The following is a 57,671-nucleotide window of genomic DNA, read 5'->3' as shown; positions in this document are numbered from 1 at the left end:
AGAAACAACTAGTAATTTATCTGCCAAAGGATCTAATAGTTTTCCAAGCACTGTTTCTACATTAAATTTCCTAGCTATCCAGCCATCAAAAAAATCAGTTAGAGCTGCTAGAGCAAAAACGAAAGCAGCTGCAATGTCAGTACTACTTAATTTAATTGGTTGAATTAAGCCAAAATGTCCAGATTCTGGAGCAACTTCCCCTAGGGACATTAAATAGACTACCACCGGGATACAGAGAATTCTTAAAAACGTTAAGCGATTTGGTAATTTTTTTAACCAATTAGGTAAAACTTTTTCTTTGGTAATATCTGGAACTTCATGATTACTTGTTTGGTGTTGAGTTTTTTTAAAGAATGAAAAAATCAAAATTTACCTCATATTAGCTTAAGCTTACTCTAAATCCATCTACTGTTAAATGGATATTCTTTTGTCTCATACCTCACTAAATTTATATATAACAGTTTCGCATAGCAGAACACATCATGTTAAAAATATTTGATCTAAATCAATAAAACGCTAATTATTATTGTTTTTTTTTTAAGCATAAACACCTTACCTATTAAAATGTTATTGAAAAATGGAACAGTTGCTTCCTTGACATCCAACTTTAAGGATATAGTGTTTATCACTGAGACTAACTTCCCGTATGTTCTCTGTACTTAATTTATTAGAAAAGGGGTTTCCATATGAGCGTATTAGTTGGACGTCAGGCACCAAACTTTAAGGCTGAAGCAGTTGTTAACAATGATTTTAAAGAAGTTTCTCTTTCTGACTTTAAAGGAAAGAAATACGTAGTATTATTTTTCTATCCTTTAGATTTTACTTTTGTTTGTCCAACTGAATTACATGCTTTTCAAGAAAAATTAGAAGAATTTTCAAAAAGAGATGTAGAAGTTATTGGGTGTAGTATAGATAGTAAGTTTTCTCACTATGCTTGGTTAAATACTCCAAAAAATAAAGGTGGAATTGAAGGAGTTAAGTATACATTAATTTCTGATATTCATCGCACTATTGCAAGAGATTATGATGTTTTAAGCGACGGGGGAGTTGCATTTAGAGGATTATTTTTAATAGACAAAAATGGTCTTGTACGTCACCAAATTGTAAATGATCTACCTCTTGGAAGAAATGTTGATGAAGCATTAAGAATGGTTGATGCTCTTCAGCACTTTGAAAAACATGGAGAAGTTTGCCCTGCGAATTGGAATAAAGGCAAAGATGCTATGAAAGCGACTCAAGATGGTGTAAGCAATTATCTAGCAAAACACTAAATTAAATCTCATTTGTATACTTGTGATTGCAGTTTATGAAAAGCTCTTTAAGATATTCTTAAAGAGCTTTTCATTTATATAGGAAACAAAAAATGCAGCTATTTTTTATAAATTTAAACAAAATGCCTTCTTTTATTTTAATAATTTCTTTCTATTTACCAACCATTACTTTTGCTCAAAGTTCAAAATTTCCAAAATTAAGTCAATTACAACAAAATGGAAATGCAACTGTTAGTGCATTAGTAGTAAAATTAAGCAATGGAGAAAAAATTGCAGAATTAAATTCTGATATGAGACTTTGTCCAGCTTCAGTGACAAAGTTAGTTTTGGGTGCACAAGCTCTTGATAAATGGGGCACGACTAAAACTTTTACAACAAAATTATATGGCAGAGGAAAAATAAATAAGGGAACACTTGAAGGAGATATTATATTCTACGGCGCAGGAGATGCATCTTTAACAAATGAGAAACTCTGGTTTTTAACTACTGATGTTTCCCGTTATGGCATTAAAAAAATTACAGGAAAAATTGTTGTAAATAATTCTATGTTTGGAAATGTTTTAGAAGATGAAAATAGATTGGGAGGTAAAAATAAAAGTCATAATGCCTATGACGCGCCTCTATCTTCAGCAGCAGTAAATTTTAGCGTCTTAGCAATAGTAGTCACTCCAAATGAAAAAATAGGAGGACAAGCAAAAATATCATTGGAACCTTATCCATTAAATAGCATTTCTGTAATTGGAAATGTAACAACAACAAATGAAAACTCAGCGCCACAAATTTCAGTTTCCCGTCAAAGTAAAAATGGAAAAGATATATTTTCTGTCTCAGGAACTATTCCAAAAAATTCCACAGCACAAAGAATTTACCGTTCAATTTCCGATGCTGATAGATATACTGGAGAAGTATTAAATGGCTTTTTAACCGCAGCAGGAATTGAAACATCTGGTGAAATTCAAATAGATTCAAAAGAATTAAAAGGGAATTTAATTCCTTTAGCCTCAGTTGAAGGTTATCCTATTGAGTGGCAAATGAAAGGTCTTTTCGAAGTAAGTAATAACTTTATTGGTGATACATTAGCATTAAATTTATTATCAGAGTCAAATCCAAAAAATAAAGGGGATTTAAAAGAAGCTGGTAGTTTATTAGAAAAATATATGAAAAATGTATTAAAAAACTCAACTTGGGATTCAAATCAAAATCAAAATTCAACACTAATAATCGAAAGCGGAAGTGGTTTAACTCCCAATAATCGTCTTTCTGCAAGAGATATTATTTCTTTATTGGATCATATGTATTTTAGTGGTAGAGCTTTTCCAGCGTATATAAATGCTTTACCAATTGTTGGTGATGAAGGTTCGCTAAAAAGAAGATTTACCTCTCCAACAGAAAAGCATTTACAAGGAAGATTAAGAGGAAAAACAGGGACTCTAACAGAACCTGTGCATGTATCAGCTCTTGGAGGCTATAGTCGACTTAAAAACGGGGATTGGGTTGCTTTTGCCGTCATTGTGAATGGGGTCAAATCAAAACCACAACCTGACTTAAAAAACATACGAGATGCAATAGACTCGGACCTTGCTAAGGTTTTGCCATCGGAGCTTTAAGAATGGAAAGAAAATCTAGGGGAACTTACACTTTACGTAGGCTTTTTCCATCCCTTTCAGATGAGGATCTACATCGATTTCAAGAAAACTCTTCAATTATTAGATTAAAAAAGGGTCAAAACCTTTTTATCTCTGGTGATACGCCAAGATCTATTTATGGTGTTGCAAATGGATGCTTAAAAATTGTACGCGAAAGCCAAGAAGGTGAAAGCGTCATAACACGCATTGTGCGCGCTGGACAAATTGTCGGTATTAGGGAAGTCTTTGGTGAATTTAAATACAGTAGAACCTCCGTAGCATTAAAAGACAGTGAAGTTTTTTCGATAGAAAAAACCATAGTTTTGGATCTAATTCAAAGAAGCCCAATTGTATCATTACAATTTATGAAAATCTTTTGTTACGAACTCGCAAGACTAGAAAAACGGATTGAATCAGACTTATATCGTCCCGCTAAGAATAGGGTTGCTTCCGTTATTTATGAGCTTTATAATTTATTTGCTGATGAAGGTGCACAAAGTTTCGAACCGCCATTAAATCGGCGTGATATTGCAGAACTAGCAGATGTCACACCTGAAACTGTTAGTCGCGCAATAGCGGATTTTAAACAAGCAGGTATTATGGAAACACATGGTTCATCATTTACCATTTTGGATACTATTTCCTTGCAAAATGAAGCTGAAGAAAGATAAAATTTGACCAATGTCTTTATATTTAAAATGTGATAATTTAGAAATTAGAATGGGAAACAAGCCTTTAATTTCTAAATTTAATTTATCCATTTTATCGCAAGAAAAAATTACTATAACAGGCCCAAATGGAATAGGAAAAACATCACTCTTAAAAATACTAGCAGGTTTATCAAAACCTCACCTAGGAGAGATTAGTTACTTTCATGATAAAGAATTAAAAGATAAAAATAAAACTTTAATGTTTCTTCCAAATATACCTAGTCTAATGTTAGATCAATCTATTCTTTGGAATTTAGATTTTTATACTCAAAGTTACTCTAATAAATTTACAATAGATGACTACAAAAAAGTTTTAAAAAGAGTCAATTTACATGATAGAATTTTGCAAGTAGTTAGATCTTTATCAACAGGACAAAAAAGAAGATTATCTCTTGCAGCTCTGTTACTCATTAAACCTAAAATTATTTTAGCCGATGAACCCACAAATGGGTTAGATGATTCTGGTGTCGATATTTGTTTAGATATATTTTCTGAATTAATTACAAAAAATAATTCAGCTATAATTATTGCAACTCACGATGAAAATTTAATAAAATGGGCAAATAAAAATATTTGTTTATCAAATTTTTTACCTGAAATAAAAAGAAATTTAAAATCAGAAATTAAGGTATTACTCTAATGTTTAATACTATAGAACATATTAATAAAGAAAATAGAAATTGGTTAAAGTCTTTTTATTTTATTCATAAATTAAGTTTCAGAACCCTTTGGGCTAGGAAAGCTTCATGGGTAGGTACTTTTATATTTTCATGTTGTTTGCTCATTCTTTTTCCTTTTGGCCTAGGAACTGAGGCCCTGCAAAGAGCTGATATTCAAATTGGAACATTTTGGATTATGAATGAATTTGTTGCTGTTCTAACCATTAGTAGAATATTTTCTGCCGAACAAGAATGCAACGGAATGGATTTAATTCTAACTTCAAAATTACAAAAAACATCTATTATTGCCGGTAAAATTAGTTTTACTGCTTTTCAAATCTTTACGTTACAAATTCCTATTTTGTTGTTGTGGATAATTTTTTATAATATTAATTCAAATATTCTTGTAAACTTATTAAATAATCTTTTTTTTGTTTCTATTTTTTTTAATTTAGGTTCTGCTAGTTTGGGTACATTAATTACTTGTTTAACAGCTAGAAGTTTAGCAAAAGAAATATTACTTCCTATGTTATTTTTTCCTCTTCAAAGCGGGATTTTACTGGCCTCAGTTTCATTAACGATACATATTGGCAACAATTCACTTCTCGGTGCCTTTAGTGAAAGTGCATGGTGGACGATACTAATTGCATATCCCATTATATTTTCAACTTTAGGAATACTTTTAAGTGATTTACTTTTGCAGGAATAATTATGAATACCAAAGAAACACTTGAGAATAAAATTCCACTATCAATTACAAAACCAATATTGCGTTGGAATATTATTCTTTCTTTATTTACTATTTTTCAAATATTTTGTTGGTTTCTAGCTTTATTTTGGGTTGCGTCGGATACCGATCAAGGCAATGTATATCGTATTATTTTTGTCCATGTACCTGTAGCTTGGTGCGCATTTTTTTGGGTTTTTACCAGTGCAATATTTGCTTTTTTAGTCATTTTAAAACCCAAAAATGCAATAATCTATGATAGAAGCAGCTACACATCATTAGAATTGGGGACACTGTTCTCATTTCTAACATTAATTTCAGGAAGTATTTGGGGAAGACCTACGTGGGGTGTTTGGTGGGACTGGGATCCGCGTTTGACTTCTAGTTTAGTGATGTTCCTTGTTTGTTGTGGTTACTTAATTCTTCGACATTTTACTCCAGATTTAAAGACTAAAAGAAATATGTCAGCTATTATTGCGATAATAAGTGCTGTTAACGTCCCAATAGTTTATTATAGTGTAAATTTATGGAGATCTCTTCATCAACCACAAACTTTTGTAGAAAAAACTCAAAATGCTTCAACAGATATTTCGCTTGTTCTTTTTTTAAATTTTCTTGCAATGTTTTTATTAAGTATTGCTATTTATAAAATTAGAAGACAAGCAGTTTCAGCTAAAGAAACATTAGATTTAGCTAGAGGTGAATAATTATGGAATCAGAATATGGGAATTTAAGTTGGGGAATTTTTGTGTATTCAACCTTTGCAATTGTTGCTATTTGCCTTGTTCTTTATATATTTTTTTCCATAAAAATCAGGCGTAATTCAATTCATAGTATGAATGAAGAGGGCTTTTTTGATAAAGAAAATAAAGAAAATAAAGAAAATCATTTAAGTCATTTGAGTGAAGGAAATCGTTGTGAAAATAAATAATGGACAAATTGCAGGGCTTATTATTGTATTAGGATCATTAGGGCTTATTATTTATCAAGCTACCAAAAGTGAATCAACAGTTACCTTTTACACTCCTGCTGAAGTTTACGCTAACCCTATTAAATTTGATGGCAAATTGTTTCGTGTATCAGGACTTGTAATGGCTGGTACCAAACAATGGAATGCAGAAAAAAATGAACTTAATTTTAAAATGACAGATTTAGAAGGACACAATTTTTTTGTACAATATAAAGGGATACCTCCAGATCTTTTTAAAGAAGGTCAAGGTGTTGTTGTTGAAGGACGCTTGATAAATAACCCAGACATCAATCAAAAAGATAAATTAATTACGGCAAACTTATTGATGGTTAAACATAGCGAGGTATATGATACAAAAAAAGATCATAAACAAATGAAAGAAGCTAAATTGCTTGATAGTATTTTAAAAGATCAAAATATTCCTTCTCAACAAACATCTGCTAGCAAATAATAAGTATTGGGAGTATTATGCAAAAAAAGAAATTGAATCGAAAAGCTATTTTTGCTTCGGTATTTGGTATTTTATTATTCTTAGCTTTAATGATTTATGCTTTGAAACAAGACCCAAATTATAATCCCAGTCAATTAGTAGGAGAGGAGGCTCCAATAATATCAGCTCCCCTTTCAACTGGTGGATCATTTAATTCTGATCAATATTTTCAAAAAAATAAATGGGTAATTTTAAATTTTTGGTCTTCTTTTTGTTACGTTTGTCGAGGAGAAGCTCCAGAAATGGAGTATTTTTATCAATTAACTCAACAAAAAAACGAAAAATTCCCTTATTTTGTAAGTATAAATATTCAAGATAATACAGAAACAATAAAAGACTGGCAAAAAAATTATGGTCAATCGTTTCCTGTTGTACAAGACTTAAAAGGATTAATATCCATTCAATATGGAGTTACTGGAACACCAGAGACTTTTTTTATAGATCCTCAAGCAAAAGTTAGATATAGAGTAGCTGGACAAATTAATCGAAATATAATTTTACGGTTTATAGAATGGCTAGAAAAAAATCCTACTGCAAATCAAACTGAAGTCACTAAAGCTTTCATAGCATTAAGAAGTAATAGTTAAATATGTCAATTCAATCTCCAGTATTTACAAAAATAAATGAATCTTTTACTTGTAAAAATTGTAATTTTTTAGTTCCACTATCTTCTAGTACTTGTCGAGATCACTGTCCCAAATGCTTATATAGTATTCATGTTGATATCAATCCTGGCGATAGAGCTGCTGAATGTCTTGGCCTTCTAAAACCTGTGGCTTGGTCACAACACAAGAAAAAAGGTTACATGATCCATTATAAGTGTCTTGAGTGTGGATTAGAAAAAAGAAACAAATATCTTGAAATAGATTCAAATATGCCAGATGATTTCTCAGCTCTTTTAAAATTAAGCGCTATAACAAAGGTATAAACGTGAGAACAGTAAGAATAGAAAATATTAATAGTTTTGTCGTTATTTCAGATGTGCATTTAAGAGAACCGGGTGATCTAAACTCTCAAATACTTCTTGAAAATCTTGATAAAATTAAACTTAAACATTATACAAAAAAAATTGATGCTATTATTTTTCTTGGGGATATATTTGATTTTATTACAGTATCCAAAACATTCTTTATTAAAATTTGGGTTGATGTTTTCGATAAAATAAAAGAACTAAAAAATTTGGGTATAAAAACTATTTTTTTAGAAGGCAACCATGATTTTGGATTTGAACATTTTCATTCAAAAAAACTAGATGATATTTTTTCATATTATGGTGATTTTATTCTTGAATTTGATCATCCTGAACTTGGTAGAACTGTTATGCGCCATGGTGACAATTTAATTTGCCTTCCCTCATATCAAAAACCTAGAGCTTTTTTTAAATCTTATTTGTTTCAAAAAATTGCTAATCTTTTAGTTCCAGGCTTTTTAATGCATTTTATTTGTACAAATTATGCTAAAAGAAGCCGGAATAAAGGAGAAACGTATAATGCATTAACAGCTCCATTTTTAAGAAATTGTTTAGAAGATTATTTTAAAATTTATAATGAAAACAATAGTAAACAAATTAATACCTTATTTTTAGGCCATATCCACGTTTATTTAAAAATAGTCTTTCAACAAGTTCGTTTATTTGTTGGACCTGACTGGTTTTCAAATCCAAATTATTTTGTTTTTTATGACTCCAGGGAAAATGAAAGAATTTTTACCAAAAATGATAATATCAAACAATTTGACATCTCCAAGTCTTAATAATTTGAAGTTTTAAATATTTAACATTTTGAAATTAGTGTTATCATTCTCTTAACACATGGAGAATTGTTTAATGCTAAAAATAAAATTACCCCAAGCCTTCTTCCTTTTTTTATTTTTCTGGTTTGAGCAATTTAGCTATGCTCAAGATAATTTTTTTAATTTATATACTGAAGATTATGCGCCGTATAATATGCCGAAAGATGATACCAATGGTGACAACGAAAATGAAATCGTTGGAAGTGCTACAGACATAATGAAAGAAATATTTAAGCGGGCAAATATTAAATATAAAATGGAGCTTCTTCCATGGGCAAGAGCTTATAATAACGCCTTAACTAAAAAAAATGCTGTTGTTTTTGCTGCATCAAGAACTGAAGAACGCGAAAAATTGTTTAAATGGGTTGGGCCGATTGGCGAAAACGATTGGGTGCTATTTTCATTAGCTAATCCTCATAGTAAAATGCCTTATATTAAAATAAAATCTTTAGAAGAAGCAAAAAACTATGTTATAGGGGCTTATAAAGGAGATGCAACATCAAATTACTTACATAGCATAAGTTATTTAAAAGTAGAGGATACTAATTTAGACCTTAATAACGAAAAAAAACTTCAAGCTGGTCGAATTGATTTATGGGCTTCAGGAAAACAATTAGGAAATTGGTTTTTTAAAAAAAATAAAATTATAAATATTGTACCTGTATATACATTAAAGACTTCAATACTATATGCGGCATTTAATAAAGAAACAGATGAAAAAGTAATTGAAAAATTAAACGCTACCTTAAAAGATATACAAAAAGATGGTACTTATGCAAAAATAATAAATAAATATGCAAATTAATATTATCTATCTAACTGTTACTTAATATGTAAAAATCATCTTCTTGTTCAATTTTTTATAATGCAAGAGTTTCTATAATATGAAAAGACCCTATTTTTGTTGAAATAATAGTTTTGACGTTGCCATTTTCTTTTATTGAGTTTTTCCTTAAATTTTTTTTCAAGAGGCATTTTTGTTCGATATTTTATTAACTATTTCAATAATTCTTAAGCCTTTGTTTAGTACAGCTATTTCAGAGTCTTTTAAATTTTGAAATTGGCAGGAAATAGTCTTTCCTAAATTTGTGGCTCTTTTTATTTCTGCCCTTAATTTTAATTTATCATCTTTATCAATTCCAAACATCCGCACAGGCATTTCAAACGTAACAGAGCAACCAACTTTAAAGCCCCTTTTAATATTATCGACTTCTAAATTTAAGCTCACTCCACCTGCAGAAATATTGTTTATTGTTCCCATGACTGGATTAGAGTCATCTTCCGAATAAATTTGCACGATGGCTTTGCTGATAAATCTAGGACTGCTTCTATTTTCAGCAGAAGACTCCGTCATATATTAAGGCTCCAAAGTAATTCTGGTTACCCACTTTTTTCGGAATGAAAATAGCTTTTTTTAGCACCCATCAATAAAATTTTTGACTGCAAAAACTTCTCTTTCTGTCAAAAGTAAACATTTCATAAAAAAAACGATGACTTTAAAATAAAGGAGAATTCTCAGCATCAATTTAAAAGTCTTTTGCAAGATAAAACAAAATTGAGGTCCTAAATGGAATTATCGAGCATTATTGGCCCAATTCTAGGATTAGTCGCTGTAATTGGAACAGCAATTATAAAAGGCTTACAAGTCCCAATGTTATGGGGTGGTTCAGCTGCCATGATTGTGGGTATGGGATCATTTGCAGCTGTAATGACAGCTTATCCTTTGAAAGACGTAATTTTCTCGTTTAAATCCCTTGGTCTATTTTTAAGTGGACCTAAAATGGATACGGAAGGTACCATTTCTACAATAGAAAGACTCGCTCAATTAGCTAGAAAAGATGGTGTATTAGCCTTAGAAAAAGAAATTGATAAGTTAGATGATCATTTCATGAAAAAAGGAATTGAAATGGTTTCTATGAATACAGATGCCATCGTAATTGAAAACACCTTATTAGCCGAAATTGATATGATCTACGAGGAAGAAGAAATAGCTGCAAAATTTTGGGAAGATATGGGTGCTTTTGCCCCAACAATTGGAATTATGGGTGCCGTTTTAGGTTTGATGGTGGTGATGTTAAACCTTGATAACCCTCCTGAGATTGGTCCGGGTATTAAAACTGCATTTATTGCAACATTGTATGGCGTGGGATTAGCTAACCTCTTTGCTTTACCAGCAGGAAAAAAAATAAAAAGAATGTGCCATCATAAGAAGGTTTACCGTGAAATGATAGCTGTTGGTATTGTTGGAATTGCTCAAGGCACAGCTCCAAAAGTTTTAGTTGAACGTCTACATGGGATGGCTCATTAATGCCTAAAAAAAAGAAATGCCCCGAATTTGAAAACCATGAACGTTGGCTGGTTGCCTTTGCTGACATGATGACTCTGTTATTTGCTCTATTTGTGGTTTTATATGCAATTGCAGTTGTAAATACTTCAAAAGTAAAACAGGTCACCGAATCAATGCAAGTCGCTTTTGGGATAAAAGAAGAAGTACCAAAAGAAGAAGGCAATATTCCAAAAGGCCCTCAATCTGTTGAAAGTATTTTTCGTTATATTAAAGGTAACACCAGTAGAGAACAAATCTTACAAAGATTACTTAGAGAAAGAGCTGCTATTATCGCAGCTCAAGCAAGGCAAGTTGAACAAAAATTAGCTGAAAGATTGTATGGTTCAAAGCAATTCCCTGATAGTGAAAAAAAACCACAAGATCGAGTAATTTATGTCGCAAGAGATCCTGATGGAATTAGGATTACTTTACTTTCTAGAGTGTTATTTAATCCTGGAGAATACATTTTAAAAGCAGACACAAAAGAAATGTTAAAAGGAGTCGCTGATATCTTAAAAGGATTAAATCGATTAATAAGAGTTGAAGGACACACTGATAACATTCCATTTGAACGAAATGGAATGACAAATTGGGAGCTTAGCTGCTTACGAGCAACGGCTGTAACCAAATTTTTTATTGATACAGGATATTTTGCCAAAGGTAGTGTTTACCCCGCAGGATTTGGAGACACAAGACCTATTGCTATAAATGATACTCCAGAAAACAGAGCTTTAAATAGGCGAGTTGATTTAAAAATTTTATATGACAAACCCGATGACTATATCCCTCCTGATGAGCAGCTTGGTAATGATGAAAAAGCTGAAAAAGAATAATATTTGAATAACTTAAAAAGTAAGTTATATAATTATCAATCAAGGAAAGTGTATTTTTGTTAATACAATCCACTTAAATGCTAATGCGGCTCCTTGTATTAATGATTCAAGTTATTTCAATTTTTTATGGAGATATCAATGAAAGAATACCAGTCTACTCTGAGCTGTGGAATTTTTTTTAATAAAAACAAAAATATACAAGCAAAAACAATTTTTACTATCGTAAGTTCCTTGTTCCTTTTTCAGGGATGTATGACCTCTTCACGCCAAGATCAATTGCAAGCTTCAGTCACACAATTACAAGGTCAAGTCTTTCAATTGCAAGAACAAGTTAACAAACGTGACCAACAAATCAATAATACAACTCAAACGGCTTTATCCTCAAAAAGCGATGTGGAAAGCCTTCAAACTCAATTACAACTTACTCAAGGGGTAGTTGATGAATTAAAAATTAAAATAAAAAGAATTGAAGAAAATGCTGGTTCTTTACCTTCAGAAAGTGGGGTTGTTTCGTTAAATAACTCTCCTGATAATTTAACAACAATTCAAAGGCAAATTGCGCGTTTAGAAATTGCTGCTGGTTCTAAAGTAGCAATAAATAGAAAAGGAAAACTTCCCGCCAAAATAAAATCTCAAGCAGACTTAACAAAAAGTTTAAAGACCACTTTTGAACAAGGCAATTTCAAGCAGACCATTGAAACCAGTAATTCAGTTTTAACTGCAGCTGATGCAAATGATAGTATGATTCAAGTGGCATTAGAATATAGAGCTGAAGCAAAATTTAAATCGCAAGACTTTAAAGGTTCAGCTATTGATTTTGCTAATTACGTAGAAATGTTTCCTATGTCTGCTAAATATCAAAGAGCTTTGTTACTTGCAGGAGACAGCTTTGTTTATTTAAAAAATAATAATATTGCTAAATCTTACTATCAAGAATGTGCTAAAAGTTTTTCCAATACACCAGAAGGCAAAGCAGCTGCAGGAAGACTTGCCAGTCTCCCATCAGCATCTACAACAAATAATGCGGGCCAATAATATTTTATGAATGAAATAATCCTTGCTGTTGAAAGTTCATGTGATGAAACAGCTATATCGATAGTAGAAGTTTACAAGGACAAGCTTAAATCAAATTTTGTTCGCATACTCGCCCATGAGGTAGAATCACAACATGCTAGCCATGCTCCTTTTGGTGGAGTAGTTCCAGAAATTGCTGCAAGAGATCATCTTGCTAAAATTTATGACATAGCAAGTACAGCATTGAAAAAAGCTGGGTTAAAACCAGAACAGTTAACAAAAATTGCTGTAACAATGGGTCCAGGTCTCATTGGTGCATTGATGGTTGGTGTCCTATTTGCTAGAGGATTAGCAACAGCTTTAAATATCCCTCTTGTTGCAGTGAATCATGTAGACGCACATTTGGCACCAGCGTTATTACTTCACGATTTTTCTCTCAAGTCAGATTTGTCTAAATCACTTCATCTTCGTAGTCCAACTTTCCCTGCTATAGCGCTTACTGTCAGCGGAGGACACTGTCATTTAAGCTACCTTTCAGATATAAATACAAAAAAAATATTAGGAACAACATTAGATGATGCTTGCGGTGAAGCATTTGATAAAGTCGCAAAACTTTTAGGATTAGAATATCCTGGTGGCCCCGAAATAGAAAAATTAGCTTTCGTTGCCGAACAAAATGGTTTTCAGGACAAATATCAATTTCCATACAAACTTTCTGATAAAGAAAATATTTATCAATTTTCATATAGCGGAATAAAAACTGCTGTTATGGAAATTATAAGAAAAGAAACAGGAATAAAAAAAGGAAAAATAACTGGAAAAGATTTGCCTTTAGAAACTAAACAACAAATTGCTTATTCATTTCAAATAGCAGCTTTGAAACAACTACATGACAGAGTTTTAAATGCTGTTAAAAATTTTCCAGAAATTAAAAGCATATTAATTGCTGGTGGCGTTGCCCAAAATAAAAAATTTCGTGAATTATTTATGAGTTTTCAACAAGAAGTTATTTTTGCTTCTCCTGCTCTTTGTTCTGATAATGCAACAATGATAGCATTACAGACTATCATAGAAACAAACTTAGATGGATTTAATATGCAACCATTTCCAAAATATATAGCAAAATAATTTAAGTTTATTTATTAATAATTAAAAAACGCTGAATTTTTTTTTGATTATTTTCTAAATAGCTGATCGATATTACTTATTGTTGGATTAAAAACTTTATAAGAATCTACTGAATCATATAATCCTGCAATGTCTGTATAAATTGTATATAATCCTGGAAAAATTTCTTCATCCGATAAACCTAAAAGATATCCTTCAGATGTTAGTTTTTTCGAAGCTTGTGGATAACGATAATCACTACCGTGTAGACTTATGCATTTCTGTTGTAGTTCTTTAATATATTCAATATCCTGATCAATTTTTAAATAGCTTGCATAAAAATGCACAATTTCTTTTGTTTTTCTTTTTTCACGAATTTCACCTGAAATTTTTTCTATTTTTAGAATATTTCCCGGTTCATGTAACCACTCCCATTTCCCTTGATTGTTAGAACAATAAACATAAAAATCCTTAGCTAATACATGTTGTGCAAAAAATATTGCACATATAAATAAAAATGCCTTGTTCATAATATTTCCTCTATAATTTATTATTTTCTTTTCATCATTGAGATAAAATTTTATCTAGTAGATTAAAAATTTATTTTAAGAAAGTTAGTATTTTAATTAATTTTATTTCAAAATTTCAGAGCACTTATTTTTTACTTTTAAAAATATATCCAGATAATGATTCAATTTATTATCTGGGTATATTTATATTTTTAATTAATATCCACAAGTATAAACAGGTAATGATCTATCTTTTGGATATACTTCAGCTGTATACTTTGCTTTATCTAAAACAACTCTTAATCCCAATTCTTGAGAAATGAGTTCTGCTTGATAAGCTGTTTGCTTTAAAACATGCAATTCATATGGTACTACCTCAGCTCCAGGATAAACACCTTGTTTGGTAAAGTATCCACCACGTACATTATACTTAGGCTCTAGTGCTTGTGTATAAATAATCAAACCATAATCAACGCCAACCATGTGATTTGTAGGAGCACATCTTACGGGATGAGCTGAAACACCGCCAGGAACTCCACCGCCAGGTGGAACTAAAGTTTGTGCCAAAGCAACTGAAGACATTCCAAGCAAAGATACAATTGCTAATAATTTTTTCATATTTTAACCTTTCATATTCATATTTTTTTGTTACTGTTTACTAGTTAATTAAGATAAATTTTTATAAATGTCAAATTTTTTATTTTAAATTTTAAGTTAAATAATTCATATTAAATCACAATTTTTTCAAATAATTAAATATTTTTTTTGATTAAAATAGAAATCAAATAGAATCCATTTTGAAGTAAATATTTTTTTAAAAATATACAATTTTGTTTTGACAAGAAATTTTTAAAGTAAAAATAAAAAAAGCTTTAAGAAATTTCTTCTTAAAGCCAAATAAAATAAAATTTATTACAATATTTCTATTTTTTATTTAATAAAAACCAAGTGGTTTAGGATTGTAACTCACAAGAATATTTTTTGTATGCTGATAGTGCTCTAGCATCATTTTATGATTTTCACGCCCAATTCCTGATTGCTTATATCCACCAAATGCTGCATGGGCAGGATATAAATGATAACAATTTGTCCATACTCTCCCTGCTTTTATATCTCGACCTAATTGAAAGGCATGATTTAAATTTCGTGTCCAAACTCCAGCACCAAGGCCATAATTTGTTTCATTAGCCAAATGTAGCGCTTCATCAATATCTTTAAATGTTGCTACTGAAACAACAGGTCCAAATATTTCTTCCTGAAATATTCTCATGTTATTTTGTCCTTTAAAGATAGTTGGCTCAACATAATAACCATTTTCCAATTCATTTTGAAATCTTTGGCGTTGTCCACCAAATAGTAGTTTTGCCCCTTCATTTTTTCCAATATCAATATAATTAAGAATTCTTTCCATTTGTTCTTTAGAAACTTGAGCACCCAACATTGTAGATGGGTCTAATGGATTTCCTTGCTTTATTTTTTTAATTCTCTCTATGATTTTTTCCATGAATGGCTCATAAATTGACTCTTGAATGAAAGCCCTTGAAGGACAAGTACAGACTTCCCCTTGATTAAAAGCAAACATTAGAAAACCTTCAACTGCTTTATTTAAAAAATCGTCTTGCTTTTCTATGACATCTGCAAAGAAAATATTTGGAGATTTTCCACCTAATTCTAATGTTGCAGGAATTAAATTATTTGCAGCATATTGAAGAATTAATTTTCCAGTCGTTGTTTCACCAGTAAATGCTATTTTATTTATCCTCGGACTTTCAGCTAAAGGCTTTCCTGCTTCTAATCCAAATCCATTCACAACATTTAAAACTCCTGGTGGAAGCAAATCCTGAATAAGCTCTAGCCAGACAAAAACAGAGGCAGGGGTTTGTTCTGCAGGTTTTAAAATAATACAATTTCCAGCAGCTAAAGCTGGTGCAACTTTCCATGTTGCCATTAACAAAGGAAAATTCCATGGAATAATTTGTCCAACAACACCAAGGGGTTCATATATATGGTAAGCAAAAGTTTCATGATCAAGCTGTCCTACACTACCTTCTTGTGATCTGATACAACTAGCAAAATAACGGAAATGATCGATTGCTAATGGGATATCAGCAAATTTTGTTTCTCTAATAGGCTTTCCATTATCTAATGTTTCTGCTGTAGCTAATAAATTTAAATTAGCTTCCATTCTGTCAGCTATTTTAAGTAATATATTTGCTCTTTCAGTTGCAGATGTCTTTCCCCATTTTTCTTTTGCAGAATGTGCAGCATCAATAGCTAATTCAATATCTTCAGCAGTAGATCTTGCTATTTCTGTTATTACTTCTCCATATATAGGACATATATTACCAAAATAATCACCTTTGGCAGGTGCAAGCCATCTCCCACCGATATAATTATCATATTTGCTTTTAAAAGGATTGTTGATGTCATACTTTGCTAATTCTTTATTTAACATAGAAACCTCCTTTATTTATTTCACAACAAAATACAACTTCTTATAATACATATTTTTTAAAATAGTAAACTAAATAAACAAAAATAAATATTCAAATACAATTATAATTTCTTATTAAAAAAGATAAATAAAGACAAAATTGTTGCTACTATGAATGCAAGCTTCACTAATAAATTAAATTCAGTAAAAATACTTAAATTATTATTTAATGGGATACTTAAAACAGATAAATCTTGTTTATTTATCACTTTATTACTAAAAACAAGATTACCATTTTTATCAAAAAGCTGAGTAGGACCATTATTTGTTAAAAATAACAAACTTCTTTGAGATTCTATTGCTTTAAATTGATTTATAATTGAATAAACAAAAATAGCATTAGTATCTGACATCCATATAAAATTTGCCTGATTTACTAAAAATTGAGCTCCATTTTGAACTAAATTATGGACTAAATCTTTGTCAATAGAATCATAGCAGATAAAAATTCCAATTTTAATATTCTGAAATAAAAGAGTATTAGCTTGATTACCAGGAGCTAAAATTACATCTTGTTTGGTCCATTTTAAATAGAATTCTTCTAAAAAAGGAATATATTTACTTAATGGAAACTCCTCTCCAAATGGCATTAAATTCCATTTGACATAGTAAGTTGAAGTCTTTCCATCAGGATAAACTATAAATGATCTCGATTCTGCAATTTTTAAAATAGATTTAGTCTTTGCAGCATCATTTATTTCAATAACTGATTGCAAAAGTATGGGTTTACTTGCTGATTTAGCTAGTAAATATATATCTTCTATTTTTTCTGGAAAATTTCCAAATTGATAATATATTGCACTTTCAGGTACTATTATTAATTCTATTGGAACTTTATCAAATTCTTTAACTAATTCAAATAAGCTTTTTTCTTTCAACTTCACTCCACCAATGTCTTTATCATGAATTACCGAAAAATTTGGTTGAATATATCCAATATTAATTTTTTGATCTATTGATGGGTTCTTTTCACTACTTTTTAATTTAAAAAATAAAATTGCAAAAATAAAAAATAAGTAATGATAAAAAAATTTGTTTCTAACGTAATCAATTAAACTAAGTTTTAAATAAATTTTTCTAAATAAAATAATTGCCAATAAAATATTACTATAAAAAAACAAGAAGGACAAGCCAATTGAACCTAATATAGATCCTAATTTTCTTAAATTACTATCATAGAAATAGGAATAACCAAAAAACCAAGGAGCTAGTTTGGGGTAATAATACTCAATATTAACTATTAAAAAAGTTAAACAAATAAGAGAATACCAATTAATTTTATAAACTTTAAATTTCCTATTTAATAATAAAACTGGAGAAAAGAGGAGAAAATAATAGGGAAAAGAGAGAAAGGCAAGAATCAAATAAATGATTGAAGTTATTAAATGATTAGTATGAAAAAAATACTTAATACTTGTATAAACCCAAGAAAAAGCTATAATTTCTAATGTTAGAGAAAAGGTGGTAATTAAAATAAAGTAATGAAACATTCTTCTTCTAAAATTTTCTATTTTTACTAGTAAAAATAATTCTAAAAAAAATGGAGAAATGCAAAAGTAATTTAGATAACGAATAATAGCTGGAAAATTTTCAAGTGGATAAAAACTAGATGAAAACAAAAAAGCACTTATTATTACCAAAAAAAGAGATTTAGCTCTAGGATATCTTAAGTTATCTTGAGCTAAATCTTGTTTCTTAACAATATTTTGCTTTAATTTATGGGATACCAGCAAACGTATTCATTCCCCAAACTTCAACAGCAACAGGGTTTGTAAACTTAGTTAAGACCTGACTATCAACTCTACAAATCTTGCTAGTTGAATAGTCTTTTGCACTTTTACCTGATTTCCAAACGAAGTCTGTAGCTTTTATATTAATAAAGTTTTTAGTATAAATAGTCATATTACCTGTACTTTGACTTTTACCTTCTGCACTGCAAGTTAATATAGCTAGAGCTTGATTAGGATCTATATTAACATTTGGAATTGGATTTAAATTAACAACTAATCCATCACTTGTAACAATTTTTACAATTATTGTATCATATCCTTGCAATTGCGTTGGAGTTAAAAAACCCTCAGAACTAGCTGATAAATCAGATTTTATAGTTCTTCCTATAATTTTTGAATCGACAACTATTTTTCTAACATCTTCATCCATTGGTTTATACATAGAACCTGGAGAAAAAATATTAGAAACATCACTTAAACATTTATCTATATTATCATAGCATACGTCAATAATTGAAATTAATTTAGTAAATGTATTATTCATATTTACTAAGTTATTCAATATCATGTCTTTTTCGCCTTTAGCCAATAAATTTGCTCTGTAGTTATCACTATTAGCCAAATTAAGCACATAAAAATAGTTACTTATTTGTAAACTTGTTTTATTTTTAATTTGATTTTTAAGATCAACATTGGCACTTAATTTACTTGCAATATCTTGAGAAACAAATTTTTCTTTATCAAAAATTGGCAATTCTGCATAAGAAGAAATTTGACTTGTTGATAAAACATACTTTGAGTCTTCAGGATTTTTTTCTAACGCTTTTAAATCATTCTCACTAAATTGAGCAGGATATTTAACTGCAATATAATCATTAATAGTTGAAAAAAGATCTGAACACCCTTTTTCATTCGCTAAATTACAAGAAAGACCATTTTTTAATGCATTTGGTAATTTCGTACTATCACCACCTACTTGCATTGCATAAATTGTTAAATTTGTGTTTGCTCTTGTTGTTTGATTTACATTGCCAAACATTGCTTTAAAATCAAAAGAAGCTGTCATTCCTGGAACATCTGGAATTGGAATTTTTCCACCAAGTCCAAAACTTAGATCAAAAGAATTTTTTGTAGCAGTATTTGCAAATGCAAACTTTAAAGCAAAGTACAGATTAGATTCAGCTGATTGTTCAGTAATCACACCATCGCCACATAAAACTGCAAACTGATTTGTAGTTAAATTTGCGTATTGAGGATTTATAACATAATTGGTAGTGCTCTTATCAGCTACATCCATTTGTCTTGAACCCGCAATATTTTTAACAACCATTAACATATTAGTAGTATAGCTACTAAAATTAAATGCACTTGATAATCCAAAGCCTAAACTAGTATTTACTCCAGGTAAACTGTTTAAAAGTCCACCCAAAAAACCTGAAATTCCTTCTCCACCAAAACTTAATCCAACTGATCTTGAAAAACTAAAATTATTGTTATTAAATAATGTTTCAAGAGAATCTATTTTATCAAATTTTGTAATATTTTGCCTTTTAGCAGTGAATTTTGCAGCTACATTTCCAAGACAAAAACCTTTTGTATTCATACCTAGCAAAGAATTGTAACCTTTTCCTAGATAAGGATCCATTGCTACAGCAAGCTTCTTAATATTGTCACTAGCATCAGCTGATTGTTTTACTGTGATATCTCCAGAAGTGTTACCACTTGAGCCACCTCCACCAGAACCGCCACCCTGCGCACATCCATACAACAGACTAAGGAAAGATAATGTAACGAAATAGGTACCTAACTTTGACTTAAGCACTTTTACCTCCTAAACAAATTAAGAATGTTTCTTCATTCCTAAGCAATGTTTATTCGGCTCTTTTAATTATTTATTTGAAGTTTTTTTTGTTTATTAAAGATTATTCCAATAATATAAAACAATTAGAATTTTTAGTTCTTAACAAGATCAGAATTTTTCCTTTTATAACTTCGTTTTTGTCTTTGCTTAAGTTTTTCAAACATTTGCTTTTTTTCTTCTAAATCAATGAAATCGGGACTTGTTTTATTTTCAAGTAATGAAAGAGTAAAAATATCAAGAAATTCATTGCTAATATTTGGTATCAAACTAAGAATCTTAACTACTTTTGAAAATTTTAAGCCATTATTATCACGACAATAACCTTCAATAAAAAGTCTTCTATCTTCTCTATCGACATGTGCAAATGCCGAAACTAGAACCTGTTCGTTATTAGAAAGATTACTTGTTCTAACCTGAGGCGGCTCATTTACCAAATATCCTACAAAGTCAGAAATTTTTTTGCTTCCATTCAAATCAGCAAATTTTTTAATATAAGAGATAGCATTTGCTATTCTATCCTCTTCACCATCTTCTACCCGTTTATATTGCTGCTGGGAACAGCCTAATTTTATACCCATTTGAGCTTGAGTAAGCCTATTGGTTGCTCTAAAATTAATAAGAAAATGTGAAAGCTGTTTTTTTATTTCTTCACGTTGGTGTTCAAAAAACTCTTTATCAGCATCAAAATCAGATACTTCTTGGTTTAACAAATCTGAATTGCTATATTTTTTTTTTGCCAAGTTATCCTCCTCTAGGTATAAGTTAACAAAGTATGTTGGAAAATAAACTAAAAATTCACAAAAGCAAGTTATTTTATAAAAATTTGTTCAAAAAATCTTTTTATAGCTAACACAAAAGGCGAACAATTCCAGAAAGATTACCAAAAGAAAATAAAATTAATTGATATATTTGAAATAATATTTTTTAATAGATTTACTATAATTAATCATCAATCAACTATTTTATTAAAAATTGACTTCAGAAAGTAAAAAATATATGTATTATCTATCAATTCTTTGCGTTTACGCTAAAGATATTGCAAAAAGATACTTGATTGTTTTTTATCTGTAATTTTAGAAATAGTTAAAGTCATATTTATGCGAAAAAAATTTTTGTTATATTTATCTATTATTCTTACCTGTAATATTCTAATATCTGCTTACTTTCTTTTAACAATTAAAAGTAAAGATGAAAAAATAAATCTAATTCTTTCTAATCAAAAAGTACAAAATTTTGAAGGAAGTGAAAAAACTTTAATTTTTTCTCATTCAATTCAAAACTCATTTTTAAATAATAATTTAATAAATAACATATTACTCATTTTTATTTTTTTAATCAATATTTTATTCTTATTATATTTTGCTAAATATTTTTTTTACATAAATAAAATTAATGATATCAATAAGCATTTGAATGAAAAAATGAGTCTCATTAATTTATTTAAAAAATTTCTCTCACATGACATAAGAAAACCTCTTAATTTATCCAAAATGTTAATCTCAGCAACTCAAGAACAAAAAGCAAAACCACTACTCGATAACATAAGTAATGAAGTAGAAAAAAGCATAAAAAAAGTTGAAGATTTCTGTGATTCATTTCTAATTCATTGCAACACAATTGATTTTCGTACTCAAGATATTAATTTAGAAGAGTTAAATATTTTTTTGCAGGACAAATTAAGTGAAGAAAAAAACTTAATTTTTAAAAAAAATTACAGTAATAATACAATTATCAAAGTTAACAAAGTTTATTTAGAAAGAGCAATAAAGTCATTACTGTCATTCTTAAAAGCTAAAGCTACCGAATATAATTTTTACTTATCAACAAATAATAATAAAAGCACATTTATTAATATTATTTTTCAATTACTTGATAAAGAATCTCTATCAATTATTGAAAATTTTAAGAAAAGTTATGACAGTGATTTTGAATTTCTAATAATCAAATCTCTTTTTACAAAAAATAATTGTAATTTAATTATCAATTTGAATGAGGGAATAATTGAATTCAACATTTTTATAAAAAATTCATAACAATAAAGGAAAAAAAATGGTTAATGTTGCTGTAATTGATGATGAGGAATTTTATATTAATATATGGAAATCAAGTTTAGAAAATAATTGTAATTCTTATTATTTTAACGATCCTGATGAATTTTTAGATAAGCATTTAGATAATTTAAACTTTTTTGATTACATTATTGCTGATGTTATGTATGGAAGTAGAAATATTTTAAAAATTAATTTTTCTAAAATATTAAGAAAACATAAATATACAAAAGATATTATACTTTATTCTAATTACAAGCAAAACTTTATTGATCTAGAAAATTCTCATTACTATGACTTATCATTAGCTAAAGATAATAGCTATTCTTTAGATGAGTTAAAGAGCTTATTAATAAGTAACAGAATAAGATGGAAAGAAAGACTTGTTAAACAAGGCATTAAACCTGTAATTAATTAATATTGCTTGCAGTATAGAAAGTGTTACATTTTAATTTTGGAGCAAGCAGATAAATTTCTCCGTTTTGCTTAGTTTTTCCGGCAATTTCTCCTGCTAATTCTCCCTCGCCCCAAAAGACATCTATTCGACTGGGTCCTTTAATAGCGCCTCCTGTATCATGTACAAATGCCAACTGTGAAAACTTATTAGTATTATCTTTACCAGAAGTTGATTCAGGATAAGGGAAATCTAGTAACATTAATGAACCTGCTGGAAAATATCTTTGATCCGCGGCTATACTTCTTTCAGAAATTAATTTAACATTGATGTTCCCAAAAGGCCCATCATTTTCTAAATTAAAAAAGACATAAGATTTATTGAAATTTAAGATTCTTTGCTCTTCTTTAGGATTTTCTTTAAGCCACTTTTTAATAGCTTGCATAGAAACGTTTTCTTTAGTTATAGCACCTTCTTTGACAAGTAAAGAACCAATTGGCTTATATTCTCTACCATTTTGTTGAGCATAATGAATGTATTTTTTTGACCCATCAGAAAATGTTAACAAACCTGAGCCTTGAATTTCAATAAAAAATAAATCTGTTTTATTACTAACCCAAGCAATCTCAAGATCTTTATTTTGGAGTTTCTTTTTCTCCATAATTTCTTCTCTTGTCCAATAAGGCAATAATCTATTTTTATTTATTCTTCCACGAATTACTTTCCCTTTTAGATCAGGATAAAAGTCTTCTAAGTGAACGCTAACTAAGTCAGAAGGAGTTTTATAAACTGGAATATTAAATTTATTTGTTTTTTCATTGCTCGCTATAGCATAAGGTATATAGTATCCAGTATATAATACATTATAATTTTCTTTATTTTTTACCTTATATATCTCAAAGTATTTTTTAACCAAATCCACATCAAGTCTATTTTTTTCTTTTAATTCATCAAGAAAATAGTTGGTTGTACAAATGTAATCACTTGTGTTAAAAGAAATATTACCATAATTAAAAACACTATCATTCTTTTTTCTATTCAACCATTTTAAATTAGAATCAATAGCTAGCAATAAATTTTTATATTTACTTTGATCTTCTAAAAAAGAAACAGCAGCCCAATCTGTTTTTTCAAAAGTATAATTTTTTTCTTCTTTTTTAATTTCTGTTGTTTTACATGCTAACAATAGAAAAATAGAAATAAAAATTTGTACAATAAAATACTTAATTTTCATAAAGAACTCATATATAAAATATTTGTTTAAAGAATGTTCCTGGGAAACTGCTAAGTTTTGAATTTCTACTTAGAAATAGGAACTATCAAAAAAATAGAAGAATCATTATACAATTGTTTTCGGTAATTGCAATGTTTTTTAAATATATGATATTATTGTTTATTTATTGATTGATTCTGATTCAATTAAAAAAGAGGCTGGTATGTTAAGTGTTTACTTAGGGATTTTTGGGCTTTTAGGAGTCTTTAGTCGTTATTATATTGGAAAAGTATTTCAAAAATATACTGACTACACGTTTCCTATTGATATCCTTACAATAAATATATTAGGAGCATTCTTAATTGGTGTTATCTACAGTCTTTCCTTTGAAAAATATCAATTCAGTTCTGAGCTTAAAACAGGAATTATAATTGGTTTTTTAGGAGGATTCACTACCTTTTCTTCTTATTGTCTTGATACTTATAAGTTAATTGCAGCTGGAAAATTTTTACAAGCTTTTCTTTATTTTACAGTGAGTCCAGTTTTGGGGCTTGTTATAACTTTTCTAGGTATTTACGTAACAAAAAAATTTTTTTGACTTAAAAAAACTTCCTTTAGTAATAGAAGAAAGGTTACACTCTTTCAAAGTATCAACAGTTAAAGGAAAATGGGTTATGTTAAAAAAAATTATTCTAGTTATTTTGATATCTATTAGTCTCTTTTTAATTTATGTCGCAGTTATTCCAGGTGATTACCTAATAAAAAGAGAAATTGATATTGATCTTTCAGCAGATAAAGTTTTTCCATATATTTCTAGCGTAAAATTAGCTGACGAATGGATGCCTTGGAAAGATCAAGATCCAAATTTAAAAATGACTTACCAAGGCCCTGAAAGCGGAGTAGGTGCTACTTCAATTTGGGAAAGTAATGGCAATATGGGGCAAGGAAAAGCTGAAGTAGTTGAACAAATTCTTAATGAAAAAGTAAAAACCAAAATAACCTATACAAAACCAATGAGCTTTGAACAAATTTCTATTTTTAAGTTAACAAAAAAGAATGAAAATCAGACCACAATGGAATGGTCTGTTGAAGGAAAAAATACATTTTTAGGAAGATTAATTTGCACTCTTGGTATAATTAATATGGATAAATATGTTGGAGGAGAATTTGAAAAAGGATTAAAAAAATTAAAAGGAATGGCTGAAAAAAAATAGCCTTTTTTCAGGTAGAAATGATTGCAAATGAATCATCAAGCGATTTTTTTGCTCTGAAAATAGCTTCTTCAATTGGAAGTTCAGATATTTCTATATCCCATGGTTCAACTGCAACTGGACCCAAATATCCTTTTTGCATTAATACACTTAAGAAACCTTTCACATCATTTACTCCAGTTTGCAGAGGTAATTTTCTTTTAAACTCGGGCATATAAAAACTATTATATCCGACTAATCCATCATTTAATTCAATGTATAAAATACTTTGCAAATCTAAGTGCTGCAAATCTAGTAAAGATGCACCACTATGTTGCCAATGATGAATATCTAATTTAAATCCTGCATAATTATATATATCTGAAGCGCTTATTAAACATCTAACGCCATCAATTGTATGAATAAAATCAAATTTTGAATTTATTCTTGTTTCTGCAGGTCCGATAAATTCAAAAGCAATTTTGATATTATGATCAGCTAAAATATTCTTTAAGATATTTAACCTTTGGATATATAACCGAAAATGGTTATCAAAATTTAATTTTTCAGAAAATGGCGGAAGGTATTTTAAAGCTAAAGAACAACCAATTTCTTCAGCTATTTTGGCTTGTTTCTGAAATTTTTTTAAAGATTCTGTAAATTGTAATTCTGTTCCATCAAATTTTACTGTTAAATGGAAAGATGCGGGTATTAGTTCAAATTCTTTCAAAAAAAACTTCATGTCCGCAGCAGAATATTTTGGATATTCGAGATCGATATTTATTCCTTTAAATCCATATTTTTTAGCTAATTTACAAGATTGATAAAAGTCCACTTCTTCATGTCCTAAATTAGAACTCATTTTGCTATTATTAGCATCATGATCTTTTGTGATATTTAAAACAGTATACATAATTAGCCTTTTCTAAACAGAAAATATTTAAAAATTATATATTTTTTTGAATTAAAATATATTAATATTTATTATTCATCAAAAATTTATCCAAAACTTTTTTAACGATACCTATATCAATAGTAACTAAAAAATCACCTTCTGGATTAAAACATTTTCCTATCTTTTCTAATAAAACAAAACGTAGTTCTCTACCAGTTTTTTTATTATCCTTGATCATTGCATCTATTAGTTTTTCTGTAGTTATCTCACTTGGGAGTTTTTCTTTATGCCCTAATTTATTTTCAATAATATCATAATGTAAATCTACTTCTTCTCTTTTTAACAAACCAATTTCAAATGAAAGTTCTGCTGCAATTCTCATTCCAAATGATACAGCATCTCCATGTATCATTTTTCCTTGAAGTAACCACTCTATACCGTGGCCAAAAGTATGGCCATATTCTAGTACTATTCCATAATTTTTTTCAGAAGGATCTTCTCTTAATATTTTTAATTTAGATTTTATTATTTTTAGAGCAAGATCGTATGTATTAATAATATTTTTTGGCTCATCATAAGATAAATTATTATGCAAATAAGTAAAAAAATCTTTATCAGAAATTAAACCATTTTTTATACCTTCAACAATTCCTGCTCTTCTAGCAGGCTTTGGTTCAGTAATTAAATACTGTGTGTCAGCAAAAATATATAAAGGTGAATGATATAAACCAAAATGATTTTTGCCAGTTTTTCCATTTACGGCTTGTTTGTTACTTAGAGTACTATCAGTTTGCCCCGTGAAGGTCGTTGGGATTTCAATAAAACGAATTCCACGAAATAGTAATCCTGCAGTAAGTCCTACCAAATTTCCTACTCCACCTCCACCAAAAGCTAAAAGAATGGATTTTTTTGAAACATTTTGTTCTATTAAATTTTCACATAATTCTTCCAAATTTTTAAAGTATTTATTTTGCTCACCTGCTAGGAGTAGCTTCAAAGTTATATTTGGAAATAGTTGTTTTAGCTTTTCAAATAATTTTTCACCATAGAGTTTAAAAACCGATTCCTCTGTTAGAAAAAATAATTTGTCAAAGTGACAATTACCTAGTTTGCTTATGAGTACATCTTCTATTTGATAGCCAAAGAAAAATGGCGTAGGTTTTTCTAGTTCAGTACTTAATTCAATAACGGGCAAAATACTCATAGATTCTCACTTTTCTACAAAAAAGAATATAAAATTTTAAAAAACAGAACTAATTGATAATAAGAATCATTATACTAAGAAGTCAATCTTCAGTGGGTACTATAAATTTTTTTTAAATATTTAGTTCTAAGTATAAAAATTGTTTATTTACAGCCTTTTAGAACTTACGAGTTAGGTACATTAGCTTTTTTCAAAAGTTCTCATCTGTTTCTTTGACATGATTTTTTTCCCCAAACTTTGACGCTCAACTAAAATTTAAATAATGAAATATAAATTTTTATTATATTCTTGTTTTAAGAGAAAAAGAAAAAGGAATCTTTAATGAAAAGAATTTTATTTCAATTTTTTGCAATTTTATTTTTTTATTCTCCTAGCGCTTATCCGAATGAAAGTGAAAAAATAGAAATTGAATACTTAATCAGACCACCATATTTTATTTCAAATAATAATAGAGGGGATGTTTCAGACGGTGAAATTTATCATATAATTGTTAAAATATTCAATAATGCAAAAATACCTTTTGAGCTAAAGAAAGCACCTCTCATTAGAACTATTCAATCTATAAAAGAAAATAAAATCAAAGTTTGTTCTCCATCATCTTTCAAAACAAAAGAAAGAGAAGAATTTGCTATTTTTTCAAAGCCATTATTTCAAGATAAAAAAACAGTAATAATTATTAGAAATAATGATGATTCTATAAATAAATTTAATAAAACAGATGATTTTTTAAAGCAAAATGAGCTAAAGTTGCTAGTAAAAATAGGTTTTAGTTACGGAACTTATATAGATGAAAAAGTTTTTAATTTTAAAAAAATATCTTTATCTGAAACTAAACAGCAAGAAGCAATTAATGTAATTTTTACTTCAAATGATAATAATTTAATGTTTCAAGATATCTTAACAAAAAAAGCAGATTTTATGTTTATTGGAAGAAATGAAGCTGAATATTTATTAAATATTAATCCGGAATTTAATAAAAAATTAAAAATTAAGGATTTAGCCGATGTCCCCAACGGGGAAAAACGCTATCTGATGTGTTCTAAAATTGTTGGGAATAAAATTATAGAAAAAATAAATAAGGAAATAGATAAGTTAATAAAATAAAAAATCCCGCTAAAAGCAGGATTTAATGGTGGAGGTGCCGGGGATCGAACCCGGGTCCGGACAGGCATCGCAATTGGCGACCACATGCTTCTTCTTTCTTTAAATCTTACTTAACAGCCGAGGAAAGACACCCTACTGCATAAGCCAGCTCGATTAATAGGTTAAACTAACTACGAACAGAAGTTAGAAATAACCCGCACGTAAATTAACAGCGAACAAAGATGCACGTGCTGCCACACCCAAGTCACTGGCTCTGTGCTTAATTAGGCAGCGAGAGCTAAGTTAGTATTTTTGCCACTTCTGGCTGCCACAACGTTTTGAAGAGGCGCTGTAACCAACCCCTGCATGCTCCTTTCACTCAACTCTTTCCGTCGAAACCAGTTCACCCCCAAAATGAACTTAACATGCTCTTGAAGAACATAGCTTTATGCTATTTTCCATCTTTAAGCAAGATTATCTTCATCCTTTGAAAGCCGCCAGTATAAGTTTTGAAAAATTCAAAAAACTTTCATTATATTCGTAATCAAGTAAAGCGTATCCAATTTTTTCAGTATTTTTATTGTCATGAAACCATGGGGGAGTTGGATTTATTTTAAAAGGAGCTCTTACTATTGATTTTTCAACATTTTCTAAAAAGTAGCCATTATGGACAACACCAATTCCCGATTTTATATTTTCAATGGTACTATTTGGAAATGCCCCCCATGTGGTAGAGCAAAGTGCATAAACTAGAGCAGACCAACAGTTAACAGCTATTGCTCCATATTGTAAATTTTGCAAAGCACAGTTTAATTCTGATTCAAATATTTTTTCAGTTAATGAATCAATAATAATTGTACAACTTAAAGTACCCCAAACTTTTTCGTTACAAAATTCAACAGATTTTTGCATAAATTCAGGAATATTCCTTGCTGGAAGAGAAGTTTCACATAAAATTCCACAAAATGCCTCATGATTTAAAGCAAAATCATGATTCGAAATATTTGGAATAAATGTCCACGGTATACAGTTAGGATTATTTTCTCCAATAATTTCTGCTTGAGGATAATGTTGTAGGAATGAAGTATATCTCTGCCAAGCTCCGGGATAATAAGCTTTCCTCGCTTTAGCCTTGCTAAATTCGTCTTTCAAGTATTTAAGAAAAAGATCTCTTTGTTGCCAACCTTGACATGTGACCAGAAGCTTAGCTGCATTACAATTAAAACTTGCATTATTTGTTACAGCACTTGCTATTTGTTTTGCATGATAAATTAATTCATCATCTGTCCAAACTCCGGGGACTATAATAAACGGGGTAACACATCCTAATTCTGATGTTATTTTTTTATTACATTTAACTTGATGAGACAATTTCTTTTTTTGAATTTCCTCTGCTGTTCCACTTCCCCAAACAATTTTATCGTGCGTCACATGCGAACCAGTGATGTGTATATTATCAACAAGGGAGTGATTACACAAAAATTCTCCTAACTCTTCACCTCCTTTTGTAAAGGCTAAAAATCCATCTTTTATAAGATTAGCAAATACTTTATTAAAAACTTCAAATAAGTATTCATTTACTGGATTTAATTTAACGATACAAATATTTCCTTCAAAAAATAATTTATATAGAATATCTAATGGAGCAATACTTGAGACATTTCCAGCACCTAAAATTAAACTCAATTCACCTAACTTGTTTCCTTTTTTTATAGATTCTCCCTGTAGAAGAGGCTTATTCTTTTCTAACCAAACTTCTGCAGAAAATCCTTTCCAAAGAATTTTTTCTTTTAAGTTTTCAGGCATAACTTTTACAGATATTTGCTCTTTATCTTTTGATTTAACACTTAATAAGGGTGGTTTGCCATTATATTTTAGGGCTTTTAAATAATACTTTATTTGCCGCATGACAATAGCAGGCCCTGCTAATAATTCTTGACCAATTATGTTGGAATCTAAATTGCCTTCTTTAGCTTTACAGCAGTTTTCTGCCCACTGTTTTGCATTTATTAATAAATTATCTTGAATTTGTTCTAAATAAATAATTTTATGCTGAAGAGAAAGATGAAGCCATTTTTGCTTATTTTGCGAAAGAATTTGAAGTATCTTTTCTGTTTTTATATTGATCGACATAGTTTCATACCCTTATGAATTTAAAAAATGGACTTGACTATTTACATATCACAATATAATTCGTTATAGTTACCAGGTTGGCCAAAACTCTTATTAGGTTCTTTAATTAAACTGGAGTTGGTGGCAGCTTTTTTTTAGTTTTAACTTTTTTCCTTTATATAAATTGGAGAATTATCATGGCACTTAAGTCCCTTCCTCTTTTTGCAATTTCAGCTGTTTTACTTTCAGGCTGTACAAGCACTTGTGGTTCCAAAGAAGCAGCTCCTGCAGCAGATGCAACTGCTCCTGCGGCGGCTCCTGCTGATGCAAATGCTCCTGCGGCAGCTCCTGCTGATGCAAACGCTCCTGCAGCGCCTGCTGCTGACGCTACTGCTCAAGCACCTGCAGCTCCTGCTGAAGCGCCTGCAGCTCCTGCTGAAGCACCTGCAGCTCCTGCTGAAGCGCCTGCTAAATAATTTTATTCATTTCATAAAAAAAGCTGGTTTTGGACCAGCTTTTTTTATTTATTGAAAGCTTACTTTTATATAGTTACCTTATTTTCGACCCAGTTTCTTATTTCAAATAATTCCGATTCAAGTTTTTTAGAAATTCTAATTTCCATAAATTGCTTAAATAATTCATCGATAATATTTGCTAATAATTGAATAGATAAAACTCTTTGAGTGATATGAGCTTGTGAGTCAGCTTCAGAAATAACGGGTAAACGAATATTGCGTAGTGACAGATCCTCTCCCACTAAAGAAAAACTCCATTGGCGTTGAGAATCCTGTAAAATAAATTTTGCTTCATGCACCAACTTTCCCGTACCAAGAGCACTTCCTGCTTCAAATGCATAGGCAGGTGTTCCTCCTTTTAAACTGTTTTCACGGACTGATCCATTTGAACTACTCAAAACAATTTTATCATCAATATACAAATGAAATGAACCAAAATTACCAATATTCAATTTATGATTTTGAGTTTCTGTTTTAAACCAAAGCCAAGTTAAAAACTCTCTTCCTAAAAAGGAACGGTTTGTTTGTAAGAATCTTAACTCATCATAAATGGTTTCAGAAGACATAAAAAGCTCCAAAGAAAAAAACACCCTTTTGCGTTTTTAATACAGATACACTAATACTGTAAAAGTTGTTCGGCAATAACAATCTTGAGGATTTAAATGATGGACTCTGACAACAAGATTTTTGCAACCGCTAAGAAATGTTCTCAAATTGCTTCAAAAATGTGTCTTGAGTTCAAACATGGAGTTGATCCACAAACGTTGAAAAACGATAAGACTTGGGTCACTGAAGCAGATAAAAGTATTGAAATGGAATTGCGAAAAATAATTTTAGAGCATTATCCAGATCATACAATTCTAGGAGAAGAACAAGGTGGTTCAATAAATAGTGATAAAGACGCTTACACTTGGATACTTGACCCAATTGATGGCACTTTTAGTTTTGTACATAATGTTCCCTTTTATTCTTCATTGATTGCAGTGTTAAAAGGAGGAAAACCATTCATAGGCTTTGCTGCCTTACCAGCTCTCAATATTACTATGAGTGCAATGAAAGGATCTGGTGTTTTTATTAATGATTCCCCCTATTCTCGATGTAAATTAGTTGGAAACCCACTAATAGAATTAATAGCAACAGCTGATCCATACAGATTTTACACAGAAAATAAAAAAGAATTTATTCAAGAACTGTATAGTGAGAAGTATAAAAGTCGTACATATCCTGATGCATTAGGTTATTATCTTTTACTGAATGGTTCTGTAAAAGTTTTTATCGATCCAAAGGTTGAAATTTGGGATGTTGCTCCTTTTCATGTCATACTTCCAGAAGCCGGTTTCGCTATTCAAAACTGGAAAGGTGATTCTATTTTAGAAAAAGGGAATAGCATTGCTTATCCAGTAGATACGCAAAAATTGCCTATTAATTGTGCAGATATAGTTGAACTCGCAAAAAGATTTGCTTAGAATATTATTAATAATCTACTTTTATTTTAATTATCTGAATAAGTCGTTATGCTAGGAGATCTTGTTTATGAAAAAAATAAAAATACTTTATTTCAAAGCAACGATCCTTAGTATTCTCTTTTTATTCAACAGCTGTGTTAGTTTTCCAAATCAGGATGTTATTTTAGAAAAAAGTAATAAAGAAACACCAGCATGGATTTCTGGAACTGAAAAAAACTTTACTTCAAAAGATAACATTTTTTTAGTTTATAAAAAAACCGATATTTACAATCTTTTTTTAGGATTAAAGCAAGCGCAAGCTGCAGCTACACTGCAAACCTCTTATTTAATTATGCAAAAAATACAAGTAGATTTGTTAACTAAATTAAATACTCTATCTAAACAAAACTCGAAAAAGCACGAATCAAATTTGTCTGAATTGGCTCAAAAAATTAATGAGAATAGACTTACAATCCGTTCTCAACCAGCTAATCCCAAAGAAATCTATTGGGAATATCGTCAACGAGATACTGACAACGGCCCAGAAAGATTTTATATAGTATGGGTTTTGCTAACGATTCCGAAACTTGATTACGAATCTGCTTTACTTAACACAGCTCGTAATTTAATAAAATCGGAACAAAAAGATATAGTTGATCTTGGACAGAACATCTTGCAACAAATCAGTCCAAGGTAAGCGCAACTTTGTAATCTATGAATTTAAGGTGAATTATGGAAAAAGCTTCCAAATGGCTCGTAATTACTGAAAAACCATCAGTAGCTGGAGATCTTGCTAAAGCATTAGGTGGATTTGAAAAAAAAAGCGACCATTATGAATCGCAACAATACTATATCACCTGGGCTGTTGGGCATTTATTAGAATTGCTCGAACCAGAAGAACTAGATCCAAAGTATAAACGTTGGTTGTTACAAGATTTACCAATCTTACCAAGTGAATTTCAATATAAACCTAAGAAAGGGCAAACTGAACGCCTTCAACACATTAAAAGTCTAGCAAAAAAAAGCGAAGTTGTTGGACTTATAAATGCTTGTGATGCTGGGAGAGAAGGGGAACTTATTTTTCGCGAAATATATGATTTTTGCGAACAAAATAAACCTTCAAAAAGATTATGGCTACAAAGTATGACTCCTGAAGCTATTAGGAATGGTTTTAAAGTCATGAAGCGTGGGAATGAATATGATAATCTTGGTGACGCAGCCCGTTGTAGAGCCGAAAGTGATTGGCTTATTGGAATGAATGCCACAAGAGCTGTGACTAAACGCTTGAAATCTAGAAATACAAAAGGTGTTTGGTCAGTTGGAAGAGTGCAAACCCCAACATTAGCTCTGATTGCTAAAAGAGAATTAGATCATCTTAAACATCGCCCTCAACCGTATTTTACTTTGGAAGGTCGATTTTCTACATCTACACACGAATATTCCGGAGCGTGGTTTGACCCACATTTTAAAAAACCAAATTTAGATGAAGACGATCTTATTCATTACGTAGAAAAAGAAGACAGAATCTTTTCACAGGATAAATTAAACGAAATCTTAAAAGATTTTGAGAAACATAAAAAACAAGCAACAGCTTCAGAAGTTAGAAAAGAATCCAAAGAAATAGCGCCGCAATTATTTGACCTTACATTACTACAACGTGAAGCCAATAGAAAATTAGGAATGTCTGCTTCACGAACATTACAGGCGGCTCAGCGATTGTATGAAAAACATAAATTGTTAACTTATCCAAGAACTGATTCTCGTTATCTCCCTGAAGATTATTTAGAAAACGTAACAAACGTCATCAAAGAATTTTCAGCTGTTCCGACTGAGTTTACAAAAGCTTGCAAAACAATTATAAAAACAGGTTTATTAAATAAAGATAGAATTTTTAATAATAAGTTTGTTTCCGATCACTTTGCTATAATTCCAACTGGACAATTACCAACTGAAAAATTAGACGGTGATGACGCACGTATCTACAATTTAGTTTTAAAACGCTTCCTTGCAGCCTTTATGACCCATGCTATTTGGGCAAAAGTTGAAAGAATTACTAAAGTTGGAGAACAACATTTTCGAACCCGCGTTCAAGATTTACAAGAACCAGGTTGGAGAGAAGTTTATGGTTTGGATACTGAAGAAGAAAGTAAATTACCTAAATTAAATGAAAAAAATCCAGAAGCAATTACGCCTGTTCAAACAGAAGAAATTTCTCCATTGCAGAATGCAACAAAACCACCAGCACGTTTAACTGAAGCAAAATTGCTTTCATTAATGGAACATTGCGGAAAATCCATTGCTGATGAAGAAATTGCTGAAGTTTTAAAAGACAAAGGCATTGGTACACCTGCTACTCGAGCAGAAGTTATCGAGAATTTAATTATTAAAGAATATGTTAATAGAACAGGAAAGTCTTTAAGAGCTACTTCCAAGGGAATTCGTCTTGTTGATGTTCTAAGTCGCATTCCAATTGATATGCTCTCAAAAGTAGAGTTAACAGGTGAAATTGAATACGATCTGCGCAAAATGGAAAAAGGTTTGAAAAAAAGATCTGAGTTTATGCAAGAAATGTTTGATTTTACTTCATCTGTAGTAGAAAAAACAAGAACTTTTGAATACGATGCCATTTATAAAAATGATCCCACCTTAGGAAAGTGTCCAGTTTGTAAAAATGGTAAAGTTTTTGAAGGCTTCTGGGGTTACAAATGTAACTTAGCTGTCAATACAAAAGAAAAAGAAGAGAATGAATGTAACTTTATTATTTGGAAAGAAAAAAATCATCGTTATATTGATAGAAGTTTGGTTGAAGAAGTTTTATCAAACAAAATTGCTGGACCTTTTGAATTTAGTAATTCTACCGGGACTTCATTTCATGAAGAATATCTAACTATTTCTCCAGTTAAAGGGATTATTTTCTGTGAACAAGATGGCACTCCAAAAGAGTCCTTAACTGGTTATGATGTGGTTGTATTACATGAGGAATTTCTACCTGAAACGTTCCTAAAAAAACCTGGAACTATAAAAGTAACAGAAACGGCATACATGTGTGAATTTGGTACAATTGATCAAACGTTAAAGCCAGAATCTACAGATAACGCTCAAGAACCTGAAAGTCCACCAAAGAAAACACGTAAAAAAGCCGCTCCTAAAAAGCCTGCAAAACCTAAAAAAGTAAAAAAACTGATTTCAAGAATGCCACGTATATTGTGTGGAAAAGAAATGACTTTGGATGACTACAAGTCATTTATTATTACAGGGTCAACACCTCCTATTGTCGATTTTAAGTCTAAAAAAGGTCGCCCGTTTGCAGCAGCTTTACATTTAAAAGAAAATGGAAATTTTGAATTTAAATTTGTTTCTAGAAAAGCATTGCTAGGAGAAGATACCTCCACTACCCCTAAAAAAGCTCCAAAAAAGGCAGGAAATAAAGCAAAAGTAGTTAAAAAGACTAAGAAAAATACTGAAGAGGCTACTGAATAATTCACTTGTTTCAGATTCTCAATCAAAGGGTAAAAGTTGTAAATCCTCAAAGCCCTTGCTTGACTTTTAAACGATATCATAATATTTGCTTCATTCACGATTGTGGCAGGGTAGCTCAGCTGGTTAGAGCGGAGGTCTCATAATCCTCAGGTCGGTGGTTCAAGTCCACTCCTTGTCACCATAAATCTCTTAAAATACCAGTAGATAATTTTAAATAAATTAAAAAAGCTCTCTTAGTATCTGCATTCCTTCTTTTATTTCTATCAAATTTGAATTTGCGAAAAAAAGTCGAATATGCTTTCCATAATTACTATTACTATTTTCCTGACTTGTGTATTCATTTTCGTGCCCAATTAAAATACCTTTACGCAAAGCTTTTTTAGAAAATTCATAACTAGAAATACCTAAATTAACCCAAATTGCCATTCCTCCATTAGGAATTCTCCAAGACAAAGAAGGTTGTTTCTCTTGCAAAAGTAACAAATTAGAGTTTAGTGCATCTCTTCTTTCTTGGTAAATTTTACGCATACGACGTAAATGCTTTTCAAAACCTCCAGCACGCATCCATCGCCACAACGCATCTTGCAACAACAAATCATTTTGATAACTAATAATTTTTTTAACTTTTAAAACATGTGTAAGAAGAAACGCTGGAATTGCTAAAATTCCTATTCTCGCAGAAGGAGAAAAAATTTTTGAAAATGTTGTCACATAAAGCACAATACCAGCAGGATCATGAGCCGCCATTGGTGGTAAAGGTTGAGTTTTATAATGAAATTCATGATCATAATCATCTTCAATAATTTTAAAATTATTTTTTACTGCAATTTCATAAATTTTTAATCTTCTTTCAATTGTTAAAGTAACAGTTGTTGGGTATTGATGCAAAGGAGTAAGATAGAGTAATTTAATCTTATATTTTTTTACTTGCTCTTCTAAATGTTCAGGAATAATTCCATTTTCATCTAACTGAATTGGAATTAAATTTGCTCCTAAATGTTTAAATGCTGCAAAGGCAGACTGATACCCTAATTCTTCTACGCCCACACAGTCGCCAAACTTTAAAAGAGTTTGTGCAATGATAAAAAGAGCTTCTTGCGCTCCATGAGTAACAACTAGTTCTTGTGGAATAAAACCTCTTACTCTTCGTAAATATATGCTAACTTGTTCAAGAAAAGGATCATACCCTTTTGGTGAATCATAGCTAAATAAACGAGAACCAGCTCTTTTAATACTTTCATTTAAATAAGATCGAAAATCATTTACAGGGAATTCTCTAATGTCAGGACCTGCACCTTTAAAATGATATTTAATTTTATTTTTATTACCTAAATTTAAATTAACACTAGGGACTTGATTTAAATTCCAAATTAGCTCAGGAAAATGATTTTGTGAATATTTAATCTCTTCTTTTAATTTCTTAGCTTTAAAAAAACAATCTGGTAATGTATCAGAAACCCAATACCCTTTTCTTTGTTTTGAATATATCCATCCTTCTACTTGCAACTCTTCAAAACCTGCTAGTATAGTATTTTTATGTATGCCAAGCATTTTTGAAAAAGTTCTAGTTGCAGGTAGCTTCTCACCAGATTTTAAAACTCCCGTTCTAATTGCAGTTTTTATGCTATCAGCAAAATTCAAATAACTGCTCCGACTTGTATTTGCTAATTGCAAAGAAAAATCTTTCATTGGTCTAAGCCTTTCTTAAAAACTGGTCCTTAACAATAGACCAGTTTAACTTAAAATAAAAAGTGGAAAATAAAAGAAGAGAGGAGAAAGAATATGTCAGAGAATAAAGCAAAAACAATAACAACGCTAAATCGATATCCAGACAGAGGCTCATATACCAAAGAAAGCATCTATAGCATTTTAGATTGCTCTTTCTTGTGCAATATTGGTTTTGTAGATGAAAATGCAAATGTCTTTGTAATGCCTACTATGTATGTAAGAGTTGGGAATAAAATTTATATTCATGGTTCTATTGGGAGTAGAATGATGAAGTTATTAAGTAACGGGAAAAAAGCTTGCATTACAGTAAGCATGGTAGATGGGTTAGTTTTAGCAAAGTCAGCTTTTTCCCATTCATTAAATTACCGCTCTGTAGTTATATTCGCACATGGAGAAAAAGTAACTAAAAGTGATGAAAAATTTAAGATTTTTGCTGCCTTGACAAATAAAATACTTCCAAATCGCTGGGATTTTGTTAGGCAACCAACTGAACATGAAACAAAAATAACAGAAGTAATTGGATTTAATCTTGATGAAGCATCAGCAAAAACAAGAACAGGATTTCCAGTTGATAAAGAAATAGATCAACAATTTGATACTTGGTCAGGAATTATTCCTTGTGAGTTAACTTATTCTGAAGCCTTGGCAGATTCCAAAAATAAAACTCAATTACCTACATATATCAAAAATTTTCTCTCAAAGAAATTTTAAATATTTATATAAATTTTAATACCCACACCCAGACTTGGCTCTATTAGGATATTTAATAAGTAAAGCTTGAATTGTTGCAAGAATTTTTTTATTTTCAATGACTTTATTAGATAAATATTCTTCTGGTAAAAAATGCATGGTAAATGCATCAATTGCGCTTGTTGTTAGATTAATATCAAAAATATCTTTTATATTAATTGCCTCACTAGTATTAGTTAATGAATATACATTTAGTTTATTTAATAAATTAAGGTTATCAAACGGAATATTTTTCCAGTTTTTAATTTTACTATTAGTGCCTGAAAATTCAGGAAATATTTTTTCTGTTAATTCACTATCAATAAATTTATCTGTATATTTAGGGCTACGAATATCGTAACCAAATTCGTATAATCGTGTCTGTAGAGTAAAAGTAGTTATATCATCACTAAAACTATTTTCAATTAACTTAAGTTGTTGTTGAATTTCATCTTCAGTAACCCAAGCACCAACTCCTGCATTTGCTAATTGTTGCCACGGAAAGTATGGACCCGGATCGACTTTTCTTCCTACGGCTATATCAGAATGCCCAACAACACATAAAGGATCAATTTTATATCTACTTTGAATATCTTTCCCTAAATTAATTATCATAGAAATTTGTTCATCTGTATACTTATACCATTTTTTTTCATTCTTTGGACATTGATCGCTTTTAGGATTATTAATACAAGTATAGCCTAAATTAACAATTTCTATCCCTACTGAAGTGTCATTTAGATCCGTTCTCCGTTTCCAAGAGCTTATACCAGCATGGTACGAACGTTTATCTTCACTTACCAATTTATATACCGTATTTCCCGTTTCTGGGATTAACCAATGCGCGCTAACATTTCCCTTTATAAGAACTTCTAAAGAATTTTCTTGATTAAGTGCAGTATAATGAAAAACTAACGCACTAATTCTATCATTAAAACTTTTTGAAGGGGTATCCTTTATTTCATATTTATCATTAACTGTATAATCACTCTTACCTGCTTTATTATCAGTATTAGATTTGCCGCAACTAACCGCTAAAATTGTGAAAGCAGAAATGATATAATTAAATTTTTTCATTTTATTTTAGACCTTTAGAGAGTATTTTAAAAATGAGATACAAAAAATAAAGAAGAAAAACTGTTTGCAAAGGGATTTTAATTTTTTTAAAAGAAAATGTAAATTTTTATATTGAAATTTCAAACTGCAGGAATAGAGCTTAATTATTTTGCATTAAAAAATCATATTAAGGAAAAAAAGATACTATAATATAAATTAAGATTCTCATTTATGCTAACAAAAGGAATGATTATGAATCAGTCAGAAAAGTTAAAATATTATACCTTGAATATCCTCTGTTTACTGATGCTAACCTGTCCTCTTTTACCATGGATGTCATATGGTGTAGGTTCAAAAACAGGATTAGATGTAGGAGGAAATTCTGTACTTCTTATCTTACTGCTCTCCCTGGTTATGCTTATTTTGTCTTTTATTTTGGCACGGACTGAAAAAGCAAAGAAATTTTTCTTATATTTTTTACTTTTGCTTTCTTTATCGGTTACTTTCATTTACTACTACCAACTAGCCCGTATAGCATATCAAACTACGATTGCTAAAACATTACCAGTTGAAATGTTTGGTGTTGTTGCTTTAGCGACAAATCAAATTAAAATTGGGTATGGTTTATGGGTTGGCAGCAGTGCTGCTTTGGTAGCAACAATATTTAACTACCTATCGATAAGGATGCTCAATAAATAATGTTGGTGACTTATGCTTATTACTACTATTGAAAATGTATTTGATATCTATCCTGAAGCAGTTATCCACCCAATTAACTGTATTGGCTTAAGTCATGACCCATTAACCAAAAAAATGAAGCGAGTATGGCCTGATTATTACAGAGAATATGCAAGGGCTTGTATGAGAAAACAATTAATGCCTTATCACACCTATCATTATAGTATTTATGCTTTATTTGGTACAAAACACATTTTGACAATGACAGTAAAAAATAATTGGCAAGAAAAAGTAAAAGTGAACAATTTAGAACCTGTTTTTGAATCTCTTATTCAGCATTGTATGAAACAGAATATTAAAGATCTAGCAATTCCTATATCTGAAGAAATATCTCCTGAATGGATCACAGAAATGATTCAACAGCAATGCACTAAATTTAATTATCAAAATTTAAAGCAAATTTATTTTGTTAGAAATTCTTAATTTTTAATTTAAATTAATCTACTTTAAATTTAATTCATCTAATATAAATTTACATGACACTTTATTAGTAAATAATTCTAATTTTTGAATAAAATTAAATTTCAAATGATCTACTTGCAGGAGTATAGAAATTAAAAGATTTGCTTAACATTTTAGAAATTATAATTCCTAATAAATTATGAATCTCTTTTCCTGGGTGAACATCATCATGATAAGCATAAACTTTAAGCAAAGAGTTTTTTTCATTTGGATTTTTATCTTCCAAAGAATTTTTCCTTATAAATTTTTCTTTGTAATTATCAGAATCATCAATATAAGGGTTAAAGTTATTAGCAGAAATTATCTGCGAAGTTCTCGTTAAAATTGTATTACTATTCATAGTTGAAAGTCTTTGTCCATCTCGATTTTTAATCCTAGATTTGTCAACTTGAATCATTCCTTTTTTATATTCATTAATTTTTGTAGGATAAACTTCATTTTCAAATTCAAGTTTTTGAAATTTATTTTCATCTAAGTTAATCATTATTGAATTTAAATCTTTTATCTCAATATTTAAATTAAAATTATTTAATGGTTTTGCAAGATCGGCATATACAGATTTGGATACAGGCGCTGGAAGATCGTTGGCAACTCTAGTTAGCGCTTCTCTTACTCTTCTTACAAGATTTATATTATCTCTTGAAATATTTGAATTTTGATTTAATAAAATATTAACTTTTTCGTTTAACAAAAAATTAAAGTATCTTACTAAGTCATCTAAATGAATATTACGTCTTATTTTAACCTCATTATTTTCATTTTCACTCAATCTAAATCTTGGTGCAGCTGTAAAAAATGGTAAATTAAATATTACAAAATTTTGCCCACCAAAATTCATTAAGCGTTTTATTAAATCAATAATAGCATCTGTCGCATGATTTGCACATTCAAAATCATCCCATCCAGCCGTAATAAAATCATTGGCTCCAGCCCATATGATATAAAGATCATTGTTTAATAAATTTTGATTTTCTCTTGAAGAATTTATATTATTTTCTTTAAGAAATAAATCACATTCAGAAGATAGATTATCTAAAAAATGTGAAGCTATATTTCCTCTTCTTACCTTTTTAAAATTTATCGCTGTTGCTCCCCCAACAGCATAATTTTCAATTTTAAATTTGATGAATTCTGTATCAGGTGGTAAGTATTTTGGAATATAATTTACAGAATAAGCTTCGTTTACTAATTCTATTCCACTCATTCTTTTTACTTTACTTCTAAATAGATATGTTCTTAACCAGTCACCCCAAGCATATCCATTTGTAAATCTTTGGTAAGGTGAATGCGCAATTTGTCCAAATGTTTTACTTGCTTTTCCTAAAACACTATCTTGCATTCTATTAAAATCACTTAAACTATCTCCGAAAATAACTATTCTATTTATATTTATCATAAAAACCCCTTATAAGAATTATAAAATACCATTTAAATTTTAAGTATTAAAGTTATTTTTTTGTTTTTCAAAAAGCATATTGATTTTTTATATAAAATTACTATATTTTTTATATAAAAAATTTATCAATATTTATTTAGTTTTTTTTATTTAATATCAATATAATTTTCAAATAAATTTTAACTAAAATAGTTACTTTAATAAATTTATTATTATGTAATTATTTATTTTTTATTTATAATTTAAATTTTTATGATATTATTAAAATTTTTTCTATCTAATACATTTAAATATCTCGGAGAATTTTTCTAAAGTTGCAATGTAACTGCTTATTTTTTTAGATTAAATAATTAGAACTAACAAAGCATAATATTTTTCTTTTCAGGCAAGTTTTTTATATGCATAATTGTCATGCTACGATACAAAAATTCACCCAAACAGGAAAACAAGTTTTAGATTACTATTTTAATAGTACATAATGGACTTTAATATTTATTTTTTAGTAGATAATATTTTACTAAATTTAATTTCGAACGTTCAAGAATTTTAATTGTAAAATTGACCTCATGATTAAATAAAAGGTCATAAAAAGTAATTTAAATTTGAATATAAATTTTTCGAAATTACTTGAAATAATTTCTTTACTTTGACTTTGTTCTGCGCTAGGAAAATAGACCAATGTATTTACATTTCCAATATCTTCATAATGCTCTTTTTTTGCAGTAAAAGAAATATCTTTAAAATATGCAATTTTGTTAAAAGCATTTTCAGTCAACATTAGATATTCATTTTTTTGCACAGAATTTTTCGATAATCTATGCAAAATTATGACATCTAATCCCGACAATTCTTGAAATTGCTTTATTTGATATATTAAAACCTTCCCAAAATGAACAATAATTTTAAGTTTTAACTTTTCAACATTTGAACAACATTGACACTCACAACTTCTTACAGAATTTAAAGATAGTTTTTTATTATCAAATTCACTAAAGAATTTTAATAATTTATTACTAATCAACTTTTGATCAAAAGTAAGCTCTATCGGAAGATAAAAAAAGATAGCATCCCCCTCTATTTTGGCAATTTTTAAAGGCTCATCAATTTCTTGCAAGATAATTTTTAGTAACTCAGAAATAATAAATTGCCCGTGCGCCCATGTTGATGTGTGTTTTTTAACAAATTCAGTATATCCGCTAATATCGGCAAAAAATAGCAAGGCTTCTTTTTCGTTATTTATTACGTCCATTACACCTCAACACAACTTAAAAAGAAAGTATTACTCAGACATAAGAAAAATAACTGGTCTGACATCATCTTCATCGGTCGATTCCCAATATTGTACTAAAACTTTATAAGTTAAGATTCCTATTTCACCTTCTCCAAACAATACGTAAAAAATTGCTTGTTCCATAGCATTTTGTCTAGCTAAACCTAAATAAATTGCTATTGGATCAATTTGTTCACTGATATAAGCAATAGTATTAGGTAATGCTACTGCACCAGAAACCTCAATCAAATAGTTACTTTGATTATTATCCATCTTTGAAATTTTAATAACAAGAGGCGTTTCAAATTCACTGCGATCGTCACGCAATGAAATTGTCAAAAAAGCTAAAGGTGATTCACATTTATAGTATTCTTTAATTTTTTCTTCTTTCCGCTTAAACCAATTTTTATCGCCAAAAGAAATAGGTACTAAATTTACTTTTTTATTTTTTATTTCTTCCCACATATTTTCAGATTCTTTTCCTAGAAATGTGTGAGATTCAACTCGCAATTCAAATGCTCTGCGCCAACGACTGATTGCACTTGCAAGTAAAATTGCGACAAAAAATAAAAAAGCTATCACTAAACCATCTGGTCTTATTTTAATATTATCTATTAAAGTATAAGTAAAAACACAGGAAACTAATACAAAATAAAATATTTTGAATTTAATTTTTTTAGAGTTATTGAGTTTGGATTCTCTTCTTAAAGCTATCGTAACTGCTATAGATGCAGACAAAATTAACGCTAAAATTCCTGTCGCATATGCACCAGTCTGAGCATTAACATTTGCTTTAAATACTACTAAAATTAATATACTGATTAAAGTAATTAGAATAACTAATGGTCTGCGAAATGATGCCCATTGGGGAGCCATGCCAAATCTAGGAAGATACCTTGGAATAATGTTTAGTAACCCTGCTAAAGCAGAAGCACCTGCAAAACCTAAAATTACAATTGTGGAAATATCATAGATTGTACCAAAAATATTTCCTACATATTTGTGTGCTAGAAAAGATAAGGCCCTACCTGCAGCTTCTCCTCCATCAACAACTTGTGCTTGTTTTAATAGAATTGAGGTTACAACACTTGAAGTTAACAAGTAGGCTGACATAATCAATGCTGAACATAGCAATAAATTTTTTGTTCCTTTTATTCTTTCTAAAGGAACATAACTAATTAATTTATTATGGGGATGTTGATCTTCATTTTTACCATTACTAATCAATGGCATAACTGACACACCAGTTTCAAATCCACTGAGCCCAAGAGCAAGTTTAGGAAAGGCTAGGGCCGAAATAATAAATAAACCAAATAAATCAACTTTAAAAATAGGTTCATTAATCCACTGATAAAATAATGAAATGTCTTTAATTATTTCATAACTAGAAACGCTTATAACAATTAAAGTTAAAAATAAAAATGGTAAAGTGCAAAGCATTGCAAATAAAATAGCTTCTTTAAATCCCATATAAAAAATGAAACCTAAAATTAAAACCATTATGATAGAGATCCCTAAATTAGAATGCCCTACTATTTGACTAAAATAAGGATTTTCTACCATATGTGCTGCAGCATCTGATGCTGAAAGGGTTATCGTAATAAAAAAGTCGGTCATTGCAAATGAAATTAAACCTAAAACACAAAATTTTCCTAGCCAACCTTTTAAGTAACTTTCCAACATGGCAATAGATCCTTGCCCAGTATAGGATCTTTTTGCCACTTCCCGATAGGTAGGTACAGCACCAAATAAAGTAACAAGAACAAGCAAAAAAGATGAGAAAGGAGCTAACGCACCTACTGCCATTAATGCTATACCTGGTTGATAAGCTAGCGTAGAAAAATAATCTACTCCTGTTAAGCACAGAACACTGAACCAATGATGGGTTTTTTCTTGCACAGTTGGACCGGTTTTTACTTTAAAATAAAATAATTTCGTAAGAAAAAATGAAATACCTGAAATCACTTTTTGCGTTTTATTTTTATAGTCTTTTGACTCTTTTGTTTGTTTTTTATTATCGTTCATATTTCCTCAATCAATGCATTATTTGTTAAAAATTTCTTTTTTAAAATCAAAAAAAAGAAAAATCCAACCTATTAATAATGCAGTCCCACCAAATGGAGTCACAATTCCTAAAATCGGCAAATTTAAAAAAACTAATAAGTATAAAGATCCAGCAAATAAAAATGACCCTAGTGCAAAACAAAAAGCTGGTTTTTTAGATTTTGCAAAAAATAAAGAAAGCAAACCAATAATTACATGTACTAACAAATAAAAGGTTGCTGTTTTCCAAGTTTCTAAACTCTCCAAGGAAACTTTATTTTTTAAACCATGCGCACCAAAAGCTCCTAGAGTAACCCCTAGAAAGCCAAAAAATGAAAATAATTTTTGATAAAACATGCTCATTTCCTAATTATAGTTTAAATATCATCTGTCAAAATATTGACGATTTTTCATTTTCACTCAATGCATCTGAAGTAAAACAAAACTTTTGAACTGCATTGTATAATAAAACTGATTTTATTTTTTTCTAAAAAAGTAAAATCAGTTAAAAGTAAGCATAATGTAAAATCGATTTTTCAAACAAGGTGCGAATGCTCTTATTTTATAAACATTTGAGGTGATTTCATGTCTGAAAAAAAGGTAAAAAGAATTGGTGCGACAAGATCAAACATTTCTGAAAAAAAAATGAGTACTTATGAACGTCCTAGCAGCGTTCGCATTATTTCTATCTGTAATCAAAAAGGTGGTTGTGGAAAAACAACTACAGTGATTAATGTAGCAGCAGGTTTATCTAAATTAGGACAGCGGGTATTAGTTGTTGACTTAGATTCACAGTGTAATGCTACCACAGGACTTGGAATCGATACTAAAGACATTGAAAAAAGTATGTTTGAATTACTTGTTGAGCCTAAAAAAACAAATCTTGAGGACGTTATTTTAGAAACTCAATATGAGAATTTACATATAGCCCCAGCCTCAATTGAATTGTCTGAATTTGAAAGCCGAATGGCTGGTGAAATAGGCAGAGAAAATCGTTTAAAAAAAGCGTTATTACCATTACATAGTTTGTATGATTTCATTATTTTAGATACTCCACCTAGTTTAGGATTACTTAGTGTTAATGCATTAAACGCTGCTACAGAAGTACAAATTGCATTACAAGCTCATCCGTTTGCATTTGATGGGCTAAATTTGTTACTTGAAACAATTACTTTAATTAAAGAAGAATTAAATCCTAAGTTGAAAATTTCAGGACTAGTCGTTACTATGTTTGATTCGCGTACAAAACTATCGAGGGAAATAGTAGACAAAGTAACAAATATAGAATTATTAAAAAATTGTATTTTTAAAACTTGTATTAGACAAAATGTTAAACTTGCGGAAGCAGTAAAAGCTAGAAAATCTGTTCTTAACTATGATCAATCCTGCACAGGAGCTGAAGACTATTTAGCACTTAGTAAAGAAATTTGTGAACAAAATAAAAATATCTCTAAAATTGTTCTTTTGAATGCTAATAATGAAGTAGCTGCTGACTCAGCTCCTTAATGTGATGTGACGTCACATCACTCTCTTAAAAATTAAGATTAAATTTGCTGGAGGATATAAAATGGAATTAACAAAACCAAAAAAAGCACTTAGAGGTCTTTTCACTAGAACAGAGCCAACACTTGAGAATGAAACTCAACAAATAGAAACAAAGCCTATTCAAACAGAAGAAAAACCAGCCCCAAAAATACAAAATTCCGAAGTTGAATTCCCAAAAATAATTGATGATTCTAAAATTCAAGCTTTCACTCAAGACACAATTAAAACAACAATTGTTACTGAAAACGAAATGGTTCAAGTAAATACAGAAAGTAAGCAAGGTGACTATTCCATAACAAAAATTCAATATAATTTTGAGCGTTTGAAATTAGAAAGAAACAAATGGGATAAGTCAGAATACATAAAATTTATCCATCGTATTGATAATGCCCAAACAGAAGCATTTTTTTTAAAAGGAAAACTAATCGGGGAAATGAAACAACGTTTTTATGAGGGAAATAAAAATGGTTGGAAGTACTTTTGTGAAGAGCATTTAAATATGAATTATACTACTGCTAACCAATATATTAGGGTTGCAGAAGAGTTTGATACTGTGACCTCACTTCGATCGGATTTTGGGTTTGAACATTTTAAAGCTTTGTTACCCGTTCCTACCGAAAAACGAAAAGGAATTTTAGAAACAGTTCCATCAAGTGTGAGTGTCAAAACACTGAGAAATATTATTTCTAAAACATTAGAAAGCAATGGTGAAAAACTTGCCCAGCCAAATAGTAAATCGACTATTAAGCAAATTACTGAAAACTTAGAAAAAATAAAATTACAATTAGATCATCTCAATTTGAATGACTTAGAACAAGCTGAAAAGTGGAGTCTTTTAGGAGCTTTCCAAAATTTAACAACAGAAATGACAAAAATTTCAGAAATTCTTTCAAAGTCACAAGAAAGTAGGTATACTGCTCACAAGCACATTGGTGCCACGTCCGTAGTTCATGAGGAAGATTATGTCTCGTAGCGGTTTTTTTCGTTCCCCAAAAAAAAGCAATTTACCTTCAACTGAATCTCTCCAAAATATTTCAATTGCAGTTTATATTTTGCAACTGATTTCTATATTTACTGGGGGACTGTTTTCTTTAATCCCTCTTACTATCAGTATCTTATCGAGGACAAAGTCACAGGGCCTTTGGATTGACAATCATTTTAGATGGCAAATTCAAACTTTTTGGTTTTCCACTCCTTTCTTTGTTTTAGGCTGGCTTTTTGCCATTATTCCTTTTTTAGGTTGGATTTTATCTTTCTTCCTATTTTTATTTGGGTCTTCTGTCATTGCAGTTAGAACAATAAGGGGTTGGAAGCGCCTCACTATTCAAAAATCGCCACAGGTATTTTTAGACTAACTTTCGCACGACCTTTCTTAAAAGCTCATTTTACAAAATAAAAATATTTTAAAATGCCTCTCTTTCTGATTAAAATCCCCTAGAACTTTATCTGAAAAATATCTATGTAAAAAGAGTCAAATGTCTCATCTTTTGGTAATCGATAAGGAAAACTTATGGCATTTCGGAATCATCGTTTTAGTCGCTTGGAACTTTTAATAGGGAAAGAAGGTTTAAGTCGTTATAGAAATTTACATGTCATGATAGTGGGTGCTGGAGGCGTTGGAAGCTTTGCCGCTGAAGCGATTGCACGTGCAGCTGTTGGTTCTGTGACCTTGGTAGATCATGATGAAGTTTGTGTTACTAATGTAAACAGACAATTACATGCTTTTACGGATACTGTAGGTAAGAAAAAAGTCCAGCTGTTGGTTGAACGCCTGCAAAAAATTAATCCATTAGCAAATTATCATGCTATTGCAGAACATCATCATCCAGATAAAAATGACTTTATTTTTGCAGAAGCGGAGCGCTTAGCAGGTAAACCTGTAGACGCAGTAATAGATTGTATTGATACCCTGATCCCAAAGGTAGATTTGATAGTTCGGTGCAAACAAAAAAATATTCCGATTTGGAGCTCGATGGGTTCTGCAAGTAGGCTAGATCCTGCGCAAATTAAATGTGCCGATATTTCTGAAACAAAAGTAGATAAATTTGCAAAACAAATTCGTCTCAAATTAAGGGAACAAGGAATTACTGAAGGTGTAAGAGTTGTTTATTCTACGGAAGAAGCAATTGAGCCAGAACAAGCTGTTCCAGGTACAGAATGGCATTGTATTTGCCCAACCATTGAAAAAGAATTTGGGGCATGTCAACACAAACGAGTTATGTTGGGAACAAATAGTTATATTCCACCAATCTTTGGAATGTGGTTAGCTGGAGACCTTTTAAAGCATTATTTAGAAGGTATTGACCTAAAAAACCGTGATACTTTTGAAAAAACACCTACATATGATGAATTTAAAAAGGTTTTAAACCTTGGACAACCAAAATAGAGTGATGTGACGCCACATCACTCAAAAAATATAAATTAACAAAAATTATTCTAAGTCAAATACATTCGTCATACTTTTGACGGAGTGAAAATTTTATCTAGTGAATTTGAAAAATGATGTAAAAAAAAGGGGATAAACAATTTCTAAATTACTTTTTATATTTAATTAAAATGCCGCCTCTCACGCTATAACTTGTATCTCCATCTTCTTTATTTTTTGACTTAAAATAGTGAAATGAAGATAGAAGTAATTTTACTCTAACTATTTTATTCTCTACAACAATACTTTCATTTTCAGAATTAAGGATAGTACCTTCACTCCAATCAATTTCTTTATTTTCAATTTTCTCAATTAAAGACTCTATTTTTTGATTTGTAGGAATTGTAACTAAAAGCTCATTATTTTTAAAAAACAATAAATCATAACCTTTTTCAGCAAATTTAATTTTATACTTATCCACAACATTTTCATTGTTAAGAAAAGTATCAAATTCAAAATACTCTTCATATCCTGAAATATTTTTTATTGAATTAGAATAATCAAATTGCAAATTGATATTATCCTTATTTAACTGGTTTTCCCATGGATATGCAGGTTTAATACTTAACTTATCTAAAATTGCATTTACAGTTTCATAATTATAAGAACCACTGAAAAAATAGAATTTTTTATTTTTGCTTAATTCTACATTTTGTAAAAATGCAGAACCCAAAATTTGCTGCAAGGCATTATCACCATAGTGATCTGTTAAATAAGTAAATAATGCAGTAATTTTTTTTCTTTCTTCTAAGGATAACTTGACCTCACTTTTTTGGGGTTCTAATTTTATATTTAGAAAATTTTTCTCTGTTAAAAATTGTTGCACAATTTGTTTTTGATTAAAAAAAGAAAATTGATACACACCCCAGGGCCCTAAATAAGCTAACGCCATAACTATGCCTAAAGATAATGGAATAACTTTTAAGCTTGCATTTTTTTTCAAGATAAAAAAGAGCGATAAAGAAAAAAGCCATATTGCCAAAACAAATAAAATGTATCTATTAATTGTTATCCCATAATCTTGAATACGAGTATTTAAAGCAACAACTAGAAGTCCAATTAATGGAATTAATAAGTAAAAAAAGTATCTCTCAAAAAATATAATCCACTTAACTCTTATTTGTGCAATTTTATTATTTAAAATTAAATAACCAAAAACTCCTATAATACCAAGGCCAGATACAAACCAACTGGTCAGTCCTTTAGGAATATTCCAACCAACGACAACTTTTCCTAGATAAACATATAAAATTCCAATATAGATTAAAACTAAGGGTATAAGGATAAATTGTAAAAATAATTTTAACCGTTTTGGATATGGTTCGTCTCCTAAATTAAATTTATTTGGAATACCTAAAAGAAAGATCCAAGTCTGTACTATATATAAACAAACAACAAATATTTTCAAATAAAATTCAGGCTTTAAGTTTAAATCAAACAAGTAACTAGCGAGGAAGCACATCAGGAAAAGAGCAATAAAACTTGCTGCTGCATAAAAAATAGCTTCAACTAAATTCAACAATAAAATTTGATTAAATTGCCAAAAAGATTTGTCATTGGTTTTTTTCAAAAATGGAGAAAATGATACGAGTAAATGAAACAAAAGAAACAAATGAAGTACTTTATACGAATAACTTAAAGTGACATCACTAACTGTAAATAGGTAATGGATAATTAAACAACTGAATGTAATTGCGACAGTATAAAGTTGTCCCCATTTTACATGAAAACTTTCAAAACATAAAGTTAATGCTATGCTTAAAGGAATCATGACAGAACACGAAAAGAAAAGTTTTAGTAATGCTAGATCTTGCTCTTCTTTACTGGAAAGTAAAATAGCCAAAGCTGTAGCAACAAAGCAGAGTAACAATGTGCTAGGAAATCGAAGGAAGGAATCCTTTACTTGATTAAAATTGTTGGCAAAAAGTTTTATTTTATTCATGACTTGTCTATTTCCTTTGGTAGATAAAAACATCTATACTTAAGTCTACAACACTATAAAATCGATTATTACTCTGTAAAATTTTAATATGCCATCAAAAACTGCACTGTAATTAAACATATTATATTAATATACTAATATTACTTATAAAAATAAAAAAAATGAAAAAATAAATTTTATTATTTTAATATTCAACTAAATACTTAAAATTAATTATTTAATATATCATTTTTATTTTTTATGAATTTTACATCGATAAAATTTTATTAACTTATAAATTTTTTTAGAAAAATAGTCATAATTAAAAGTAAAAGAAATTATACTCATTAAGTTAACATACTAAAATAATAAAATTATAAATCATGTCATTCATAATTTAATTAGTAATAAATTAAATTAATTTGATTTTTATTCATTCTTTCATTTATAAAAATAAACGAATTAAATACTTGTTGTATTTTATGTTTAAATACAACAATTCTAACATTCATAATTTTCTATAAGGAGAATTTATGCTTCGCAGATCTTTATTAGTTACTTGTTTAAGCCTTTCTTCAATTGCTTTATACAGCTGTAAAAACTCCGACAATAAATCAGCTCCAACTAGTACAACAGCGAGCAAAAAGAAAGTCGCTAAAAATCTTTCGTTAAGTTTTGATACTTTCATAGGAAACAATTATTCATACAATGTAAGTGGTGAAAAAAAATGTGAATCAGATTTAACCAGTGTATCTTTTGCAGATGTAAAAGAAATAAATATTAACGATGGAGAAGACTGTACTTTAATTGTAAAAAATCTTACAGCTATAGGAAAAGATGGCAACAAAGTAATATTCACACCTAAAGATGCAAATAAAAATTTAACCATAAACATCAGTAAAGATGGAAAAATAGCATCAATTTATCCAGTTTTATTTAAAGCAAATGATCCAAATATTCAAGAACATTATTTAGGAGCAAGTCTATCAAACGACAATTTAAATCTTATTTTAAATTCTCTTACTTATATTGAAGCTAAACTTGTTGCTGAAAAAATTGAATTACTTACAAGTATTCCTGATGCTCCATCTGAAGAAAGAAAATTAGATATTTCTCTATCTTTTGTTAAGGGAACATTACCAGAGAATTTAATTAGTATAGAAAAAAAAGCTAAGTTCAGTAGAAAGTTTGCTTCAGACAAATATGAACTTATCCAAAACTCTTTGGATTTAAAAGCATTGTTAAATGATCAAGCAAGAACATCAAATTGCAAAATAACAACAGAAGATATCAGCACTTTAACAAGTGATTCTATTTCTTCTCTTGGATCTTGTAATTCTACTTTGGAATTCAATAAAAAATATACAATTTTATATTCTGAAGATGAAACTTGGAATCTAGACAAAATTAAAATCGGTTACATACTCCCTGTCAGCAATGAAGTATCCGCTGAAGATTTTCCAAAAGTTCTTCCAGAAACTGTTAGTAACGAATTAAATCGTTTAAATAATAAATTCAAAGATGTGCTAGATGCATATACTACTAAATATCTTGGAAAATTAAACACTCTAAATAAAGAAACTGATCAAGCTAAAATAGCAGATTTAAATGCTAAATTAAAAGCTTATTACAAAAAAATAAATGAAATTTATATAGATCGTTCTAATAAAGATTATGTTCCACAAGGATTTGAGTTAAAAAATAACGAAATTGAGCAGGTTATTGAAGATGCTGTAGATCTACAACCTCAACCTCAGCCTCAACCTCAGCCTCAACCTCAACCTCAACCTCAGCCTCAACCTCAGCCTCAAACAGATACAGTAATAGAAGAAAGTTCTGAATCAAATTCTAATAATAATGTAAACCCCATAGTACCTACTCAAAGTGATGAGCCTAGTAGTGAAGAAAGTGTTACTGGACAAGAAGGAGGTAATTCAAACACTAATGAAAATTAAAACTGTTAACAAGATATTGACAAATTAAACGATAATTCAAATGAATTTATAATTCATCAGAAAAACTTCTACTTTCAACAACCACACTTAGCTAGGTTTCAAAAAATCTAGCTTTATCTTTACAATATTTATCATAAATAGTTTAAAGGAAAGATAATTTATAGATAATATGTTTTTATTTTAATGGATATCTATTCTAAATTTTATTATAATTTGGTGCGCGTATTATAAAAATAACATATAAACATATAATCTAATTAAAAGAAATTAATTTGACGAAAATTAAAATTCTATACTACAAAGACAAAATATTCATGATAATTAATTTCATGAATATTTTTTATTTATTTAACAATATTGGAAATTTTATGCAAAAAAAAAAAAAAAAAAAAAGAAAAAAAAAAAAAAAAATATTTTTGTCGGCATGCATTAGTTTAACTTTAACAGCTTTTCTTGGGTGCAAAAATTCAAATAAAGATACTCAAAGTAATGAGCAGCAAAATACGAAAGCAGTTTCTTCAAATTTTGTCACATCCTATGGTGATGATTTTATTTATTACGCTAGTGGCTATAAGATGTGTGACCTTGATACTAATAAAACTTACTTTGATAAAAAAGAAAATGTACCACTTTTTTATAATGATAGTTGCGAAATTGATATTTCTAAAATCACTTTAGAATCAAAAAGTAAATTAAACGATAAAATAGTATTTATAAAAGATAATCAAAACAGTAATTTTATATTTAAATTAAATTCCAATTTTGAAATTGAAAAAAACCCAGGAGGAGTTTTATTTAAATCTGAAGACAATAAATATTTTGTCTATTTAAATGTTAACATAGAGAATAAAAAAATAAAATTTAATTTATCTGAAGTAAGAAAAATTAATGTCAAACAAGAAATTATAATAGATGTAGTAAGTAATGATTTTACTTATGAAGAAGATGACGTCATGTACTTTTACTCAAATACACTTCCAGAAGACTTCGTTAAACTAACAAATTCAAAAGAATTTGATAAAAAAAATGAAGCCAATTTATCAGAGCTTGATCCAAAAAAATCATTAATTGAGAAAAATTTTAATAAAAAATATAAAATTACTAATCATAACTGTAAAATTACTGAATTATCCGACTTCTCAAATTTTAAACCAAATAATTTTATAAAATTGGAAGGTTGCTTGGATAAAATAATTGAATTAGATAAATCATACACATTAATATACAGTGCAAATGGCTCTTGGCAAGAAAATTCTATTTACTTTGGAGAAATATTTTCTCTCTAAGAAATATTTCAAATCCTATCCAACAGCATACTAATGACTTACAATTAGAAAAACTGTAAAAGAATTTTCTGATAAAAAAATGTTTAATATCTTAAAGTAAATATATTTTTGTAGAAATTGCTAGCTAACAAAAATAAAAGACCTACTATTCTATAATTATCGGAATAATTTGAAAATTTAATTTCTAAAAATTTCAGTTAGTAAAATACATTTGTTTTTTCAATTTTGGTTATCTAAAAATTTTTAATATTTTACTTATTTTCATTTCTAAGAAAAAATAATTCAATAAATGAAATTAAATCATATATAAGGTAAAATTAAATGTTTTAATTTTGCTTTAGCTATGAAACATGGTATACGTTTCTCGTCCAATCGCATTCCTTGTACTGTTCCCTGTGTAAATTTTTAAAAGTCATCTTTTTCCCTTAAAATAAGGATTATTGTATGAATAATTTTAGATTTTTAAATAGGTATTGCATTTTTTCTCTGCCAGTAATTTATAAAACAGTAATTCCAATTGCTGCTAATGCAGTAACAATCAATGTTACAAATATTACGTTTACTTCTACCAATAATGATATAGCTCCTTACAATAAAGGTAGTGCAGCTATTGACGCTTGGAAGATATATGCAAATGGCTTACAACGCATGGATGTATCAGTCCATATCACACCGCAATGCAAAAAAGATGAAGCAGGAGAAGAAGATATAGATTGTGCAAACTTCTTCAGTAGCAGTGAATCAAGAACTTTTTTCCAAGGTCTTTATTTTCGCGACCGTGATGCTGGAAAAAATTTACAATGGATGACTGGCGGATCAAATCCACATCCTGATTTGAATGCTGCTACTGAATTAAGTTACGAGTCCTTTCCAGATTTCATATACAATGAAAAAATGTTACATTATAAGGTTGGAATGATTCCAAATGTGCAAAGATTAAGTTCTGTCAGAAAAGCACCTTTCAACAAAACCAATAAAAATAAGAAAAAAAATAAAGTAAAATATAATAGATCTATGTCAAATCTAATGTTTAATTCAGGTGAAACTAAAATAAACCTAGACTATCTTTTAGTCACAAATAAAACTGGTCCGACTGAAATCTGTTTATTTATCCCAGAAAAAACACAATCTATTAATGGAAAAACATATCACTTACCTGAGACTGATTTTTGCAAAGGAATTAATCCGCAGTCTTTTTTTATAGAGGCAATTGCCCCAGCACCACAACCATCTTTAGATCTCTCAGTACATAAAAGAGATGGAAATAAATATTGGTCAAACTGGGATCCTGTACTAAAAGTTTCACATCAATCAGTATTTTTAAGTGACTATAGAAGCATTGATCAACTTCTCGATGCCTCAGTAAATGGAATAGATCAATATCCCTATGGTACAGAAACAGATGGCTCAAGCTGTAATGATGATCATGCTTGGCGAATTGGGGCACATGGAGATATGTATTCTGTGTATGCAGGAGACATGCGCGATCCAGGAAAAGTTTCGTTAAGGCATTTTAGTACTGACGCATGTTATGAAACATTTGATTATTCCAGTGACGGCTTAAAACCTGTAAAAAATGGGAAAAAAGGAATAGTCTTTATGGAATCCATTAATTATGCAAATATGTATTCATCAGATTACGACTCCATTAATGTAAATTTTAAAATAATAGATGAATATGGGAATACATACTCCTACAATAATATTGATTTAACTATAGATAATTAGTACCAAATATTAAGAATAATTTTTAAAATTTAAAGAAAATTTTATTACCTCTTTTTTAATAAAATAGAGGTTTATCAGATTTTTATTCTTCTATTTTAAATCATCAATAATAATTACTAAGGTAAATGATATGAAAAAAATAAAATATAGTAATTTTAAAGAAAAAGAAAAATCTATTTTTTCAATTGTTACTTCATGTTTCATGACAACTATTTATATTATATCGATATTACTACCTTCTGCAGTTCAAGCAGAAGCCTTAAAAAACAGTCAAACTCGTTTAAGTAACAATTCAGCAAATAGAAAGTATCAAACAGCTGATGAAAAATTCAAACTTGAAAAAAATTCAAATTCAGCTAAAAAACTAAATTATTCCAGTAACGCAAGTGATAACAATCAAGTGTATTCGAATGCCTATAATTTTTCTTCCCTTGTAAAACAAGGAGTAGATTCTCGAACAGGAGTCTACCAATTTTCAATGCAGGTAGGTCAACTCTATGGAGATGAATTAAGCAATCCTTTTGCACTCATTTTAAACTATCAGCAAAACTCATCCACTATAGATCGCTTTGGCTTTGGAAGAAATTGGGATCTCAACTTAACACGCTACGATGCAAATTCAAAAATGCTCTATCTAGATGGTGGGCAGGTTTTTAAAGTATTATTTAGTGGTGACAACCCTAGCTTACAATACGATAAAGGGTTAAATATTCGATTAGAAGTTAGTGATAGTGGAAACTTAATTATTGTATCTAAAGATGGCCGAAGAGAATATTTAAACTCAGCCGGAGAATTAGACAGAATAACTGATAATTTGGGAAACAGCATTTATTTTAATTATGACAGTAATGGTTCATTTCAATCAATTTCCGATGATGTAGATGGAAAAAATATAAAATTAAAAATAGATTTTAGTGGCGATAATAAATTTATTTACTCATTATCTGCAGATGGTAATTGGCAAGAAACCATGGTTTCCATTGGAAGTGAAAATGGTTTTAATTATGTTAGTAAAATATTTTTACCGCAACAAAAAGATAGTACCAAACCAGAAAGTCCTAGCTATAAATTTAATCCATTTTTAATAAATTCAGTAGAACTTCCAACTGGAGCCAAAATAAACTTGGAATATACTGAACTATTATCTCAAAATGATTCTTCAGTAAAAGCGGTAGCAAAACATGTTCTTGATCCAGGAGAAAATCAACCTCAGATTGTCACAAGTTATTCTTATGGAAACGCAGATGGTCATAATTTCTTAGGACATAATGGAGGAACAGCTGCATCCACGATGGGTGAAGATCCTCTATATGGAACAGACAAAGGTTATCAATATCAGGTAGGGATAAATAATGGACTGACTTATGTTTTAACTACTTATAATAAATATCATTTAGTAGAAAAACAAGAAACATATCCAGCACAAGATTATAAAAGAAAAAGATTTAGTGAAATAAAAAATGAAAATTTTCATGCTGCAAATGATAGTATTTGGAACACTTTTATTAATTGGTTTATTTCAATATTCACAAATTCTTCAGGAAAAAAGAAACTAAATTCTGAAAGAATGTTTACATCTTCAGCTCCGATAAATACAGTAATTTATACTTATCCAATTGATTTAAGTGAATCGTTTGAAAATCTTCCAAGTAATTATGCCTTCCCTATAAAAAAAGAAATAAGGATCGGCAGT

56 protein-coding genes, 1 tRNA gene and 1 other RNA gene (2 of these 58 running past the window's edge) are annotated in these 57,671 nt (G+C 29.5%); 37 read left to right on the top strand and 21 right to left on the bottom strand.

Going from position 1 to position 57,671, the window contains the following annotated elements:
• On the bottom strand, positions 1-366 hold the 5' portion of the coding sequence (pgsA, locus tag GOY08_RS11515; protein ID WP_158999052.1) for a CDP-diacylglycerol--glycerol-3-phosphate 3-phosphatidyltransferase. 315 nt of this gene lie to the left of the window's left edge; only the first 366 of its 681 coding nucleotides appear in the window; it begins with the start codon at positions 364-366; the stop codon falls past the left edge of the window.
• A 320-nt stretch (positions 367-686) separates the two neighbouring features.
• Between pgsA and GOY08_RS11510 the strand changes: the two genes are divergently transcribed.
• The 12 genes from GOY08_RS11510 (at position 687) to GOY08_RS11455 (ending at position 9,048) form a co-directional block, all read left to right on the top strand.
• On the top strand, positions 687-1,271 hold the full coding sequence (locus GOY08_RS11510; RefSeq protein WP_158999051.1) for a peroxiredoxin: 585 nt from the start codon (positions 687-689) through the stop codon (positions 1,269-1,271).
• Between the two features lie 92 nt (positions 1,272-1,363).
• Complete coding sequence (dacB, locus tag GOY08_RS11505) at positions 1,364-2,878, top strand: D-alanyl-D-alanine carboxypeptidase/D-alanyl-D-alanine endopeptidase (RefSeq protein ID WP_158999050.1); 1,515 nt, start codon at positions 1,364-1,366, stop codon at positions 2,876-2,878.
• Positions 2,879-2,880: 2 nt separating this feature from the next.
• Positions 2,881-3,567, top strand: a complete 687-nt coding sequence (locus GOY08_RS11500; protein ID WP_158999049.1) for a Crp/Fnr family transcriptional regulator — start codon at positions 2,881-2,883, stop codon at positions 3,565-3,567.
• Between the two features lie 49 nt (positions 3,568-3,616).
• Positions 3,617-4,246, top strand: a complete 630-nt coding sequence (locus GOY08_RS11495; RefSeq protein WP_158999048.1) for an ATP-binding cassette domain-containing protein — start codon at positions 3,617-3,619, stop codon at positions 4,244-4,246.
• Positions 4,246-4,974 (top strand): heme exporter protein CcmB, encoded by a 729-nt coding sequence (locus GOY08_RS11490; protein WP_158999047.1) that lies wholly within the window; start codon positions 4,246-4,248, stop codon positions 4,972-4,974. Before GOY08_RS11495 ends, GOY08_RS11490 begins: the two co-directional genes overlap by 1 nt.
• A 2-nt stretch (positions 4,975-4,976) precedes the next feature.
• The gene (ccsA, locus tag GOY08_RS11485) at positions 4,977-5,699 is read left to right on the top strand and encodes a cytochrome c biogenesis protein CcsA (RefSeq protein ID WP_158999046.1); all 723 of its coding nucleotides are present in this window, start codon (positions 4,977-4,979) and stop codon (positions 5,697-5,699) included.
• Between the two features lie 2 nt (positions 5,700-5,701).
• Entirely contained in the window at positions 5,702-5,923 is a 222-nt protein-coding gene (locus GOY08_RS11480; protein WP_158999045.1) for a hypothetical protein, read from the top strand.
• Positions 5,910-6,413 (top strand): cytochrome c maturation protein CcmE, encoded by a 504-nt coding sequence (locus GOY08_RS11475; RefSeq protein ID WP_158999044.1) that lies wholly within the window; start codon positions 5,910-5,912, stop codon positions 6,411-6,413. The genes GOY08_RS11480 and GOY08_RS11475 overlap by 14 nt, the downstream gene beginning before the upstream one ends.
• Positions 6,414-6,430: 17 nt before the next feature.
• Positions 6,431-7,039 carry a TlpA family protein disulfide reductase gene (locus GOY08_RS11470; RefSeq protein WP_158999043.1) on the top strand — a complete coding sequence of 203 codons (609 nt, stop codon included), beginning with the start codon at positions 6,431-6,433 and terminating at the stop codon, positions 7,037-7,039.
• A gap of 2 nt (positions 7,040-7,041) precedes the next feature.
• Entirely contained in the window at positions 7,042-7,380 is a 339-nt protein-coding gene (locus GOY08_RS11465; RefSeq protein ID WP_158999042.1) for an RNHCP domain-containing protein, read from the top strand.
• Positions 7,381-7,382: 2 nt separating this feature from the next.
• The gene (locus GOY08_RS11460) at positions 7,383-8,204 is read left to right on the top strand and encodes a metallophosphoesterase (RefSeq protein WP_158999041.1); all 822 of its coding nucleotides are present in this window, start codon (positions 7,383-7,385) and stop codon (positions 8,202-8,204) included.
• Positions 8,205-8,277: 73 nt separating this feature from the next.
• The gene (locus tag GOY08_RS11455; protein ID WP_158999040.1) at positions 8,278-9,048 is read left to right on the top strand and encodes a substrate-binding periplasmic protein; all 771 of its coding nucleotides are present in this window, start codon (positions 8,278-8,280) and stop codon (positions 9,046-9,048) included.
• A gap of 159 nt (positions 9,049-9,207) precedes the next feature.
• Here GOY08_RS11455 and GOY08_RS11450 read toward each other — a convergent pair whose 3' ends face one another.
• The gene (locus GOY08_RS11450) at positions 9,208-9,597 is read right to left on the bottom strand and encodes a PilZ domain-containing protein (protein ID WP_158999039.1); all 390 of its coding nucleotides are present in this window, start codon (positions 9,595-9,597) and stop codon (positions 9,208-9,210) included.
• 213 nt (positions 9,598-9,810) lie between these two features.
• Here GOY08_RS11450 and GOY08_RS11445 point away from each other — a divergent pair, with 213 nt between their 5' ends.
• The 4 genes from GOY08_RS11445 (at position 9,811) to tsaD (ending at position 13,544) form a co-directional block, all read left to right on the top strand.
• A complete protein-coding gene (locus tag GOY08_RS11445; RefSeq protein ID WP_158999038.1) occupies positions 9,811-10,551 on the top strand; it encodes a motility protein A in 741 nt (246 codons plus the stop codon).
• A complete protein-coding gene (locus GOY08_RS11440) occupies positions 10,551-11,402 on the top strand; it encodes an OmpA/MotB family protein (protein WP_158999037.1) in 852 nt (283 codons plus the stop codon). The genes GOY08_RS11445 and GOY08_RS11440 overlap by 1 nt, the downstream gene beginning before the upstream one ends.
• A 138-nt stretch (positions 11,403-11,540) precedes the next feature.
• Positions 11,541-12,437, top strand: coding sequence for a tetratricopeptide repeat protein (locus tag GOY08_RS11435; protein ID WP_158999036.1), 897 nt, complete (start codon positions 11,541-11,543; stop codon positions 12,435-12,437).
• Between the two features lie 6 nt (positions 12,438-12,443).
• Positions 12,444-13,544, top strand: coding sequence for a tRNA (adenosine(37)-N6)-threonylcarbamoyltransferase complex transferase subunit TsaD (gene tsaD, locus GOY08_RS11430; RefSeq protein WP_158999035.1), 1,101 nt, complete (start codon positions 12,444-12,446; stop codon positions 13,542-13,544).
• Between the two features lie 47 nt (positions 13,545-13,591).
• On the opposite strand, the gene GOY08_RS11425 is transcribed toward tsaD, so the two are convergent.
• The 6 genes from GOY08_RS11425 to GOY08_RS11400 form a co-directional block, all read right to left on the bottom strand.
• Positions 13,592-14,053 (bottom strand): hypothetical protein, encoded by a 462-nt coding sequence (locus GOY08_RS11425; RefSeq protein WP_158999034.1) that lies wholly within the window; start codon positions 14,051-14,053, stop codon positions 13,592-13,594.
• A gap of 195 nt (positions 14,054-14,248) precedes the next feature.
• On the bottom strand, positions 14,249-14,650 hold the full coding sequence (locus GOY08_RS11420; RefSeq protein WP_158999033.1) for a hypothetical protein: 402 nt from the start codon (positions 14,648-14,650) through the stop codon (positions 14,249-14,251).
• Between the two features lie 316 nt (positions 14,651-14,966).
• Positions 14,967-16,487, bottom strand: a complete 1,521-nt coding sequence (gene exaC, locus GOY08_RS11415; RefSeq protein WP_158999032.1) for an acetaldehyde dehydrogenase ExaC — start codon at positions 16,485-16,487, stop codon at positions 14,967-14,969.
• A 101-nt stretch (positions 16,488-16,588) separates the two neighbouring features.
• Positions 16,589-18,259 (bottom strand): apolipoprotein N-acyltransferase, encoded by a 1,671-nt coding sequence (gene lnt / locus GOY08_RS11410; RefSeq protein WP_158999031.1) that lies wholly within the window; start codon positions 18,257-18,259, stop codon positions 16,589-16,591.
• Positions 18,243-20,078 (bottom strand): hypothetical protein, encoded by a 1,836-nt coding sequence (locus GOY08_RS11405; RefSeq protein WP_158999030.1) that lies wholly within the window; start codon positions 20,076-20,078, stop codon positions 18,243-18,245. Before GOY08_RS11405 ends, lnt begins: the two co-directional genes overlap by 17 nt.
• A 131-nt stretch (positions 20,079-20,209) precedes the next feature.
• Positions 20,210-20,857, bottom strand: coding sequence for a helix-turn-helix domain-containing protein (locus GOY08_RS11400; RefSeq protein ID WP_158999029.1), 648 nt, complete (start codon positions 20,855-20,857; stop codon positions 20,210-20,212).
• 357 nt (positions 20,858-21,214) lie between these two features.
• On the opposite strand from GOY08_RS11400, the gene GOY08_RS11395 reads away from it, so the two are divergent.
• Positions 21,215-22,150, top strand: a complete 936-nt coding sequence (locus GOY08_RS11395; RefSeq protein WP_158999028.1) for a histidine kinase — start codon at positions 21,215-21,217, stop codon at positions 22,148-22,150.
• Positions 22,151-22,166: 16 nt separating this feature from the next.
• Entirely contained in the window at positions 22,167-22,583 is a 417-nt protein-coding gene (locus tag GOY08_RS11390) for a hypothetical protein (protein WP_158999027.1), read from the top strand.
• On the opposite strand, the gene mltA is transcribed toward GOY08_RS11390, so the two are convergent.
• Positions 22,576-23,793 (bottom strand): murein transglycosylase A, encoded by a 1,218-nt coding sequence (mltA, locus tag GOY08_RS11385; protein ID WP_158999026.1) that lies wholly within the window; start codon positions 23,791-23,793, stop codon positions 22,576-22,578. The genes GOY08_RS11390 and mltA overlap by 8 nt on opposite strands.
• A 202-nt stretch (positions 23,794-23,995) precedes the next feature.
• Here mltA and crcB point away from each other — a divergent pair, with 202 nt between their 5' ends.
• Positions 23,996-24,370 carry a fluoride efflux transporter CrcB gene (gene crcB, locus GOY08_RS11380; RefSeq protein ID WP_158999025.1) on the top strand — a complete coding sequence of 125 codons (375 nt, stop codon included), beginning with the start codon at positions 23,996-23,998 and terminating at the stop codon, positions 24,368-24,370.
• A 76-nt stretch (positions 24,371-24,446) separates the two neighbouring features.
• Positions 24,447-24,986, top strand: a complete 540-nt coding sequence (locus GOY08_RS11375; RefSeq protein ID WP_158999024.1) for an SRPBCC family protein — start codon at positions 24,447-24,449, stop codon at positions 24,984-24,986.
• Between the two features lie 7 nt (positions 24,987-24,993).
• On the opposite strand, the gene GOY08_RS11370 is transcribed toward GOY08_RS11375, so the two are convergent.
• Together GOY08_RS11370 and GOY08_RS11365 are read right to left on the bottom strand one after the other, a co-directional pair.
• Positions 24,994-25,875, bottom strand: a complete 882-nt coding sequence (locus tag GOY08_RS11370; RefSeq protein ID WP_158999023.1) for a TIM barrel protein — start codon at positions 25,873-25,875, stop codon at positions 24,994-24,996.
• Positions 25,876-25,936: 61 nt separating this feature from the next.
• A complete protein-coding gene (locus GOY08_RS11365; RefSeq protein ID WP_158999022.1) occupies positions 25,937-27,061 on the bottom strand; it encodes a 3-dehydroquinate synthase family protein in 1,125 nt (374 codons plus the stop codon).
• A 321-nt stretch (positions 27,062-27,382) separates the two neighbouring features.
• On the opposite strand from GOY08_RS11365, the gene GOY08_RS11360 reads away from it, so the two are divergent.
• Positions 27,383-28,165 (top strand): substrate-binding periplasmic protein, encoded by a 783-nt coding sequence (locus GOY08_RS11360; RefSeq protein ID WP_158999021.1) that lies wholly within the window; start codon positions 27,383-27,385, stop codon positions 28,163-28,165.
• A 26-nt stretch (positions 28,166-28,191) separates the two neighbouring features.
• Here GOY08_RS11360 and ssrA read toward each other — a convergent pair.
• Positions 28,192-28,555: a transfer-messenger RNA gene (gene ssrA, locus GOY08_RS11355) on the bottom strand.
• A gap of 69 nt (positions 28,556-28,624) precedes the next feature.
• Positions 28,625-30,277: an aldehyde dehydrogenase family protein gene (locus GOY08_RS11350; protein WP_158999020.1), complete on the bottom strand. Its 1,653-nt coding sequence runs from the start codon at positions 30,275-30,277 to the stop codon at positions 28,625-28,627.
• A 176-nt stretch (positions 30,278-30,453) separates the two neighbouring features.
• On the opposite strand from GOY08_RS11350, the gene GOY08_RS11345 reads away from it, so the two are divergent.
• On the top strand, positions 30,454-30,732 hold the full coding sequence (locus tag GOY08_RS11345; RefSeq protein WP_158999019.1) for a hypothetical protein: 279 nt from the start codon (positions 30,454-30,456) through the stop codon (positions 30,730-30,732).
• 65 nt (positions 30,733-30,797) lie between these two features.
• On the opposite strand, the gene GOY08_RS11340 is transcribed toward GOY08_RS11345, so the two are convergent.
• Positions 30,798-31,337 carry a hypothetical protein gene (locus GOY08_RS11340; RefSeq protein ID WP_158999018.1) on the bottom strand — a complete coding sequence of 180 codons (540 nt, stop codon included), beginning with the start codon at positions 31,335-31,337 and terminating at the stop codon, positions 30,798-30,800.
• Between the two features lie 96 nt (positions 31,338-31,433).
• Between GOY08_RS11340 and GOY08_RS11335 the strand changes: the two genes are divergently transcribed.
• From GOY08_RS11335 to GOY08_RS11320, 4 genes are all read left to right on the top strand, one after another.
• Positions 31,434-32,237 (top strand): inositol monophosphatase family protein, encoded by an 804-nt coding sequence (locus GOY08_RS11335; protein ID WP_158999017.1) that lies wholly within the window; start codon positions 31,434-31,436, stop codon positions 32,235-32,237.
• Between the two features lie 67 nt (positions 32,238-32,304).
• Positions 32,305-32,913 (top strand): hypothetical protein, encoded by a 609-nt coding sequence (locus GOY08_RS11330; protein ID WP_158999016.1) that lies wholly within the window; start codon positions 32,305-32,307, stop codon positions 32,911-32,913.
• Positions 32,914-32,948: 35 nt separating this feature from the next.
• Entirely contained in the window at positions 32,949-35,696 is a 2,748-nt protein-coding gene (locus tag GOY08_RS11325) for a DNA topoisomerase 3 (RefSeq protein WP_158999015.1), read from the top strand.
• Positions 35,697-35,800: 104 nt separating this feature from the next.
• Positions 35,801-35,877: transfer RNA gene (locus tag GOY08_RS11320), tRNA-Met, on the top strand.
• 38 nt (positions 35,878-35,915) lie between these two features.
• On the opposite strand, the gene pdxR is transcribed toward GOY08_RS11320, so the two are convergent.
• Positions 35,916-37,385: a MocR-like pyridoxine biosynthesis transcription factor PdxR gene (pdxR, locus tag GOY08_RS11315; RefSeq protein ID WP_158999014.1), complete on the bottom strand. Its 1,470-nt coding sequence runs from the start codon at positions 37,383-37,385 to the stop codon at positions 35,916-35,918.
• Positions 37,386-37,478: 93 nt separating this feature from the next.
• Between pdxR and GOY08_RS11310 the strand changes: the two genes are divergently transcribed.
• Positions 37,479-38,135 (top strand): pyridoxamine 5'-phosphate oxidase family protein, encoded by a 657-nt coding sequence (locus GOY08_RS11310; RefSeq protein ID WP_158999013.1) that lies wholly within the window; start codon positions 37,479-37,481, stop codon positions 38,133-38,135.
• A 15-nt stretch (positions 38,136-38,150) separates the two neighbouring features.
• On the opposite strand, the gene GOY08_RS11305 is transcribed toward GOY08_RS11310, so the two are convergent.
• Entirely contained in the window at positions 38,151-39,230 is a 1,080-nt protein-coding gene (locus tag GOY08_RS11305) for an N-acetylmuramoyl-L-alanine amidase (protein WP_158999012.1), read from the bottom strand.
• A gap of 231 nt (positions 39,231-39,461) precedes the next feature.
• Here GOY08_RS11305 and GOY08_RS11300 point away from each other — a divergent pair, with 231 nt between their 5' ends.
• Positions 39,462-39,908: a hypothetical protein gene (locus tag GOY08_RS11300; protein ID WP_158999011.1), complete on the top strand. Its 447-nt coding sequence runs from the start codon at positions 39,462-39,464 to the stop codon at positions 39,906-39,908.
• A gap of 12 nt (positions 39,909-39,920) precedes the next feature.
• On the top strand, positions 39,921-40,370 hold the full coding sequence (locus GOY08_RS11295; RefSeq protein ID WP_158999010.1) for a hypothetical protein: 450 nt from the start codon (positions 39,921-39,923) through the stop codon (positions 40,368-40,370).
• A gap of 94 nt (positions 40,371-40,464) precedes the next feature.
• Here GOY08_RS11295 and GOY08_RS11290 read toward each other — a convergent pair whose 3' ends face one another.
• The 4 genes from GOY08_RS11290 to GOY08_RS11275 form a co-directional block, all read right to left on the bottom strand.
• Positions 40,465-41,805 (bottom strand): SGNH/GDSL hydrolase family protein, encoded by a 1,341-nt coding sequence (locus tag GOY08_RS11290; protein WP_158999009.1) that lies wholly within the window; start codon positions 41,803-41,805, stop codon positions 40,465-40,467.
• A 523-nt stretch (positions 41,806-42,328) separates the two neighbouring features.
• The gene (locus GOY08_RS11285; RefSeq protein ID WP_158999008.1) at positions 42,329-43,054 is read right to left on the bottom strand and encodes a DUF2652 domain-containing protein; all 726 of its coding nucleotides are present in this window, start codon (positions 43,052-43,054) and stop codon (positions 42,329-42,331) included.
• Between the two features lie 30 nt (positions 43,055-43,084).
• Positions 43,085-45,100: an APC family permease gene (locus GOY08_RS11280; protein ID WP_158999007.1), complete on the bottom strand. Its 2,016-nt coding sequence runs from the start codon at positions 45,098-45,100 to the stop codon at positions 43,085-43,087.
• A gap of 18 nt (positions 45,101-45,118) precedes the next feature.
• Positions 45,119-45,475, bottom strand: coding sequence for a DUF423 domain-containing protein (locus tag GOY08_RS11275; RefSeq protein WP_202914056.1), 357 nt, complete (start codon positions 45,473-45,475; stop codon positions 45,119-45,121).
• Positions 45,476-45,703: 228 nt separating this feature from the next.
• On the opposite strand from GOY08_RS11275, the gene GOY08_RS11270 reads away from it, so the two are divergent.
• From GOY08_RS11270 to GOY08_RS11255, 4 genes are all read left to right on the top strand, one after another.
• Positions 45,704-46,624, top strand: a complete 921-nt coding sequence (locus GOY08_RS11270; RefSeq protein WP_158999005.1) for a ParA family protein — start codon at positions 45,704-45,706, stop codon at positions 46,622-46,624.
• Positions 46,625-46,685: 61 nt separating this feature from the next.
• The gene (locus GOY08_RS11265; protein ID WP_158999004.1) at positions 46,686-47,636 is read left to right on the top strand and encodes a hypothetical protein; all 951 of its coding nucleotides are present in this window, start codon (positions 46,686-46,688) and stop codon (positions 47,634-47,636) included.
• The gene (locus GOY08_RS11260) at positions 47,626-48,018 is read left to right on the top strand and encodes a DUF4870 family protein (protein WP_158999003.1); all 393 of its coding nucleotides are present in this window, start codon (positions 47,626-47,628) and stop codon (positions 48,016-48,018) included. The genes GOY08_RS11265 and GOY08_RS11260 overlap by 11 nt, the downstream gene beginning before the upstream one ends.
• A gap of 155 nt (positions 48,019-48,173) precedes the next feature.
• Entirely contained in the window at positions 48,174-49,049 is an 876-nt protein-coding gene (locus tag GOY08_RS11255; protein ID WP_158999002.1) for a tRNA threonylcarbamoyladenosine dehydratase, read from the top strand.
• 148 nt (positions 49,050-49,197) lie between these two features.
• On the opposite strand, the gene GOY08_RS11250 is transcribed toward GOY08_RS11255, so the two are convergent.
• Positions 49,198-51,030, bottom strand: coding sequence for a DUF4153 domain-containing protein (locus GOY08_RS11250; RefSeq protein WP_158999001.1), 1,833 nt, complete (start codon positions 51,028-51,030; stop codon positions 49,198-49,200).
• A gap of 512 nt (positions 51,031-51,542) precedes the next feature.
• Between GOY08_RS11250 and GOY08_RS11245 the strand changes: the two genes are divergently transcribed.
• The 4 genes from GOY08_RS11245 to GOY08_RS11230 all read left to right on the top strand — a co-directional run.
• Complete coding sequence (locus GOY08_RS11245) at positions 51,543-52,964, top strand: hypothetical protein (RefSeq protein ID WP_158999000.1); 1,422 nt, start codon at positions 51,543-51,545, stop codon at positions 52,962-52,964.
• A 368-nt stretch (positions 52,965-53,332) separates the two neighbouring features.
• Positions 53,333-54,250, top strand: coding sequence for a hypothetical protein (locus tag GOY08_RS11240; RefSeq protein ID WP_158998999.1), 918 nt, complete (start codon positions 53,333-53,335; stop codon positions 54,248-54,250).
• A gap of 444 nt (positions 54,251-54,694) precedes the next feature.
• Positions 54,695-55,978, top strand: a complete 1,284-nt coding sequence (locus GOY08_RS11235) for a hypothetical protein (RefSeq protein WP_158998998.1) — start codon at positions 54,695-54,697, stop codon at positions 55,976-55,978.
• A 130-nt stretch (positions 55,979-56,108) separates the two neighbouring features.
• Positions 56,109-57,671: the beginning of an RHS repeat domain-containing protein gene (locus tag GOY08_RS11230; protein WP_158998997.1), read on the top strand. The gene runs 3,837 nt beyond the window's last position; only the first 1,563 of its 5,400 coding nucleotides appear in the window; its start codon is at positions 56,109-56,111; its stop codon lies beyond the right edge, outside the window.

The organism is Pigmentibacter ruber (assembly GCF_009792895.1).
Classification (GTDB): domain Bacteria; phylum Bdellovibrionota_B; class Oligoflexia; order Silvanigrellales; family Silvanigrellaceae; genus Silvanigrella; species Silvanigrella rubra.
The sequence above is the reverse complement of the archived record's forward strand: the minus strand, read 5'-3'. Positions and strand labels throughout refer to the sequence as shown.

Coding starts and splice junctions, on each gene's coding strand:
- GOY08_RS11510 (WP_158999051.1), top strand. CDS start 687: ATGAGCGTATTAGTTGGACGTCAGGCACCAAACTTTAAGGCTGAAGCA.
- dacB (WP_158999050.1), top strand. CDS start 1,364: ATGCAGCTATTTTTTATAAATTTAAACAAAATGCCTTCTTTTATTTTA.
- GOY08_RS11500 (WP_158999049.1), top strand. CDS start 2,881: ATGGAAAGAAAATCTAGGGGAACTTACACTTTACGTAGGCTTTTTCCA.
- GOY08_RS11495 (WP_158999048.1), top strand. CDS start 3,617: ATGGGAAACAAGCCTTTAATTTCTAAATTTAATTTATCCATTTTATCG.
- GOY08_RS11490 (WP_158999047.1), top strand. CDS start 4,246: ATGTTTAATACTATAGAACATATTAATAAAGAAAATAGAAATTGGTTA.
- ccsA (WP_158999046.1), top strand. CDS start 4,977: ATGAATACCAAAGAAACACTTGAGAATAAAATTCCACTATCAATTACA.
- GOY08_RS11480 (WP_158999045.1), top strand. CDS start 5,702: ATGGAATCAGAATATGGGAATTTAAGTTGGGGAATTTTTGTGTATTCA.
- GOY08_RS11470 (WP_158999043.1), top strand. CDS start 6,431: ATGCAAAAAAAGAAATTGAATCGAAAAGCTATTTTTGCTTCGGTATTT.
- GOY08_RS11465 (WP_158999042.1), top strand. CDS start 7,042: ATGTCAATTCAATCTCCAGTATTTACAAAAATAAATGAATCTTTTACT.
- GOY08_RS11455 (WP_158999040.1), top strand. CDS start 8,278: ATGCTAAAAATAAAATTACCCCAAGCCTTCTTCCTTTTTTTATTTTTC.
- GOY08_RS11450 (WP_158999039.1), bottom strand. CDS start 9,597: ATGACGGAGTCTTCTGCTGAAAATAGAAGCAGTCCTAGATTTATCAGC.
- GOY08_RS11445 (WP_158999038.1), top strand. CDS start 9,811: ATGGAATTATCGAGCATTATTGGCCCAATTCTAGGATTAGTCGCTGTA.
- GOY08_RS11440 (WP_158999037.1), top strand. CDS start 10,551: ATGCCTAAAAAAAAGAAATGCCCCGAATTTGAAAACCATGAACGTTGG.
- GOY08_RS11435 (WP_158999036.1), top strand. CDS start 11,541: ATGAAAGAATACCAGTCTACTCTGAGCTGTGGAATTTTTTTTAATAAA.
- tsaD (WP_158999035.1), top strand. CDS start 12,444: ATGAATGAAATAATCCTTGCTGTTGAAAGTTCATGTGATGAAACAGCT.
- GOY08_RS11425 (WP_158999034.1), bottom strand. CDS start 14,053: ATGAACAAGGCATTTTTATTTATATGTGCAATATTTTTTGCACAACAT.
- GOY08_RS11420 (WP_158999033.1), bottom strand. CDS start 14,650: ATGAAAAAATTATTAGCAATTGTATCTTTGCTTGGAATGTCTTCAGTT.
- exaC (WP_158999032.1), bottom strand. CDS start 16,487: ATGTTAAATAAAGAATTAGCAAAGTATGACATCAACAATCCTTTTAAA.
- GOY08_RS11395 (WP_158999028.1), top strand. CDS start 21,215: ATGCGAAAAAAATTTTTGTTATATTTATCTATTATTCTTACCTGTAAT.
- GOY08_RS11390 (WP_158999027.1), top strand. CDS start 22,167: ATGGTTAATGTTGCTGTAATTGATGATGAGGAATTTTATATTAATATA.
- mltA (WP_158999026.1), bottom strand. CDS start 23,793: ATGAAAATTAAGTATTTTATTGTACAAATTTTTATTTCTATTTTTCTA.
- crcB (WP_158999025.1), top strand. CDS start 23,996: ATGTTAAGTGTTTACTTAGGGATTTTTGGGCTTTTAGGAGTCTTTAGT.
- GOY08_RS11375 (WP_158999024.1), top strand. CDS start 24,447: ATGTTAAAAAAAATTATTCTAGTTATTTTGATATCTATTAGTCTCTTT.
- GOY08_RS11370 (WP_158999023.1), bottom strand. CDS start 25,875: ATGTATACTGTTTTAAATATCACAAAAGATCATGATGCTAATAATAGC.
- GOY08_RS11365 (WP_158999022.1), bottom strand. CDS start 27,061: ATGAGTATTTTGCCCGTTATTGAATTAAGTACTGAACTAGAAAAACCT.
- GOY08_RS11360 (WP_158999021.1), top strand. CDS start 27,383: ATGAAAAGAATTTTATTTCAATTTTTTGCAATTTTATTTTTTTATTCT.
- GOY08_RS11350 (WP_158999020.1), bottom strand. CDS start 30,277: ATGTCGATCAATATAAAAACAGAAAAGATACTTCAAATTCTTTCGCAA.
- GOY08_RS11345 (WP_158999019.1), top strand. CDS start 30,454: ATGGCACTTAAGTCCCTTCCTCTTTTTGCAATTTCAGCTGTTTTACTT.
- GOY08_RS11340 (WP_158999018.1), bottom strand. CDS start 31,337: ATGTCTTCTGAAACCATTTATGATGAGTTAAGATTCTTACAAACAAAC.
- GOY08_RS11335 (WP_158999017.1), top strand. CDS start 31,434: ATGATGGACTCTGACAACAAGATTTTTGCAACCGCTAAGAAATGTTCT.
- GOY08_RS11330 (WP_158999016.1), top strand. CDS start 32,305: ATGAAAAAAATAAAAATACTTTATTTCAAAGCAACGATCCTTAGTATT.
- GOY08_RS11325 (WP_158999015.1), top strand. CDS start 32,949: ATGGAAAAAGCTTCCAAATGGCTCGTAATTACTGAAAAACCATCAGTA.
- pdxR (WP_158999014.1), bottom strand. CDS start 37,385: ATGAAAGATTTTTCTTTGCAATTAGCAAATACAAGTCGGAGCAGTTAT.
- GOY08_RS11310 (WP_158999013.1), top strand. CDS start 37,479: ATGTCAGAGAATAAAGCAAAAACAATAACAACGCTAAATCGATATCCA.
- GOY08_RS11305 (WP_158999012.1), bottom strand. CDS start 39,230: ATGAAAAAATTTAATTATATCATTTCTGCTTTCACAATTTTAGCGGTT.
- GOY08_RS11300 (WP_158999011.1), top strand. CDS start 39,462: ATGAATCAGTCAGAAAAGTTAAAATATTATACCTTGAATATCCTCTGT.
- GOY08_RS11295 (WP_158999010.1), top strand. CDS start 39,921: ATGCTTATTACTACTATTGAAAATGTATTTGATATCTATCCTGAAGCA.
- GOY08_RS11290 (WP_158999009.1), bottom strand. CDS start 41,805: ATGATAAATATAAATAGAATAGTTATTTTCGGAGATAGTTTAAGTGAT.
- GOY08_RS11285 (WP_158999008.1), bottom strand. CDS start 43,054: ATGGACGTAATAAATAACGAAAAAGAAGCCTTGCTATTTTTTGCCGAT.
- GOY08_RS11280 (WP_158999007.1), bottom strand. CDS start 45,100: ATGAACGATAATAAAAAACAAACAAAAGAGTCAAAAGACTATAAAAAT.
- GOY08_RS11275 (WP_202914056.1), bottom strand. CDS start 45,475: ATGTTTTATCAAAAATTATTTTCATTTTTTGGCTTTCTAGGGGTTACT.
- GOY08_RS11270 (WP_158999005.1), top strand. CDS start 45,704: ATGTCTGAAAAAAAGGTAAAAAGAATTGGTGCGACAAGATCAAACATT.
- GOY08_RS11265 (WP_158999004.1), top strand. CDS start 46,686: ATGGAATTAACAAAACCAAAAAAAGCACTTAGAGGTCTTTTCACTAGA.
- GOY08_RS11260 (WP_158999003.1), top strand. CDS start 47,626: ATGTCTCGTAGCGGTTTTTTTCGTTCCCCAAAAAAAAGCAATTTACCT.
- GOY08_RS11255 (WP_158999002.1), top strand. CDS start 48,174: ATGGCATTTCGGAATCATCGTTTTAGTCGCTTGGAACTTTTAATAGGG.
- GOY08_RS11250 (WP_158999001.1), bottom strand. CDS start 51,030: ATGAATAAAATAAAACTTTTTGCCAACAATTTTAATCAAGTAAAGGAT.
- GOY08_RS11245 (WP_158999000.1), top strand. CDS start 51,543: ATGCTTCGCAGATCTTTATTAGTTACTTGTTTAAGCCTTTCTTCAATT.
- GOY08_RS11240 (WP_158998999.1), top strand. CDS start 53,333: ATGCAAAAAAAAAAAAAAAAAAAAAGAAAAAAAAAAAAAAAAATATTT.
- GOY08_RS11235 (WP_158998998.1), top strand. CDS start 54,695: ATGAATAATTTTAGATTTTTAAATAGGTATTGCATTTTTTCTCTGCCA.